The sequence below is a fragment of the Niallia sp. FSL K6-0212 genome, from assembly GCF_038007605.1.
Lineage (GTDB): Bacteria > Bacillota > Bacilli > Bacillales > Cytobacillaceae > Niallia > Niallia circulans.
In genome coordinates, this window is record NZ_JBBOXL010000001.1 from 3,847,717 (window position 1) to 3,905,387 (window position 57,671).

General features: G+C 34.8%; 51 protein-coding genes, 2 pseudogenes and 2 other annotated features (2 of these 55 only partly in view). Of the genes and pseudogenes, 8 read left to right on the forward strand and 45 right to left on the reverse strand.

All coding sequences use genetic code 11. The features are described from left to right. Nucleotides 1-502, reverse strand: the beginning of a protein-coding gene (locus tag MHH96_RS18275; protein WP_053215576.1) for a metallophosphoesterase. It extends 656 nt beyond the left edge of the window; 502 of the gene's 1,158 nt are visible here — the first part of the coding sequence; it begins with the start codon at nt 500-502; its stop codon lies beyond the left edge, outside the window. A gap of 253 nt (nt 503-755) precedes the next feature. Here MHH96_RS18275 and MHH96_RS18280 point away from each other — a divergent pair, with 253 nt between their 5' ends. Beyond that, nucleotides 756-1,691 (forward strand): MerR family transcriptional regulator, encoded by a 936-nt coding sequence (locus MHH96_RS18280; protein WP_341117831.1) that lies wholly within the window; start codon nt 756-758, stop codon nt 1,689-1,691. Between the two features lie 149 nt (nt 1,692-1,840). Next, nucleotides 1,841-2,635, forward strand: a complete 795-nt coding sequence (locus MHH96_RS18285; RefSeq protein ID WP_341117833.1) for an HAD family hydrolase — start codon at nt 1,841-1,843, stop codon at nt 2,633-2,635. A gap of 59 nt (nt 2,636-2,694) precedes the next feature. Here MHH96_RS18285 and MHH96_RS18290 read toward each other — a convergent pair whose 3' ends face one another. Then, nucleotides 2,695-3,129, reverse strand: coding sequence for a hypothetical protein (locus tag MHH96_RS18290; protein ID WP_047940613.1), 435 nt, complete (start codon nt 3,127-3,129; stop codon nt 2,695-2,697). A gap of 308 nt (nt 3,130-3,437) precedes the next feature. Between MHH96_RS18290 and MHH96_RS18295 the strand changes: the two genes are divergently transcribed. Then, nucleotides 3,438-3,755 carry a thioredoxin family protein gene (locus MHH96_RS18295; RefSeq protein WP_047940612.1) on the forward strand — a complete coding sequence of 106 codons (318 nt, stop codon included), beginning with the start codon at nt 3,438-3,440 and terminating at the stop codon, nt 3,753-3,755. Nucleotides 3,756-4,552: 797 nt separating this feature from the next. Here MHH96_RS18295 and ppc read toward each other — a convergent pair. From ppc to MHH96_RS18315, 4 genes are all read right to left on the reverse strand, one after another. Beyond that, nucleotides 4,553-7,315 (reverse strand): phosphoenolpyruvate carboxylase, encoded by a 2,763-nt coding sequence (gene ppc / locus MHH96_RS18300; protein WP_341117834.1) that lies wholly within the window; start codon nt 7,313-7,315, stop codon nt 4,553-4,555. 455 nt (nt 7,316-7,770) lie between these two features. After that, complete coding sequence (locus tag MHH96_RS18305) at nt 7,771-8,070, reverse strand: heme biosynthesis protein HemY (RefSeq protein WP_061796239.1); 300 nt, start codon at nt 8,068-8,070, stop codon at nt 7,771-7,773. 241 nt (nt 8,071-8,311) lie between these two features. Next, nucleotides 8,312-8,692, reverse strand: coding sequence for a hypothetical protein (locus tag MHH96_RS18310; RefSeq protein ID WP_047940609.1), 381 nt, complete (start codon nt 8,690-8,692; stop codon nt 8,312-8,314). Nucleotides 8,693-8,913: 221 nt separating this feature from the next. Further along, nucleotides 8,914-9,540 carry a YitT family protein gene (locus tag MHH96_RS18315; protein WP_047940608.1) on the reverse strand — a complete coding sequence of 209 codons (627 nt, stop codon included), beginning with the start codon at nt 9,538-9,540 and terminating at the stop codon, nt 8,914-8,916. A gap of 226 nt (nt 9,541-9,766) precedes the next feature. Here MHH96_RS18315 and MHH96_RS18320 point away from each other — a divergent pair, with 226 nt between their 5' ends. Then, nucleotides 9,767-10,213 (forward strand): Lrp/AsnC family transcriptional regulator, encoded by a 447-nt coding sequence (locus MHH96_RS18320; protein WP_047940607.1) that lies wholly within the window; start codon nt 9,767-9,769, stop codon nt 10,211-10,213. A gap of 75 nt (nt 10,214-10,288) precedes the next feature. On the opposite strand, the gene MHH96_RS18325 is transcribed toward MHH96_RS18320, so the two are convergent. From MHH96_RS18325 to MHH96_RS18395, 15 genes and pseudogenes are all read right to left on the reverse strand, one after another. Beyond that, entirely contained in the window at nt 10,289-11,068 is a 780-nt protein-coding gene (locus MHH96_RS18325) for an HAD family hydrolase (RefSeq protein WP_047940606.1), read from the reverse strand. A gap of 174 nt (nt 11,069-11,242) precedes the next feature. After that, the gene (locus MHH96_RS18330) at nt 11,243-12,433 is read right to left on the reverse strand and encodes a class I SAM-dependent rRNA methyltransferase (protein WP_047940605.1); all 1,191 of its coding nucleotides are present in this window, start codon (nt 12,431-12,433) and stop codon (nt 11,243-11,245) included. A 96-nt stretch (nt 12,434-12,529) separates the two neighbouring features. After that, a pseudogene (arr, locus tag MHH96_RS18335) lies at nt 12,530-12,945 on the reverse strand (NAD(+)--rifampin ADP-ribosyltransferase). Between the two features lie 393 nt (nt 12,946-13,338). Then, entirely contained in the window at nt 13,339-13,920 is a 582-nt protein-coding gene (gene clpP / locus MHH96_RS18340) for an ATP-dependent Clp endopeptidase proteolytic subunit ClpP (protein ID WP_144546378.1), read from the reverse strand. Nucleotides 13,921-13,947: 27 nt separating this feature from the next. Next, nucleotides 13,948-14,562 carry a sigma factor gene (locus MHH96_RS18345; protein WP_144546376.1) on the reverse strand — a complete coding sequence of 205 codons (615 nt, stop codon included), beginning with the start codon at nt 14,560-14,562 and terminating at the stop codon, nt 13,948-13,950. Between the two features lie 72 nt (nt 14,563-14,634). After that, a complete protein-coding gene (locus MHH96_RS18350) occupies nt 14,635-16,116 on the reverse strand; it encodes a DUF4153 domain-containing protein (protein WP_341117836.1) in 1,482 nt (493 codons plus the stop codon). Nucleotides 16,117-16,214: 98 nt separating this feature from the next. After that, on the reverse strand, nt 16,215-16,859 hold the full coding sequence (locus tag MHH96_RS18355) for a hypothetical protein (RefSeq protein WP_341117837.1): 645 nt from the start codon (nt 16,857-16,859) through the stop codon (nt 16,215-16,217). After that, nucleotides 16,856-17,188 (reverse strand): PadR family transcriptional regulator, encoded by a 333-nt coding sequence (locus tag MHH96_RS18360; protein ID WP_047940599.1) that lies wholly within the window; start codon nt 17,186-17,188, stop codon nt 16,856-16,858. The genes MHH96_RS18355 and MHH96_RS18360 overlap by 4 nt, the downstream gene beginning before the upstream one ends. Before the next feature lie 300 nt (nt 17,189-17,488). Then, a protein-coding gene (locus MHH96_RS18365; protein WP_152680057.1) for an IS3 family transposase occupies nt 17,489-19,047 on the reverse strand; the annotation gives its coding sequence in 2 pieces (ribosomal slippage) (nt 17,489-18,408 and nt 18,408-19,047; 1,560 coding nt in all). 174 nt (nt 19,048-19,221) lie between these two features. Next, complete coding sequence (locus MHH96_RS18370; RefSeq protein WP_341117839.1) at nt 19,222-20,121, reverse strand: AEC family transporter; 900 nt, start codon at nt 20,119-20,121, stop codon at nt 19,222-19,224. A gap of 54 nt (nt 20,122-20,175) precedes the next feature. Next, complete coding sequence (locus MHH96_RS18375) at nt 20,176-21,423, reverse strand: glutamate-5-semialdehyde dehydrogenase (RefSeq protein ID WP_144546370.1); 1,248 nt, start codon at nt 21,421-21,423, stop codon at nt 20,176-20,178. 16 nt (nt 21,424-21,439) lie between these two features. After that, nucleotides 21,440-22,537: a glutamate 5-kinase gene (gene proB, locus MHH96_RS18380; protein ID WP_047940597.1), complete on the reverse strand. Its 1,098-nt coding sequence runs from the start codon at nt 22,535-22,537 to the stop codon at nt 21,440-21,442. A 379-nt stretch (nt 22,538-22,916) separates the two neighbouring features. Continuing rightward, entirely contained in the window at nt 22,917-23,693 is a 777-nt protein-coding gene (locus MHH96_RS18385) for a Cof-type HAD-IIB family hydrolase (RefSeq protein ID WP_047940596.1), read from the reverse strand. A gap of 378 nt (nt 23,694-24,071) precedes the next feature. Further along, entirely contained in the window at nt 24,072-25,046 is a 975-nt protein-coding gene (locus tag MHH96_RS18390; RefSeq protein WP_341117841.1) for a DMT family transporter, read from the reverse strand. 188 nt (nt 25,047-25,234) lie between these two features. Then, complete coding sequence (locus tag MHH96_RS18395) at nt 25,235-26,947, reverse strand: ABC transporter ATP-binding protein (protein ID WP_047940594.1); 1,713 nt, start codon at nt 26,945-26,947, stop codon at nt 25,235-25,237. 461 nt (nt 26,948-27,408) lie between these two features. Between MHH96_RS18395 and MHH96_RS18400 the strand changes: the two genes are divergently transcribed. Continuing rightward, nucleotides 27,409-28,332 carry a LysR family transcriptional regulator gene (locus MHH96_RS18400; protein WP_047940593.1) on the forward strand — a complete coding sequence of 308 codons (924 nt, stop codon included), beginning with the start codon at nt 27,409-27,411 and terminating at the stop codon, nt 28,330-28,332. A gap of 477 nt (nt 28,333-28,809) precedes the next feature. Here MHH96_RS18400 and trpA read toward each other — a convergent pair whose 3' ends face one another. The 8 genes from trpA to MHH96_RS18440 form a co-directional block, all read right to left on the reverse strand. Then, nucleotides 28,810-29,601, reverse strand: coding sequence for a tryptophan synthase subunit alpha (gene trpA, locus MHH96_RS18405; RefSeq protein ID WP_095322217.1), 792 nt, complete (start codon nt 29,599-29,601; stop codon nt 28,810-28,812). Between the two features lie 4 nt (nt 29,602-29,605). Then, complete coding sequence (trpB, locus tag MHH96_RS18410) at nt 29,606-30,802, reverse strand: tryptophan synthase subunit beta (protein WP_341117843.1); 1,197 nt, start codon at nt 30,800-30,802, stop codon at nt 29,606-29,608. An 18-nt stretch (nt 30,803-30,820) separates the two neighbouring features. Further along, the gene (locus tag MHH96_RS18415) at nt 30,821-31,432 is read right to left on the reverse strand and encodes a phosphoribosylanthranilate isomerase (RefSeq protein WP_341117844.1); all 612 of its coding nucleotides are present in this window, start codon (nt 31,430-31,432) and stop codon (nt 30,821-30,823) included. Further along, entirely contained in the window at nt 31,429-32,223 is a 795-nt protein-coding gene (gene trpC / locus MHH96_RS18420) for an indole-3-glycerol phosphate synthase TrpC (protein ID WP_144546364.1), read from the reverse strand. Before trpC ends, MHH96_RS18415 begins: the two co-directional genes overlap by 4 nt. Next, the gene (trpD, locus tag MHH96_RS18425) at nt 32,224-33,249 is read right to left on the reverse strand and encodes an anthranilate phosphoribosyltransferase (protein ID WP_095257221.1); all 1,026 of its coding nucleotides are present in this window, start codon (nt 33,247-33,249) and stop codon (nt 32,224-32,226) included. Beyond that, a complete protein-coding gene (locus MHH96_RS18430; protein WP_095257220.1) occupies nt 33,246-33,833 on the reverse strand; it encodes an anthranilate synthase component II in 588 nt (195 codons plus the stop codon). The genes trpD and MHH96_RS18430 overlap by 4 nt, the downstream gene beginning before the upstream one ends. Then, complete coding sequence (trpE, locus tag MHH96_RS18435) at nt 33,814-35,211, reverse strand: anthranilate synthase component I (RefSeq protein WP_095320909.1); 1,398 nt, start codon at nt 35,209-35,211, stop codon at nt 33,814-33,816. Before trpE ends, MHH96_RS18430 begins: the two co-directional genes overlap by 20 nt. 89 nt (nt 35,212-35,300) lie before the next feature. After that, nucleotides 35,301-35,535: a binding site (T-box leader), on the reverse strand. A gap of 38 nt (nt 35,536-35,573) precedes the next feature. Next, nucleotides 35,574-35,822 (reverse strand) — a binding site (T-box leader). A 59-nt stretch (nt 35,823-35,881) separates the two neighbouring features. After that, nucleotides 35,882-36,523 (reverse strand): MOSC domain-containing protein, encoded by a 642-nt coding sequence (locus MHH96_RS18440; RefSeq protein WP_047940585.1) that lies wholly within the window; start codon nt 36,521-36,523, stop codon nt 35,882-35,884. 168 nt (nt 36,524-36,691) lie between these two features. Between MHH96_RS18440 and MHH96_RS18445 the strand changes: the two genes are divergently transcribed. After that, nucleotides 36,692-37,981 carry an MFS transporter gene (locus MHH96_RS18445; RefSeq protein WP_047940584.1) on the forward strand — a complete coding sequence of 430 codons (1,290 nt, stop codon included), beginning with the start codon at nt 36,692-36,694 and terminating at the stop codon, nt 37,979-37,981. 83 nt (nt 37,982-38,064) lie between these two features. Here the strand turns inward: MHH96_RS18445 and MHH96_RS18450 are convergent, their stop codons facing one another. From MHH96_RS18450 to MHH96_RS18460, 3 genes are all read right to left on the reverse strand, one after another. After that, nucleotides 38,065-39,942 (reverse strand): PTS fructose transporter subunit IIABC, encoded by a 1,878-nt coding sequence (locus MHH96_RS18450; RefSeq protein WP_341117845.1) that lies wholly within the window; start codon nt 39,940-39,942, stop codon nt 38,065-38,067. Nucleotides 39,943-40,014: 72 nt separating this feature from the next. Beyond that, nucleotides 40,015-40,923, reverse strand: coding sequence for a 1-phosphofructokinase (gene pfkB, locus MHH96_RS18455; protein WP_047940582.1), 909 nt, complete (start codon nt 40,921-40,923; stop codon nt 40,015-40,017). Then, nucleotides 40,920-41,672, reverse strand: coding sequence for a DeoR/GlpR family DNA-binding transcription regulator (locus tag MHH96_RS18460; protein WP_047940581.1), 753 nt, complete (start codon nt 41,670-41,672; stop codon nt 40,920-40,922). The genes pfkB and MHH96_RS18460 overlap by 4 nt, the downstream gene beginning before the upstream one ends. A gap of 421 nt (nt 41,673-42,093) precedes the next feature. Here MHH96_RS18460 and MHH96_RS18465 point away from each other — a divergent pair, with 421 nt between their 5' ends. Next, nucleotides 42,094-42,447 (forward strand): hypothetical protein, encoded by a 354-nt coding sequence (locus MHH96_RS18465; protein ID WP_047940580.1) that lies wholly within the window; start codon nt 42,094-42,096, stop codon nt 42,445-42,447. A 310-nt stretch (nt 42,448-42,757) separates the two neighbouring features. Here MHH96_RS18465 and MHH96_RS18470 read toward each other — a convergent pair whose 3' ends face one another. From MHH96_RS18470 to MHH96_RS18525, 12 genes are all read right to left on the reverse strand, one after another. Next, a complete protein-coding gene (locus MHH96_RS18470; RefSeq protein ID WP_047940578.1) occupies nt 42,758-43,351 on the reverse strand; it encodes a GNAT family N-acetyltransferase in 594 nt (197 codons plus the stop codon). A 43-nt stretch (nt 43,352-43,394) separates the two neighbouring features. After that, nucleotides 43,395-44,123: an exonuclease domain-containing protein gene (locus tag MHH96_RS18475; RefSeq protein ID WP_047940577.1), complete on the reverse strand. Its 729-nt coding sequence runs from the start codon at nt 44,121-44,123 to the stop codon at nt 43,395-43,397. 1 nt (nt 44,124) lies between these two features. Next, nucleotides 44,125-45,108, reverse strand: coding sequence for a DUF294 nucleotidyltransferase-like domain-containing protein (locus tag MHH96_RS18480; protein ID WP_047940576.1), 984 nt, complete (start codon nt 45,106-45,108; stop codon nt 44,125-44,127). A gap of 175 nt (nt 45,109-45,283) precedes the next feature. Beyond that, nucleotides 45,284-46,567 carry an ammonium transporter gene (locus MHH96_RS18485; protein ID WP_047940575.1) on the reverse strand — a complete coding sequence of 428 codons (1,284 nt, stop codon included), beginning with the start codon at nt 46,565-46,567 and terminating at the stop codon, nt 45,284-45,286. A 316-nt stretch (nt 46,568-46,883) separates the two neighbouring features. After that, complete coding sequence (locus MHH96_RS18490; RefSeq protein WP_082138229.1) at nt 46,884-47,018, reverse strand: YjcZ family sporulation protein; 135 nt, start codon at nt 47,016-47,018, stop codon at nt 46,884-46,886. Between the two features lie 199 nt (nt 47,019-47,217). Beyond that, nucleotides 47,218-47,877 (reverse strand): thiamine phosphate synthase, encoded by a 660-nt coding sequence (gene thiE / locus MHH96_RS18495; RefSeq protein ID WP_047940574.1) that lies wholly within the window; start codon nt 47,875-47,877, stop codon nt 47,218-47,220. Nucleotides 47,878-47,889: 12 nt separating this feature from the next. After that, nucleotides 47,890-48,690 carry a bifunctional hydroxymethylpyrimidine kinase/phosphomethylpyrimidine kinase gene (thiD, locus tag MHH96_RS18500; protein WP_047940573.1) on the reverse strand — a complete coding sequence of 267 codons (801 nt, stop codon included), beginning with the start codon at nt 48,688-48,690 and terminating at the stop codon, nt 47,890-47,892. 4 nt (nt 48,691-48,694) lie between these two features. After that, nucleotides 48,695-49,513, reverse strand: a complete 819-nt coding sequence (gene thiM, locus MHH96_RS18505) for a hydroxyethylthiazole kinase (RefSeq protein ID WP_047940572.1) — start codon at nt 49,511-49,513, stop codon at nt 48,695-48,697. 472 nt (nt 49,514-49,985) lie between these two features. Continuing rightward, nucleotides 49,986-50,765 carry a TIGR03943 family putative permease subunit gene (locus tag MHH96_RS18510; protein ID WP_047940571.1) on the reverse strand — a complete coding sequence of 260 codons (780 nt, stop codon included), beginning with the start codon at nt 50,763-50,765 and terminating at the stop codon, nt 49,986-49,988. 18 nt (nt 50,766-50,783) lie between these two features. Continuing rightward, nucleotides 50,784-51,707: a permease gene (locus MHH96_RS18515; protein ID WP_161798382.1), complete on the reverse strand. Its 924-nt coding sequence runs from the start codon at nt 51,705-51,707 to the stop codon at nt 50,784-50,786. A gap of 207 nt (nt 51,708-51,914) precedes the next feature. Continuing rightward, nucleotides 51,915-52,832, reverse strand: a complete 918-nt coding sequence (locus MHH96_RS18520; protein ID WP_047940570.1) for a CobW family GTP-binding protein — start codon at nt 52,830-52,832, stop codon at nt 51,915-51,917. A gap of 64 nt (nt 52,833-52,896) precedes the next feature. Next, nucleotides 52,897-54,879: a methyl-accepting chemotaxis protein gene (locus MHH96_RS18525; protein ID WP_047940714.1), complete on the reverse strand. Its 1,983-nt coding sequence runs from the start codon at nt 54,877-54,879 to the stop codon at nt 52,897-52,899. A gap of 215 nt (nt 54,880-55,094) precedes the next feature. On the opposite strand from MHH96_RS18525, the pseudogene MHH96_RS18530 reads away from it, so the two are divergent. Then, a pseudogene (locus tag MHH96_RS18530) lies at nt 55,095-55,648 on the forward strand (class I SAM-dependent methyltransferase). Nucleotides 55,649-55,739: 91 nt separating this feature from the next. On the opposite strand, the gene MHH96_RS18535 reads toward MHH96_RS18530, so the two are convergent. After that, on the reverse strand, nt 55,740-57,671 hold the 3' portion of the coding sequence (locus MHH96_RS18535; RefSeq protein WP_047940569.1) for a polynucleotide kinase-phosphatase. Its footprint extends 669 nt past the window's final position; only the last 1,932 of its 2,601 coding nucleotides appear in the window; the start codon falls outside the window, past its right edge; it ends in the stop codon at nt 55,740-55,742.

A 57,671-nucleotide genomic window follows, 5' to 3' on the forward strand; every position in this document is an offset into this window, starting at 1 on the left:
CTTGTTCATATCCATTATGATCATCAACATAAATATTAGCATTCGTATAGGGGAAATCAGCCCCTATTAGCGTATTTAACAAAAAATCCAATCCGAAATTGAACTCATGATTCCCAACCGTTGCTGCGTCATATCCCATTAAATTCATACTCTTATAGGCTGGATGAATATCACTAGAATAAAACATCGGCGAATTTGCTACATATTCAGCTAGCGGACTCCCTTTTATCACATCGCCCACATCAAACAGCATTGTATTTCTTTGTTCTTTTTTTGCCTGCAATATTAAACTTGCAACACGATTGTATCCATATTCAATCGTTTTCTTTTTCTCTTCGTAATTATAATCTAAAAGATAAGAATGAATATCCGTTGTCTCTAAAATTCGAAGTGGAAAGATAGATTCCTTGTGATTTTCTTCAGTAGCTTTTGTAAGTATAGGGTTGGCATGTATAAAAAGGATAAAAGTAATACAAATAATAACAAAGAATTTCTTTTTCATCTCTAAGTCTCCCCTTTTCTCCGAGCACACCTTTTCGCTTGCCTTAGTTTATACAATAATGAACATACCTACACAGAAATTAACAAAAGGAATTAACAATATCGTTTCCTAAAATAGAAAATGTGGGAAATTTGTCAACTAATCAGAAGTTTTGATAGCTTTTGTCTTGTTGCAGGAAATTAATTCCCCCTTCTCTAAATACATATAGTAAAGATGGTCAAATTACCTTGATTATTCAAAAGGAGAGAGAGAAATGAAAGCATATACCATAGGTGAAGCATCAAAAAAACTGACGACAACCCCAACTATGTTAAAACAATGGGAAAAGGAATTTCAAGGAATTATCGTGATACCTAGAACAAAAACAGGGGCGCGTATTTATACCGAAAAAGAAATAACCCTCCTTCATGAGGTGAAAAATTTATATAAAGAGAAACGAAAAACAGCTGAAGTAAAAGAAACATTAACAATGCTCATTAACAGACCTAAGAAAGCAGAGATTGCGGAAATAAAAGAAAAAAGCAAAAACACAGCCGTCGAATTGCTTCCTAAAAAGGATGCTTTAGAACCTGCTGAGACGACGAAATCACAAATTACAGAACAAAACTTTCGCCTATTACTTTCTTCCTTGGAAAATTATAAACAAGATTTTCTTGAAGAAGTCAAAGATGAAATTAGAAATGGGATTAAAACGGAAGTATTAGAAACAATTTCAAAGGAAATAAAAGCTGGCCGTGAAGAAACAATTTCCCATATTACTAATTCAGTTAAGGAAACGCAGACACAAACATCCGAACATTTAGATGAATTTTCCGAACTTTTACATAAAAACGCAGAAGCGACCACAACTAAATATGAAGAAATTCAAACGAAGATCAAAAAACTTTCCCAAATTTCAAAAGCTGAAAGAAAAACCTACTCGAAACAATGGACATCTAATGTTTCATCCACAAAAGAAATTAAATCAATGATCGAGCATCTCTCGAAATCAAATGAAGAACTAAACAAAACGGTGGAACAATTAAATGAAAATGATCAATATTTTATGGAAACGTTACAGCTAGAAAGAGAACAACTGAATAAAGAAATTAAACAAAGAGAAAGAAGTTTCCAAGAGCTTGTCCAAACATTTCGTCATGCCGCTGCTGCTCAAGAAAAAAGGAAATCCTGGTGGAAAATTTGGCAATAACAAACTTAGGAAAATATTAAATAATGGATAACATGTAAAATTTACTGAAAGAGTAGCCAAATAATTTCCCTTTTTGGTTACTCTTTTTCATTTGTCCTTTTCATATGGTAGTATGGTATTGAAGAAATGTAAATTTAATGGAGGTAAAAATGTCAATCACTTATAAAGTTTTGTTCCTAGATATTGATGGAACTATCTTAACACCAGAAGATACGATCCAAGATTCCACAAAAAAAGCAGTGCAATTAATGAAAGAAAAAGGATTAGAGGTCTTTTTAGCAACTGGAAGACCACTACATGAAATATCACATATTGGAGAGACACTCGCCATAGAATCGTTTATCGGTTATAATGGCGAGTATGCAATACATAATGGAAAAGATGTTTTTAGACAACCGATGAGTCCTGACTTGGTCACGAAATACTTAGATATTGCCAATGAAAAGGGAAATGAACTAATTTTATATACAAATACTCATAATTTACTTTCCCACCCTGAAGAGAAAATGACAAAACAATTTAGTGAAAAATTCCATTTAAAGCAAAATAGAGCTTTTACTCTAGATGAAAAAGCGAATATTCTAGGAATTACTATTATCAATTTAAGAGAGGAAGATATTTCACTATACGAAGATTTTCCTGATATCCACTTATCACAAGTTAATATCGATGGATTTAGACATTCCTATGATGTTATTAGTGATAAAGTAAATAAAGGGTTTGCTGTCTCCCTTATTTTAAAAAGATTAGGAATCGAGAAAGAAGCTTCTATTGCTTTTGGAGATGGTCTAAATGACAAAGAAATGCTCGAAGTAGTTGGAGAAGGATTCGCTATGGGGAATGCACATGAGTTGTTGTTTTCCTATGCTAAGCATACAACCACATCTGTTACCGATTCAGGTATTTACAATGGCTTAAAATGGCTTGGATTAATCGAAGAATAAGTAATCATTCCTTTAACAAAAAGGATCAGTCTCCTAAAACGGAAACTGATCCTTTTTTGTTACACTTCTGTACTTTCCTCAGTAGCTTCTTTGTTCAGATGTTGTAATATTTTCTTATCAAAATATTCTTCATTCATCTTGTAGGAGATTTCAAATGCTGGAGTGCTGGCAAATTCTTTTTTTATCCAGAAAAAATTCTCTTCTTTTATTGGCTCTGTTAAATCAAGCATAATAGTGATTTCAAGAGAGATAAGATTTTTGTTTTTTGTAATATTTACAGTTGGATTCGTACTTCTTGCTACTTTGTTTATAAGCTTTTTGTTAAAAAGCATGGAAAAGTGAAGTTCGTTACCGCTTTTATTTTTCTTATTGACTTTTAGTAAATAAGAATCACCTAAATCTACTAATTTCTCTTTATCCATATTCTCTATTGCTAAAATTAAGCGTATGTACGTATTTTCCACTGGTGAAATGTTTATTTTTGTCGAACTCATTTGTTACCTCCTCTTACTTGAAACCGCAAAATGAACCCTCTTTATCATATGACAACATTTCATTTATTATAACGAAAAAAGGGGGCAAAAAATAACTGCATAAATATAAATTATAATGGCAATATCCTATTGTTTGCATCCTTCATCTCCTACCTTGTATATTCTTATCTTTCTAACGTTATAATGCAAATAAAATGCTTAAAGAAAAGAATGCATTTTGGAGGAAAGAAATACCTTTCATGTGTATAATAAAAATTGTAGTAACTTTTCATAGTTATTAGGAATTTTTAAATGAGGAGCTTAAAGATATGAATGAAATTAAAACAGTAGAAACATTTGAAGAAATTATTAACAATGGAGATACAAATATTGTGAAGTTTTTTACCACTTGGTGCCCTGATTGTACAAGAATGGATATGTTCATTGGGGAAATCATGGAAGCAAACAATGACAAAAAATGGTATAGTTTAAATAAAGATGAACTTCCTGAAATAGCAGAAAAATATGATGTCATGGGGATTCCCAGCCTGTTAGTTTTTAAAGACGGCGAAAAAATTGGTCACTTACACAGCGCCAATGCCAAAACACCTGAGCAGGTAGAAGACTTTTTAGCATCATATAAATAATTTTTGGAAATAAAACGAGGAGAAATATTGATTTCTCCTCTCAGCTTGTTGACAAAAGGAATTTAGAAAATGCAAATGGAATTATTATGCATTGATTGGAGTGGAAGAGGTGAGACTCCTTTGGGAGATGCGAGACAGTCTGAGACCCTGCAAGTGGCTCAGCGCGACCCCCACGGAAAGCGAACCCCAGTAGCGGAAATCAACTCTTATTTAAAAGAATGTATATTTATAAACTAAGACAAAAGAGGATCAGAATGTTTTCATTCTGATCCCCTTTTATCTTATATGGTCTTTTTTCGTTATTTTATTGTATTTTAATCTATTCTTTATACTCTTCTTAAGTTGTTACCGGACTCACCCAAGTCCAGTTGGCCGTCAAGCGTAGTCTCCATCTTGTGAACTAAGTGATTTGGTGGAACAAGTTAATCTAAGCAATCATTTCTAATTGATCTCTTTGAATAGAAGAATGTTTGGAAAGCATGATTTCACCTCTAAAAAATATCTACCTATATTTTAAAACCAGAGCAGTTAAAATTCTAGACTAACTTGATGAAACCAGGTTGATTGGAGCGGAAGAGGTGTGACTCCTTTGGGAGATGCGAGAAAGTCCGAGACACTGCAGGAGCGTATGATACGAAGCGGCTCGGCGCTCGCCCCAAGGAAAGCGAACCCCAGTAGCGGAAATCAACACCCTATTAGAAGAGATCACAAAAAAAGACCATAGGCAAAACCTCAAAATTCAAGGAGTTTGTCTATAGTCTGAAAATTAGACTCATCTTTTTTTAGGCTATCCTAACTCAACCTGTATTACGTAAACCAGCAGCGATGCCATTAATGGTTAAAAGAACTTGGTTCAGTAATTCCTTATCAGGAACTTCTTGGTCACGAAGCTGTTTAATTAAATCAACTTGGAAGAAATTCAATGGATCTACATATGGATTTCTTCTATAAACAGACTCTTGAATAGAAGGTGTGTGATCAAGTAATTCTTCTATACCAGTGATTTCTAATAAAATAGCTCTTGTCTTATCATACTCTTCTTTAATATTTTGATAAATACGATTACCAATGGCTTCATTTTCCACAAGGGAAGAATATTCTCTTGCTGTTGTTAAATCTGCCTTCATTAATGCCATTTGTAAATTATCAATCGTCGAGTGGAAGAATGGCCATTTTGCGTACATTTGTTTTAAAATTTCAATATTACCTGATTTTTGCTGAGCAAACTCAGTTAATCCAGTACCAGCAGCATACCAAGCAGGAAGCAGCTGTCTACTTTGAGTCCATGCAAAAACCCATGGGATGGCACGAAGATTTTCAAAAGTTGTCATATTTTTTCTGCTCATTGGCCGTGAACCAATTTTTAAATTTCCGATTTCATTTAAAGGCGTTGCTTCTTTAAAATAAGTCATAAAATCAGGATCATTAAAAACCAATGATTGATATTTTGCAAGCGCAATAGCAGATATTTCTTCCATGCAATCTTCCCAAAGATTTCTCTCCTCTTTATGTTCGCTAATATCCTTAGAAATATGAGCAATTGCCATAAGCAACGTAGAAGTTGCTTGCTCTAAGCTTCTAAAAGCAATATCTTCTAATAAATAGCGCGAGGATAATACTTCCCCTTGTTCCGTGATTTTCACGCCATCCCCTAATGTTTCACCTGGTTGAGATAGGATACTCTTATTCAACGGACCACCGCCGCGACCAAGTGAACCGCCACGACCATGGAAAAATTTCAAGCCGATTTGATAGTTACTAGCCATTTCGTGAATTTCACGCTGAGCTTTAAATAATTTCCAGTTTGCTGTTAATGTGCCACCGTCTTTACTACCATCAGAATATCCTAGCATGATTTCCTGCTGGTCATTATGTTGTCTTAAATGTTCACGATAAACCGGCATACGGAATAATGTTTCAATGATTTCAGGACCGGCGATTAAATCATCAATTGTCTCTAATAATGGTGCTACATTTAAGTGACTTTCTACTGTTCCATCCGCATGCAGTCGATAAATTCCAGCTTCTTTTGCTAATACAAGTACTTCAAGAATATCACTTGGCGACTGTGTCATACTGATTAAATAAACATTAATTGCTCGTTCTCCAAACTTCTTATGTGCTTCTCTAATCATGTTAAAGGTGCTAATCATTTCCTGTGTTTCATTTGAATAATCTTCGTTTAATAACAGAATAGGACGAGGATCATTCAAAACAGATTCAAGAATTCCTAATTTTTCATTTTCTGGTAAATTTTTATAATCATCTGTTATGCCGACTTTACGCAGAATCTCGTCTATAGCTGCCTCATGCTCACCACTATGATTACGAATATCCAATGTGGCTAAATGAAAACCAAACAATTGCACTTGTCGAATTAGTTTTTGTAAATCTTTTTGCTGATGAGCTTTCGGTTGGTGCAAGGCAAAGCTTTCTTGAATTAAATATAAATCATCAAGTAACTCTCCTGCCTTCACATAACCTTTTTCAGATTTGCCATATTCTTTTAATCTTTCTAAAATAATTGAAAATTTCCGGCGATAAACTTCTTTTTCAACTGGCCATTTCTTTTCTGGTGTAAGATATAGCTGTTCTTCCTCCATAATCGTCTGAATAAGCTTTGAACTAACCTTAACACGATTAGTAGAATGACTGAATCTCTTCATCAATTCATCTACTGCATGAATGTATTTTTGGATGACTAATTCATTTTGCTTATGCAGTGTTTGCCATGTAACGTCAGGTGTTACATTTGGGTTACCATCTCTGTCTCCACCAATCCAAGAACCAAACCATAAGAAATTAGGTACTTTCCATTCGAAATTAGGATAGTTTTCATCCAGAGCATCCTGAACCTCTTGATGGATTTCTGGCAATACATCAAATAATGTTTGCTCAAAATAATAAAGACCATTTCTAACTTCATCCATTACGGTAGGACGTTCCTGCCGTAATTCATCTGTCTGCCACATGATCGTTATCTCTTCAAATAGATCATCATTTAAATGCTGTCTCTCTTTCTTCGTCAACATTGGGTTATCAAGTTGTTTTAAGATATTAGCAATTCTCTTTTGCGATTCTAAAATCGTACGTTTTGTTGATTCTGTTGGATGCGCTGTAATAATAAGTTCTAACGAAAGAGTATTTAACACTTCTTGAATGGTCTCTTCAGATAAATTCTTTTGTTTAAATGCCATGATTGCACGATCAATGGAATATGGCTGTACACCTTTTTCTTGACTTAGTTGGTATTCTCTTCTACGACGAATACGATGATTTAACTCAGCAACATTCACCAAATGAAAATATTTCGAAAACGCTCGAATAACTTGTCTGCGAACTGGCTTATCTAGTCTTTCCATTTCGAACTTTAATTGGTTATATGTATGTTCATTATTTGTTTCCCGCAGTTCTTTTGCTAATTTACGAATTATTTCTACCTTGTCTAATAATTCTTGGCCACCATGGTGGATAAGTACCTCACCAAGAATATTTCCAAGGTGTTTGACATCTTTTCGTAAAGGTAAACTGCTCTCATTTCCTTTTATCGTTGTTGTCATTAGATTACCATCCCTTAATCTAAATTTTTTAACATAAATACTTTATTACCATTAATCCTATCATTATTCTTTTAAAAATTCATTAACAAAAATCGATAATTAATAGATAAATAAGATAGATCTTTAAGGAATCATCTATTTTTTATATTAATCATCCAACAATAAGCATCTATTGGATTTTTTTGTAAATTATTCTTTGGACTTATGGGAATACATGAGACCTAAATATTATTTTTTCGTGATTCTCATCATTTATGTCATTAATGTATATAACCTAAAAAACTAAATATGTAAACTTAAATGCTCTGTTACGCTTAAAAGTGACGGATTAAATACAGAACAGGTTTCATTTAGGAGTTAATTATAACATATAACAGTCAGTATGGAAATGTCTCATTTAGAATGAGGACAAAAGCAAATATTAAAAAACAGGAAGTGTTTCCACTTCCTGTTTTTTAATGATGATGTTGTTCTTTTGATGGATTATAAATAGTGAATCCTGGCTGTGGAACATGGAAATATTGAATCCATACACCATCCAAGAAATCTGCATCTCTCGTATCTAATAAAATGGGAATATCTTTGTCAGACTGCACCACTTCATCATGTTCCGTCTTCTTGTCCAATTTTAAATCGTAATGTGCATGGTTTCCATGATTCTCTGTTATGTATACCCGAATCATTTCTCCTTCTTCAGCTTTTTCTAACATTTGATTAAGCACTTTAACAGCGTGTCTGTTTATTTTGACTTTCATCTAATAATCCTCCTAAGCAAACATTTGCCTTCTTCATAATACTATCCCATTGTAATCTTCCGGAAGGACGTTTGCAAATAATCAAGACTGTATGAGCAAATTAATTCATTTTCTTCTGTTTCTATTATGCAGAGCTCCTTTGCTCTTTTATAAAGATTCTCTAGATTGTCTCCCTTCTGTTTATAAAAACAAAAAAGCAATCCAATATATCTAAATGGATTACTCTTAAAATTCAATATAATCAAGTCAGAGCAAGCTCATTTTGAAGGGATTTTAAAGTATTAAGCTCCTTGGCAAAAAGCTCAAACTGCTCTTTATTTAAGCCATCTAACGATTCATTTACTTTATATTCTAAATAATTCATTCTTAATTCCATATCCATTAAGGAAGTGATCTTTTTATTCGCAATAAATTCTTCTATTTCATCTATGAACATGAAGAAACTATAGTCATTTACCATAACAAGTAAAAGCCAGCCAAGCGAATCAACGTATTTTTTTTCTTCAGTAACGGTAATTATATCTCCTTTATGTAAATCAAGAATGAAAGTATGTTCAGGTCTAGGACAGGTACATTCGATCATATATTGAAATGGAGCTAAAACAATGAAATCATTTTTCATTATATCTTACACCTTCCTAATCTTTTCGTTATTTGTTTTCATTTTAAATGAAAATGATTATCACTGTCAATTATTTTTCCTTATAATAATATTGAGGGTAAAGAATATCCTTTTTATTAAAAAGTAAGTTATATTCCTCTAACTCCACCTTTAGGATTTAAAACAAAACCCCTATACTCCACCCCTCAATATTATGGAGTGGAGTATAGGGGTTCCTATGGTTAAACAGATTGTGTTTCAACCACAGATGTAACTTTTTCGATATTAGTTTTACTCGTATTTCTATTAGCTATTTTTTCCTTGAAGGTACTCATCATAAAGGAAATTATAAATACTGATACAATACTGTATAAGCCTCTAATTAGTCCTACACTGTACAAGCCAATTAAAATAACAATTGTATCAAAAATAAAATTTGTTTTTCCCATATTCCAATTAAATTGTTTTTGAAGTGTAATAGACAGAATTTGGGCTCCCCCTAAAGACGAACCATTCATAAACAAAATAATAGTTCCTATTCCAATAATAAAGCCCCCAATGATAGATCCTAGTAGAGGATATAGAGCGAATGGCGGTAGAATGATGGATAACAAATAGGAAAATAATGTAACTAACGATACAGCTAAAATGGTTGAAATCGTAAATTTCTTCCCCATTTTAAAGTAAGACAAAATATAAAACGGGATATTTATTAAAGTAAATAAGATTGAAAATGAAATAGGTAATAAATAAGAGATACTTAATGCGAGTCCAGCTGTTCCTCCAGTAACAATTGCTGACCCTTTTAATAAATACAGACCAAATGATGTAATTAAACAACCAAACATCATTACTATTATTTTTCTCAATGCAACACACTCCTATAGTAATCATGATAAGTAGAAGATAAAAGAGGATTTATCGGTGAAATCCTAAAAATTTGTGATTTTAGGGTGGAATTCTTACATATATAATGATAGAATATATCGAAGTGTTTTTACATACCAATATGAATGTAATTACCTTGTACTTCCTCTATTTCGCATAAATATATGCATCATTACATTCATTTTGCAAAAAGGAGTATTCATTAAAATGGATAAGGTTGACATACAACTACTAAAAATTTTACAAGAAGATGCCAGAATTACGGTTAGTGATTTATCCAAAAAGTTAGCTTTGAGTCGCCCGAGTGTTTCGGAAAGATTATTAAGATTGCAAGAAAAGGGTATAATTTTAGAATTCAGCGCCCGAATTTCACCTGCAAAGTTGGGGAGAGAAACGCTTTTATACATTCAAATCAGTGAACTAAAAGAAGAACCACATGCATTTGAGGAATTTATTAAAACAGAAGCAGACATTATTGAATGCCACCGTGTAACCGGTACTGTCAGTTATATTATTAAAGCAGCTGTTTCTGGAATAGACGGAATGAGAAATTTGGTCGATCGCTTAATTCCCTATGGCACTATTAATACTTCAGTCATCTTGGCTTCACCTGTTCCCTTTAGACATATATTACCTAACGAACAATCACAATAAAGAACAAAAAATGAAAAAGTCTAGTCGTCATAAGTGGCAAAATGTCTCCTATGATGACCAGACTTTTCTTCTTGCTTAATCTAATATAGCGAATAATTCTTCAAGCTGATGTATTTCATATGTGGGCAGTACATCTTGCTTTTCAGCCTTTTCGCGATTAATCCAAACGGACTTAATTCCCGCCCGATTAGCTCCTAAAATATCTGTCATTAAATTATCTCCCACCATTATGCATTCTGATTTGTCTACACCTATTAAAGAAACAGCATGCTCAAATATAGAAGGATCAGGCTTTCCTCTGCCAAAATCGCCAGAAATTACAATATGATCAAAATAAGGAGAAATTTCAGGTGTAATAGATAGCTTTGTATTTTGCAAATGAGGTGATCCATTCGTTAATAATAACAATGAGTATTTCCCCTTTAATTGATTAAGGACAGAAAATGTTTCTTCATATACGAAAGGAGATTTCTTTCTATTTTCTGGAAAAGCTTCCGCTAATTCTTCGCCAAATTCAGGATCATCAATTCCAAGTGCTAGTAATCCTTTGGTCCATGCATCTTTCCGGTAAAACCGGATGAGCTCTCTCATTTTTGGAAAAGAAGCATGTTCTTCAAGAAACTCTCCCCAAAGTCCTTCAAAGGGATTAATCCCAATCATTTTCGTAAATTCATATGTATCATAACCTTCATATAAAGCTCTGGCTTCCTTCCGCACAGCTTCTTCTAAGCGTACAGCCGAAATAGTATATTTCTCTTCTGCCAATTTACATGTTTTAAAAAAAGCTTCTTGTACACTTTTTTTATCCCATAGTAGTGTATCATCCAAATCAAAAATAATTGCTTTAATTGTCATTTTCCGTTTCTCCTTTTAAACAAAAATATTTTATTCAAAGCATAGCCAAGAAAAAGGAATCTTTCTTTATAAGATTACAAGTGTTTTTAAACCACGTAAACCCTTCTTTTTCATAAAAAAAGAACTTTGCTATTAGAAGCAAAATCCTTCTTTGAAAAATAATATTTTAAGATATTATTTTAGTTTTTTTATAAAAACAACTTTTAAATAATTACTTTCTGTTACCTCATTAATATTCGCAAAATCGGCAGGTAAACCAAATTGTTCGACTATTTGATATGTTTCTTTCTGATGATGAAAGGCAGCATCAATAAATCCCTTAAACTTCTTCATATCAAAGGTTGCACAATTGGTGGAAGCGACAATAATTCCGCCATTTTTGGTTATGGCAATTGCTTCTTTAAGTAAATTAGTATAGTCTTTTGCTGCGCGAAAAGTATGCTTTTTTGAACGTGCGAAGCTAGGAGGATCTAGAATGACCATATCAAAGCTAAGTTGTTTCTTTACTGCGTATTTAAAATAGTGAAAAACATCTTCTACGATAATTTTTTGATTTGATAAGTCAATATCATTTAACAGAAAATTATCTGTTGTTTTCTGCTTGCTTCGATTTGCCAAATCAACACTAGTAGTCGATAAACTACCACCGACAGCTGCCGCGACCGAAAAAGCCCCTGTATAAGAAAAAGTATTTAGAACATTTCTCCCTTTTGCATATTGATCTCGAATTGTTTTGCGAACATCTTTTTGATCTAAAAAGATTCCTGTCATAGCCCCTTCATTCAAGTTTACTGCGTATTTAATCCCATTTTCTAAAATAGTAATGGGGAAATCAGCTTTTTTCCCAACCACAAAATCATCGTCTTCCATATATGTTCCATTATCGTCGAATCTTTTTTTCTCATAGATTCCGTCTATTTCTAATAATCGCTGCAACGATTCAATAATCCAGCTTTTATATTTATAAATGCCAATACTGTACCATTGGATTAACAGATAATTTTGGTAGAGATCAACAGAAAATCCTCCAATACCATCGCCTTCCCCATTAAAAATTCGAAAAGCAGTCGTTTCATGATCCTTAAAATAGGCTGCTCTTTTATCAATCGCTTTTTTTAGCCGCTTTTCAAAAAAAGCACCATCAATGGGAATGTTCCTTTCTCTTGTTAAAATCCAGCCAATTCCTTTATTTTGAATAGCATAATATCCTCTGCCAATAAATTTGTTTTTCTTTGTTATAACGTCAATTATTTGCCCTTCCTCAAGAGAAGTATTAGCATTTATAGCTTCTTTATAAATTAAGGGATTTCCATTTAGTAAATTTTTCTCAAATGGTGTTTCAATTTGTACTGTTACGATTTCCATTTTGCCACCTTTAACTTTCCGACCTAATATTTTCATATGCCCTTTCTATTATACATGAAATGAAGCTAGACGCTAATTTTCCTATCGTAATTTGGATTAATCGTATATTACATTTTTTCCTTCTTCACTTAACTTTTTTAAAGATTCAAGCATATGATTTATTTCTTCATCAGAATGTCTTTCCCATGCGCCTAACTCAGCTATAATTTTCACGGGGGATTTAGAACATACGAGCGGGTTGGGTTTCCTGGAAATCTCTTGTCCGTTACGTTCGGGTCATTTTCAAAATCACCTAATGGTTCTACAATGTATATTCGTTCTTTTGAAGTAGACCTCGCTAACTCAGCACCCCATTTAGCAGCATTTAATGTTGCAGTAAAATATATATGGTTCGATTTTTTATCTTGGTAATTTGATAAGTGATTAGGTTCTAATAAATCGCCAATTTTCAGTTCTGCTTTCGTACCATGAAAAAACGGTCCATTGTCTAAAGCATTTATTTTAGTATCCATCCAATGCACTCCTTAATTATTTTGATTTTTGTACAACAATATTAGTATAGTGGGAATTTATTAAAAAACTAGTCTATAAATAGTAGTGTTAGTAATGGTATAATATTAGTAGAAAAAGAAATAATTATTTAACTAAATGGGATTAGATTAGACTGGACTAGGTACTATCTTAAGTGAACTGCGAGAATATCCTAGATCCTGCCCGGAGAGCACAATAAAATAGCAGGCTTCGTCATAATTATTCCGTAAAAAGCGAAACAAAAGTCTGCACGCGTCTCCTGCAAGACTTCTTTAATAAGTCAAAAACCGAACGAATATACGGCGATGCTAATAGGATAGTCGTATATTCGTTCGGTTTTATATTTGGTTAGAATACTTTTGCTCAGCCTCTTTTTATTTCACGCAAATTATCTCATCGACAATGCCATATTCTTTTGCTTCTTCAGCACTCATAAAATAATCCCTTTCTGTATCATTTGCTATTTTCTCAAAAGTTTGACCCGTTTTCTCAGCCATAATACGATTAATATGTTCTTTTAGTTTTAATATTCGTTTCGCAGATATTTCAATTTCAGTTGCCTGCCCTCTCGTTCCACCTAATGGTTGATGAATCATAATTTCGCTATTCGGTAAGGCATATCTTTTGCCTTTCGTACCGGCAAGAAGTAATAACGCACCAAAGGATCCAGCCATTCCTGTACAAATAGTCCGAACATCCGGCTTAATATAGTGCATCGTATCATAAATAGCAAAACCAGCAGAGGTGGAACCGCCAGGGCTATTGATATATATAGAAATATCTTTATCTGGATCTTCTGCTGCAAGAAATAGCAGCTGAGCCACGATATTGTTAGCAACTTGGTCATTGATTTCATCTCCAAGCATAATAATTCTATCCTTCAAAAGTCTTGAATATATGTCATAGGACCTTTCTCCATTTGCTGATTGTTCAATAACATAAGGAATAGTACTCATTTGTTATAAACCTCCTGTATTCGATTATTATGCGGCCATAAGCATTGGCTGTTGAGACAAATATTTTTTTTCTTCTTTAGCTAAAAGGATGTTTTTATAGATTGAATTAATTAAAATAGCGGGATCTTCTCTCTTTAGTACCTCATAGTACAGCCTTTGTATGTTTCCCTTATCTTCATCATGCTGATTTTTAACGATTATCGTTTCTTTTTTCACTTGATTCCTGGCTCGGAACAATACTGATTTCACAGCAGTTTCTGTTATATTTAATAATTCTCCAACTTCTTTTAAGCGAAATTGAAACCCCTCTACGAGCAGATAAATTATCCCTTGTTTAAAGGTCAATTTTTCAGCTAGGAATTCAGCCAGCATCAGAGAGGTTAAATTTTTTTCTTCTGCTTTTGGTTCCTTTACTGGGATACCAATAATATCTTGTTTTTTTCTTAATTTATCAATCAATTGATTATCAGCAATTTTTTTGAGTAAAGCAGGCGTAATATCTTTATCTTTATAATTTTCCATCGCTTTTAAAAGGGCTTCTTGAATTAAATCTTCTCGTTCCCATTTATCTAAAGAAAGATACCGACAATAGGAATCGAGTTTTTGATACAGAATTTTTATATTTTGCATTTCCATCCTCATTGATAAATCCCTCCTTTGACTGTTTATATATAGAACGTTTCAGATAGCGAAAAAGATACGGGGTCAAAAAAATTATTCTTCTAATCGATATTTTTTCTCCTTTTGATTTTCAGGCACTTTCTTAGCCAACTCCATTGTATTAAGCAACTTTCTTGCACGGTCTTCCACGATATTATAGCTCTGCCATTTTTGATCTGTATGCTGAAGGCGTTCCTTTTTTGCAAGCAATAATTCTTTTACCCTCTTCATATCAGGATTTTTTTCGTAATAATCTACTAGAACCGGAATAGCTGAATAAGATAGAGAATCTATATAGGTAAAATCAATTAAATTTGTTTCCTCAAACCGCTGCAAATTTTTGCTAACGATTATACGATCGATGTCCATAACATTCAGGCCACAGTAATATAACAAGGAGAGCAATAAGTAAAAACGCATAAGTTGAATTTTCTCCATCCAAATTTTTATCAATGTGAATGAGAAAAATACCGCCAATAGTAAAATAAAAGAATGAGAAAATAATCGTAAATACGTATAACCATACGCCTGTTCATATAAAGACAATCGTAAATGAGCAGACAAAAGAATGATAAAGCTAAAAGCAATTAAAAAGGATAAAATTATTTTTAAGAAAAGAGTGCGTTGTTTAGCAAAGCTATTTACTAACAAAATAATTGATATGTTAATCACTGTCACGATAATAAGTTCAAAGAATCCTCTTCTCGCATAGGTAGCATATGTAAAACCTTTCATTAATACATCATTGAAAAAATATTGAAATTGTACGATGGTATAAAATATATATAGCCCATTAATGAAAAGTAAAATAGTTAATAAAGTTGCTTGCTCCCATCTTCCTTGTTTTCCTTTTCTTTCGCTTGGAATAATAATCGACCTTTTACTAATTGTCTTCATGAATAGTAATAGAAAAATAAATATTAAACCTATTCGTAGCAATGTACTTATTCCATCTATATGGAATGAAAAAAGCCGGGTGATTATGGTTACCATCATATTATTAAAATGCTGATCTGAGGAACTAAGCAGGAAAATTAATAACATTAAAATCGGTGTTACAATAACCATTCCTAATACTATTCTTTTTATAGCGACATAATTCCTTTCATCAGCACGTCTCTTTACCGATTTCCGCACAAGAAAGGTTAAATATTTTCCTAATTTAAAAAAGGAAGATACTTTCTTTTTTAAATAAAAGAAAACATCTTTATTGCTCCAACTAAGAAAAGAAGGACTCGTTAGTAACGTTGTATGAAAGCCGATTAAACTAAAAACAACAATAAAATTTAAGGCATAAAAATACGGATTAGCAATGAAAACAAAAGACAATGTTAATAGCCATATGCACACAAATAAATATATACCAATTAAACGATGTGTATGCGTTTGTTTCCTCGTTAAATAAAAATAATAAACATAAAAAACGACAACAAAAATACTAAGCGAAATTCCAATTGTCTCTGTAAATAACGTTATTTCTGCAATAATTGCTAGTAAAAAACAGCCTATAAAATAAATAATATTTTTCTTGTTCATGCTATTTCCTCCTTTACATAGATAATCTATATAGTTAAACAAAAAAATAAATAGAACTTCGTTACACAGTAATACTAGGTAGTGTACAATAGAACAACTTATACCGATCTTGTTGTTCCATAGCGAAAGGCGAGATAACATATTGGATATAACATTATCGTAAAAGAAATACAGATAAGTACAAATTCCGGTGTTAATAATGGATCAAAGAGTGTTAACGGAATAATCTTAAAGACAATGGAACTCATAAGTAATAGATTAGGAACTAAAGAAATACAAAATGTCTTCAGTAAAAGTTTTTTTCCGCCAAGACCAAATTCCTTTCCCACTTCATATCCAAGTAAAAGCCAAAAGAATAAGTAAAGAACAATAAGAAAAAAAGGAATACTGGTTAAGAGTGACCATAATTTACTGATTGTTGGATTGGATAAGCGATGATAAATGACCGTCAAACTAATTCCGCCGACAAAGAAAAACAAATTAGCAAAAAAGAAATTCCATTGCGTTTTTTTCGCAGTCATGTTTAACTCTTCTTGATACATGGCGGCAATCTCTAGTGGTGTTCCTAATCTTTGGATTGCCAAAATTAACGCTTCTTCTTCTGAACATTGTTTTTCGAAAGCAATATCTTCCAACATGTCTACTAGATGTAGCTCATACTCCATGCATATTTCTTCTGTTTGCTCATGATCTTGGAGTAAATCCCGCAGCTGTTTCATGTAGGATTCTTTTGAAGAAATCATATTCCTTTTCTCCCAATCACTTTATCAATCGTTTGCACAAAGTTTTTCCATTCTGTTGTTTTTTGCTCCAATATTTGCTGACCAGAATCGGTAATTCGGTAATATTTCCTTGCTGGTCCTTTTTCTGATTCTTTCCAGAAAGATTCTACATATTCCTGTTTTTCTAATTTATGCAGAGCAGGATATAAAGTCCCTTCTTTTACTTGCAAAGAATAATCACTTCTTTTTTCCATTTCTTTGACAAGTTCATATCCATACATTTCTTTTTCTGCTAACAGCTGTAGAAGTATTAAAGATGTACTTCCTTTTACTAGCTCTCTATTGAACATATTTTCACCTACCTAGAATTAAAATGTACTTTGTTAGTATTGTATCGTTCCTATCGCTATAATGCAATATAAAATAGGACTCTCCAATCTAATTTTTTCCTCCGTCTATGCCTTTAAAGACTAGGAATCTTAATTTAGCCACTGATTATTGTTTAGCGAAAGAATTGGTTCGCTTCCTTCGATTTCTTTTTTCAAAACGCTATTCCCTAAATACTGAATAAAAAAACCCGAATAATTATGCGAGTATCCATTATTTGAACTGCCCCCTGTCAAGTAGACAGTGGAAATAATAAAAAAGATCTAAGCGGCTTTAACTCTATATTCCATAGGGCTAAGGCCGTTTAATCGTTTTTGATATCTATTGTTATTATAAAATTGGATATAGTCATCTATCGCAAGAGAAAGTTCCTCAAAGGTCTTATATTTGTGTAAATAATACTTTTCGCATTTCAGTGTCCCCCAAAAAGACTCCATTGGACCATTATCAATACACTTTCCAACTCGTGACATACTGTGTGTTATCTCTGCCTCGTCTACTTTAAGCTTAAAACCTTTTGAAGTATACTGATACCCTCGATCACTATGGATAATTGGATGTTCTTCCTCCAATAAAAGTACGGTTGCTTGATCAAGCGTTTGGAATACAAGTTCATTATTATTCGAATGTCCTAAAACATAGCTAACAATGGATCCATCATAAAGATCCCGAATGGCACTTAAATATGCCTTCTTTGATGAACCATACTTAAATTCTGTCACATCCGTCACCCACTTTTCATTTGGTTTTGTTGCGGTAAATTCCCGATTTAAGATATTCTCTGCCACTTGTTGGGGAACGGAGCGTTTATAACGTTTTTTCTTGATACGAATGATCGAGCGTAAGCCAACCACTTTCATTAGTCGATAAATTCTTTTATGATTCAATCTTTCTTTAAACTGTCTATTCATGTGAAGGGTCATTTGGCGATAACCGAAGATGCCCTCCACTTTTTCATGGAGAATTTTCATCTCTTTCATGATTTTCTCATTCAATAGCTCTTGAGAAGAAGGAACGCGATGAAGCCACTTATAATAGGCGGATCGTGCAATTCCCGCTATTTCACTCAGTAATTGAATGCTTATATTCTCTTCCTGATGGATCTCTTGAATAGCGATATACTTATCCTCCGATTGGATTTGACTTATTTTTGCCTCCTTTCGATCTCCTCTAACTTTTTTAAAAATAAGTTTTCTGCACGTAATCGCTCATTTTCTCTTTCTAACTTCTTCATTTGAAGAGTTATTTTCTCCTCTTGAGTTAGCTCGGATTCCTCTTTCGTAGAACCACGCCTATCTTTCAATGCATCTACTCCGCCATCTTCATACTTCTTAACCCATTGATAGATTTGTTGATAAGAAACCTGATGAGTATTAGCTGCTTCTTGATAGTCTTTTTTGTTCCCTAAACAATCTAGCACAATTTGTATTCGTTCTTCCCAAGTCGTTTTTCTTCCCTTAGTCATAGAGCTCGTCCTTCCTTGTGACGTATCTTTTATTTCACTATGACTATTATACTTCTTAATCCACCTTCTAAGGACAGATGGATCTGATATTTCATACATTCTCGTAATTTCACGAATCGAGTAATTTCCAGAGGCATAATCTTGAATAGCGGATAACTTTAGTTCTTTAGAATACTTTTTCCAGGAAGAAGTCTCTTTTAGTCCTTCTAAACCGAATGTATCAAATTTATATTTCCATTCCAAAACGGTAGAAAAGTGCACCTTATAAATCGATGAAACTTGGAGTGACGAATTTACTTCCCCTAAAGCTTTCACTATTTGATATTTCTCTTCTACAGAATAAGATTTTCTAGGCATAAAAATACTCCCCTACAAGTAACCAGATTTTTATTTTTTAATCTGTCTACCTATAGGGGAGCATATCAATTTATGATACTCGCATAATTTTCGGGTCTAATTTAGAATGGAGTACTTATAACCCACCTCTGATCTTTAACAGGAAAATATCCCCTGCAAATTTTACAAGAATGATTATATTAGAGATAAAATAACAGGCAATGTTATTAAACTAGCTAATGTGCTAAAAAAGGTTGCACTTGATACAAAATCAGGTTCTGTTCCATATTGGACAGCATAAAGGGTTGTGTTTGCTGCTGCTGGCATTCCAGCAAGCAGAATCATTATTTGCTTTAATATTTCATCTACTGGCAAAATAAGCGTCAGCAGCCATGCAATAACTGGCGAAACTATAAGTTTAAGTAACAATGAAATAGATAGAGGGCGATAAGAAATATTTTTTATACGGACATTAGCAAGTTGTATTCCTAAAACAAGCATGACGGTTGGAATGGCCGCATTGCCAACTAGCTTAATTGCCTCAAGCATCGTTGCTCCAATCGGTAGATTAAGAGAATGCAAGACTGCTCCTAGAATTGCCCCATACATAACTGGTACTTTTAATACTTTTTTTAAAGTATCTTTCCCATTTCCATCATCAACAGAGCCTTTTGCTGCATAATAAACACCAATCGTAACCATAATTAATTGCTGAATAACCATTAAGATAACTGCATAGTGCAAGCCTGGCTCTCCGAAAACAAATAAAACGAGCGGAGTGCCATAATTACCGTTGTTCATAAATGCCGAGGATAGTATCATTCCGCATGTCTTTCTTACCGAATAACCTCTAATAAATCCAATAATGTAAACAATCGCGACAATACTTAATACTAACGTTAATGCGTACAGTGTCATATACAAATAGTCCATTGTAAAAGTTGTTTCATAAAAAACACTAAAAGACAACAATGGCGTCATCAAATAGACAGATACAGCCGAAACAGATTTTATATCAATATGAAGCATCTTTTGTCCAATGAAACCAACGGAAAAAATAAAAAAAATAGGTAATAAAATACTTAAATATTCCAATAACATCATCCAATCTTCGTGAACTATGACATACCCTGGTGTAACTGCCAGCAATTAATTTCTAACTTGACCTTCTCCATAAATAAAATATTTAAAGGATGTTAAGGCATTTAATCCCATTGGACCTCTAGCATGCAGTTTTTGCGTACTGATTCCAATCTCCGCCCCATACCCAAATTCAAATCCATCTGTAAATCTTGTACTCGCATTATGATAGACTGCTGCAGCATCTACTCCAGATAAAAAAGTTTCTGCATTTTCAATATTTTCAGTAATAATCGCTTCTGAATGCTTAGTACCATAAGTATTAATATGGTTAATTGCTTCTGTAACTCCATCTACTATTTTTATACTTACTTTCAAAGCAGAGTATTCCGTATACCAATCTTCTTCTGTCGCTTTTTTTGCAAAAGAAAAAGTAGTGCAGACAGTGTCATCTCCATAAATCTCCACACCATTTTGATGTAGTGCTTCTAAAAGAGCTAATCCATATTGAGCAAACCATTTGGTTTCGATTAAAATAGTCTCTAAGGCATTGCATACAGATGGACGCTGTGTTTTACCGTTCAAACTAATCGTAAGTGCCATTTTCAACTCTGCGGTTTCATCAATAAATAAATGGCAATTGCCTGCACCTGTTTCAATAACTGGAACGGTTGCTTCTTTTACTACCGTATCAATTAACCCTTTGCCGCCACGAGGGATTAGTACATCTAAAAATTCTTTTAAATGAAATAGTTCTTTCGCTGTTTCTCTGCTTGTATCTTCAATTAGCTGGACGGCTTCTTTTGGAATTGCGGATTTCTCCAGTGCACGATGGATTGTATCAACAAGAGCCAGATTTGATTGCTTAGCAGATGAACTTCCTCTTAAGACAATACTATTCCCTGTTTTCAGAGCAAGACTTGCTGCATCAATCGTTACATTTGGTCTCGCCTCATAAATCATTCCCATTACGCCAATTGGCACAGTTTTCTTAATAATTTTTAAGCCATTTTCTTTTTCAATTTTTTCTACCACAACACCGACTGGATCATTTAGTTTAATTAACTCTTTTAGTGCTAAGGCCATATTATTAATCCGTTTTTCATCCAGCATAATTCGATCTAAAACAGAAAGAGATAGATCATTTTCTTTCCCGTTTTCAAGATCTATTTTATTAGCTTTTATAATTAAATCTTGGTCCTCTATTAATTGCTGGCTAATAAGGGATAAAGCTGCATTTTTCTGTTCCGTTGTCTTATTTAATAATTGATAACTTGCATTCTTTGCTAATTTACCTTTTTGATATACTTCGCCCATTTTCCATCTCTCCTTTTTATAATTTCACCCATTTATCACGATGAATAACTTCGATTTTTGGATGTTTTATCATTGTTTTTTCTTCTGCTCTTTGTGTAATAATAGCTTTTAGCTCTTCTGAAGAATAGAGTACTTCCCCTTTTCCGATAACTCCTTTTTCACCATAGACTTCGACAACATTTCCTTTTTCAAAGAGCCCTTCGACTTTATAAATACCAGCTGGCAGCAAGCTCCCACCTTTATTTAGCAAGGCCATTTCTGCCCCTTCATCCACATAGAGACTGCCTTCAACGGTAGAATGGAGGGATATCCATTGTCGATTATTGTTAATAGATGATAAAGCATCTGAACCAATATAGGTTCCGTCTCCCTTCCCCTCTATAATATCGATGAGCTTCTTCTCTCCCTCGCCTTTTCCAATAAAAACCTTTACTCCTAAGGAATTAGCTGTTTCTGCAGCAATCAACTTTGATTTCATGCCACCAGTTCCAATCTTTGAACCAGATCCTTTAGCAGCATTCTTCCATTCCACCGTTATTTCAGGCAAATAATCAATCCGTTTTGCTGAAGGATCTTCTTTTGGATTTTTGTCATATAAGCCATTAATATCTGTGAGAATCATTAACTGATCGGCATGGACAAGTCCACTAACAAGGGCAGACAACATATCATTGTCTCCAAACGTTAATTCTTCTACAGATACGGTGTCATTCTCATTTATAATTGGTAAGATATTTCTTTCTAATAATTCCGTTAATGTAGAATAAGCATTTCGGTAGCGATCACGTTTGGAAAAATCATTTCTTGTTAGTAATACTTGAGCGGGAACAATCCCAAACTTACTTAATTGTTCATTATAGCTTTGAATTAGCAAGCTTTGACCAACTGCTGCTGCTGCCTGTTTCCCTTTCAATGTAACCGGTCTTGAAGGATAGCCGAGTTTTCCAAAGCCCGCAGCCACTGCTCCTGAAGATACTAAAAGTACTTCATGACCATATTCTCTTAATTTTGCAATGCTTGCGATATGGTCACTTAGCTTTGATTGATCGATTGCACCTTTTGTATCTGTAAGAGAGCTGCTCCCGATTTTTACAACAATTCTTTTCTTCTCCATTTGATTTCCTCCGTACTAAGTTAATCCGAATTCACCCAATTAAAAAAGCTCATTTTCATCCTCATAAAAGGACGAAAATGAGCTTTCCGTGGTACCACCTTAATTGAACCAATATACAAATTGATTCCACTTTGTCTGATAACGCAAGAAATGCGCCTACTGCAGCAGGACTTGAAAGGCAGGTTCTGTGTTCTTTCATTATGAAGTCTTTCAGCTTATAAACTTCACTCTCTTTTATGAAAGGTTCTCACATACTAATCCTTTCGCTTCGTTCGATTTTCTTTTTTCTAATTATAAGCAGTTTTCACTATTGTTTCAATCGTTTTTTGAAATTTATAAGAATAGCCAAAAATTTTTTGTTCTATTTATCAGTAAGAGATTATTTTTTTATCCCAGCCATTTCTTTTTTTAAGGCCCATTTTCTGATAGCATAAGCGACACCATTATCATTATTCGTAAAGGTAACAACATCTGCTGTCTGTTTCACTATATCTTGTGCATTTCCCATGGCAACGCCTATTCCTGCTTCTTTAATCATGCTAATATCATTTAAACTGTCTCCAGCCGCTAATACTTGATCCATTGTAATATCTAGAAGCTCACACACTTTTTTAAGTCCTTTTGCTTTATTTATACCAAGCGCATTGACCTCAATATTTACTGGAGAAGAATTGCTGATTTCAAAGCATTTTTTCTCGTTTAAGCTAGTTAATACTTGTTCACGAACTTTATCATCTTCTATATGATAGCCAAATTTGAGCCATTCTGATTTATTGATGTCTTCCGGCATTTCATCTACCCAGACTTTCTCACAACTAGCAGCCCACATTTTCGCTTTATGCTGTTGTGCTAGTTCCCACATCCATTGGATATTGCTTGCATCAACAAGATTTCTTTCGATTAAATTACCATTCATATCCCATATTTCACTACCATTTACTGTTATTAGATAAGAGTTTAATAACAAACTTTTTGCATGATCTCTACATGTTGCAATAGTTCGACCAGTACTTAATACAACATGCAGTCCTTGTTCATGAGCCTCTTTAATCGCTTTTTTATTTTCTTCTGGAATTTCTCCTTTTTCGTCTAATAAAGTACCGTCCATATCTAGTGCGATTAATTTAATCTCTTTGTCTTCTAACCTCTTTGTCATTTTGCTGTTCCTCCTAATGATTATTTTTAGAAGTGATAGCCAAAAAACACGACTGTCAGAATTTCCGCATTCTTAAGCTGTATATTTATCTTTTTTTACCATAACTTAGATTTTTGAAACAGAACTTGTTCATTCTATGCGAAATAAACTGTTTGCAATAATCCTTAAAATTTTTTGCGAATCAACGTAATAACAAAATTCAAATCATTTCTTCTGACTAACATAATCAACTTCTAAATTTACCTTCCCTACTCATTAACATAGTATAACGAATGGGGATAAAAAAGTAAAAAATTCCGATAAGTCTAACAAAACTTCATAAAATCATTAGGATTTTAACAAAATTTTTACCTTTCCTTCAACATACGATCATAACATTTATGAAGATGCTTCCATGCTTCTATTTATGTGTATTTTTTTACTTGAATATACACTATGTAAAACCATTCCGAACATAACTAAACAGATACCAAAAAAACTTAAATGACTAGGTAAGGGGGCAGAAAGAAATAGAACTTCTCCTATTAAGGCAAATAAAACTTCTAATGATTGTGTTGCCTCTACCGCTCCTAATTTAATCAAATTGTCTTTTACTAAATCTGTTGCGGCAAAAAATAAGATAGTAGCAATTATCCCGGAAAATATGGCGACTATGGCCGACTGAAACACTTGCTGCTTACTCGGTAATCCTACTGTGTACGCGCCAACACCTGATAATAGAACCCAAAAAGGAATACTAGCTGCAGTCATACCTAATACCCTTTGAAATACATCTAATCTCCCATCACACACCTCCATCATCTTCCGGTTACCTAGTGGGTAGGCAAAGGATGCAATAAGAATTGGAATAAGGCAAAATAATGCATTCTTCAAGGAAATGGATACGGCAAATTCAAGCTGCATAATGATAATACCTAAGACAATTAACATAGAAAAGGTTAAGCTCTTAAAAGGAATTTTCCTTCTCATATTTTGAATACTGCCGTTTTTATCCCTTTTTTGCTCATAAAAAAAGGGAGCAAGCAATGTTCCAGATATAATAGTCAGCTGCCATGTTCCTGCTACCAGCCAACCAGGTCCATATGCCCCTGCCAAACAAATACCTCCATAAAACAAGCCAAATCCTACTGTACTCCAAAGGATCCAAGGAACTGGATTCCTTCTTAATTCTATCCATACTGCTGTTAAATTCCTTCTCCATCCAACTATTAGGAGCAATAACGGGACCATAAAAAAATAACGCAGAGAAGCACTCCAAATCCAGCTTCCTCCTCCTATTTCCATAGACTGATTTATTACAAAAGTAAACGCAAAAAATAAAGCTGCAAATATCCCTAAAATGATTGGCCTCAATTGTTACCCTCCCTTATTTTTGTTAATCAAAAAACTTATATCCAATATATCGCATATTGGATATTAATAACAATAATTTTTTCATTTCCTTCTAAACTATGTTTTTTGTGTTATTTAATTGTGGATGCTTCTTGTTGTGACCAAATCATAAAAAAAGGTCTGTACCTTTAAATGTACAGACCATACGATTATCGTTGATATTGAACACGATGAAGGTTAGCAAAAATACCATTACGCTCTAATAATTCATCATGCTTTCCTTCTTCTTCTATCCCATTTTCAGTAACTACTACAATGCGATCAGCATTACGAATAGTTGCAAGCCGATGAGCAATAATTAATGTAGTTCGATTTTTAGCTAGTTCATTTAAAGAATTTTGAATAATTAATTCTGTTTCTGTATCAAGGGCAGAAGTTGCTTCATCCAATATTAAAATTGGCGGGTTCTTTAAGAACATCCGAGCGATGGCAATCCTTTGTTTTTGACCACCAGAAAGCTTTAATCCTCTTTCCCCAATTTGGGTTTCATAGCCATCTGGTAATTTAAGCACTAACTCTTCCAAATGCGCTCTTCTTACTGCCTCGTAAATTTCTTCATCTGTAGCATGTAAATTTCCATACGCTATATTTTCTTTCAGCGTACCTGTAAATAAAAAGACATCTTGCTGTACGATTCCAATTTGTGATCTTAATGAACTCATTGTCATATCACGAATATCGATACCATCAATTTTAATACTACCACTATTTACATCATAAAAACGTGGTATTAATGAACAAATAGTTGTCTTTCCGGCTCCGGATGGACCTACAAAAGCAATTGTTTCACCAGCAGCAATGGAAAGATTGATATTTTTCAAGACAGGATTTTTATCATAACTAAAGGATACATCATTTAAATGGATATTTCCTTTTAATGATTCTACTTCAATTGCATCTTCCCGATCTTGGATTTTTGGTTCAGTATCTAACAACTCCAAGAACCGTTTAAATCCTGCCATTCCTTTCGGATAGAGTTCCAAAATCGCACTAATCTTATCAATCGGTTTTTGCAGTATATTTACAAAAAGGATAAAAGATACTAATTCGCCAATTTTCATCTGATTATTAAAAGTTAACCATGCACCAAATACTAGCACGACTAATGTGAAAAATCGCATTAACATATAAACCGAAGAAGAAGTAATCGACATTACTTTATATGCACCGATTTTGGCTTTACGGAATCTTCGGTTATTCACTGTAAATCGTGAAATCTCAAATTCTTCATTTGTAAATGATTGTACAACACGCACACCAGATACACTATCTTCCACTCTTGCATTGACATCTGCAATATCTCCATACATTTGTCCCCAAGCTTTGTTCATGCTTCGGTTACAGTATGTAATTAACCAAACAAGAATTGGAACAATAAAAATAACGATAAGTGCTAGTTTAATATTAATCGTAAGCATGATCCAAAATGCTCCGACAAATGTCATAATGGCAATAAATAAATCCTCTGGTCCATGATGGGCCAGTTCTCCAATATCAAATAAATCATTGGTAATCCGACTCATAATATGTCCCGTTTTCGTATTATCAAAAAAAGAAAAGGATTGTCTTTGCACATGAGTAAATAATTGACCTCTCATATCTGTTTCAATATTAATCCCTAATTTATGTCCCCAAAAGTTAACAATGTATTGAAGAAAAGTACTTATACCATATAATAGCAGCAAACCCACACCTACAGATAAAATACTACTCCAATTTCCTTCTGGAAGAAGTTCATCAATATACCAAGAAACGGCAAGTGGAAATGCCAGCTCTAATAAAGCAACCACTATTGCACTGGAGAAGTCGAGCGTAAATAATTTTTTATGTGGCTTATAATATGTAAAAAAGCGTTTTATCATAATCTTTCTCCTTCACTCCTATCGTTTTAATTACCGTTTTACCAAATAACTAGTTTTTCTCCCTTTTTTTTATTGTTGCAAGATACTATTCTTCCTTTACTTCGATTTTCCCATAGTAAAAAATGTAATCTTTTACCAGATTCGAACGTAATGAGAATCATTATTGATTATATTAGCAATTTACTTTTTCTACAAGAAAAATATTTATCATTTCGAAATAATTAAAGAGGAATAGGAAAATAGGAGTAACGACTGATTGCATATTTTTATTTTTAAAAAAGGAAAAAATTAATTTAGTTAATATTCTTTATTTTTAGATTATTCCATTAATTACTCTTTTTTCTTTAGTAGTTTTTAGTATAATAGATAGAAAGAAGAACTGCCTTTAAATATTAGCTAATCTTGAAAAATGGTATCTTAATGTATCATGTATTCTATGTTCTATAAAGGAGCGTGTTTTTTTGGATTATCATCTCTTAACCTTTGTAACCGTTGCTGAAAAACTGAATTTTACGAGAGCCGCAGAAAGCTTACATATTACGCAATCAGCAGTAACACTTTCTATTAAAGCCTTGGAAAAAAAATATAATGTTACCTTCCTAGACAGAACGAATAAGTATGTAAAACTCACTAAAGCAGGCGAACTCTTTTATTTTCATGCTAAGAAAATTTTATCGGAGTACAAAGAAGTAAATGATTTAATAGAACACCTTTCCGAAAAAAAGAGCCGTCCTCTCACCATCGGTTCAAGCTTTACATTTGGAGAGTATTTACTGCCAAAAATAATGGCTAAAAATGTAAGAATCAACAAAAATCAAGAGAAACCAATGATAAGTATTAGAAATTCCAACCGTATTGTTGATCAACTATTACGTGGAGAAATTGATTTAGGCATCATTGATAGTCCTTTAAAAACACACCCTCACCTCTCCATTACACCTTTTAAAGAAGATGAATTAGTAATCATCGTCAGTAAAAATCATCGATTTGCAAATGAAACATTTGTGGAATTAAGCGATTTATATGAGGAAACTTGGATTTTAAGAGAAGAGGATTCCGGAACGAGGCAGATTATTAATCAGTTTTTTCATGATCAGGCATTCTCCCCGCCGGTGATTCGGTCATTTGGGAGCATACAGATTATTAAAGAATCAATCGAAGCTGATTTAGGCATTTCTATTCTCTCTAAATATGCTATTCAAAAAGAAATTTTCATGGGGAGTCTAAAAATATTACGGATAAAAAATAGACCAATCACCAGATATTTTTCCTATATTATTCCGGAATTTTCTTTTAAACAACATGCAGTTTCCCCGCTGATCAAGGCGCTGACCAAAGAAAATAAACGATTATATCAAAATATAAATTTGGGGAATAATATGTAGTTGAATTCCAGATTTTATATTCGCAAACAAGATTGTCGAAATTGATAGATGCAAAAAGTAAAGAGCACTTTTAAAAATACGGAAATGAACAATTATATATTTTTAGCAACTATTCAAAAAGAATTGTAACAAGGCGAAATAGCCATTCTATTAAAATATATAATCCCTTTGTTAAGCTAAAAGCTAATTATGAGTTTTATATAGAATACTTTCTTCTAATTTTTCTCAAAAGAGTATTAAAAATCCCCAAAAATATTTATTTAATGGAAAAAAATAGAGCAGCCTGAATACACCAAGACTCCCTGTGGGATAGGGTAACAGCTAGCCCAACGGAAAACGAAGTGTATTCAAGCTGCTGGTAAATAAACAGCAGCCCTCACTAAAACCTTCTTTTATATCCTAAACAAATAAAGAATTTTGCAATTTTTTTTCATATTGTTCACTATTATCACTAAATAAAACACATATGTCCCAACCTTAAATAGCAGGTAATGTATTCCCTTTTTTACTAGCAGCTATTAACGCTTTTATTTCTTCTAATTTATTTTCTGAAAATAGTTGTACAATTTTACTTCCTACAATGACACCATCACAATATTCTATCATGCTCATAACATGTTCAGGAGAAGAAATTCCAAATCCAGCCAGAACCGGGATAGGACTGACTTCCTTAACCTTTAATAAATGGGCTCCTAAATGATCATGGAAGCTTGAGCGAGATCCCGTTATTCCGGTAACAGTTACAGCATATAAAAAGCCATTTCCTTTTTTGGCAATTTTTTCGATACGATCTAAGGGACTTGTTAAGGTTACTAATCGAATTATTTCCACACGATATTTTGCTGCTGCTTCTTCTAATAATACTTCTTCTTCAACAGGCAGATCAGGAACGATTAATCCATTAATCGCTGCTTCTTCACAATCCTGAAAAAATTTCTCTACTCCATAGGCTAAAATAGGGTTTAAATAAGTCATGATAACAAGCGGAATATTCGTTAACCCTCTAAATGACTGTATAGTTTCTAAAACACCTTTAAGCGTAGTGCCCGCTTGAAGAGAACGAATCCCTGCTGCTTGAATAATAGGTCCATCCGCAACTGGATCAGAAAATGGAATACCAAGTTCAATAGCTGTTGCACCTGCTTCTTCTAGGAAAAGTACTTTCTCCTTTAATGTTTCCAGTCCTCCATCTCCAGCCATGATATATGGAACAAACGCTTTATCCCCTTTATCAAGTACCGCTTTAAAGGCTGCTTCAATTGTTATCATCCTCTTACTCCCCCATTCTTTCCATAACTGTATTTACATCCTTATCTCCTCTACCAGATAAACAAACAATAATTCCTTCCTCTTTATTCATCTTCGCTGCCAGTTTTACTGCATAGCTGATGGCATGTGCACTTTCTAAAGCAGGGATAATCCCTTCAACCTTACAAAGTAATTGAAGTGCTTCGAAGGCTTCGTCATCTGTAACAGATTCATAGATAGCACGACCGATATCATGTAGGAAGCTATGTTCAGGACCAATCCCAGGATAATCTAAGCCAGCTGAAATAGAGTGTGCTTCTTGGATTTGACCGTCTTCGTTTTGCAATAAGTACATATTAGAACCATGCAAAACACCTGGTTTTCCTTTCGACAATGACGCAGCATGTTTATCTGTATCAAGACCATGTCCTGAAGCCTCTACTCCATATAAAGCAACATTTTCCTCCTCAATAAATGGGTAAAAGATTCCCATTGCATTACTACCGCCGCCGATACATGCCACAATCGCCTCAGGTAGCCTGCCGATTTTTTCGATGTATTGTTTTTTCGCTTCTTTACCAATAACACTTTGAAAGTCACGTACCATCATCGGAAATGGATGTGGTCCCATAACAGATCCAAGAATATAATGAGTATCTATCACATTTGTTACCCAATAACGTAAAGCTTCATTACATGCGTCCTTTAAGGTAGCACTTCCAGATGTAACACCAACAACCTTTGCGCCTAACAACTCCATTCGAAAGACATTTAATTTCTGTCTTCGTATGTCCTCTTCTCCCATGAAAATCGTACATTCTAAGTTTAATAGAGCACATGCTGTCGCTGTTGCTACTCCATGCTGGCCAGCTCCTGTTTCTGCGACAACCTTCTTTTTGCCCATTCTTTTTGCAAGGAGCGCCTGCCCAAGAGAGTTGTTGATTTTATGAGCACCAGTATGATTTAGATCCTCTCTTTTCAAATAGATTTTTGCACCGCCAGCATATTTTGTAAGATTTTCTGCATAATATAGCGGTGTTTCTCTGCCTACATAGTCCTTTAAGAGATTATTTAATTCTTCATGAAAAGCGGGATCTTCTTGTGCCTTTTTATATTCCGCTTCAAGTTCTGTTACTGCCAGCATCAGTGTTTCCGGAACATATCTTCCTCCATACATTCCAAAATGGCCGCTTTGATCTGGATAAACATAAGTTTCTGTCATAATAAGCTCCCTCTTTTCTTAAATTTGAACAGTTTTTGCTAATTCTAAAAATACTCTTATTTTTTCTAAATCTTTCTCGCCATCTGTCTCCACGCCGCTGCTTACATCGACCATGAATGGATGGGTGGTTTCTATTGCTTCCGTAAGATTATTTTCGTTTAGCCCGCCGGCAAGAATAACTTTCTTATTGCCAAAGTCATAACCCTTTATCAAATTCCAATCAAACGCTATTCCATTTCCGCCGTGATACTTTCCTCTCGGGCTATCAAGTAGTGCATAGTCACAAGGATAAGCTGCCACTTGTTTTAAATCCTCTGGCGTGGAAATACTAAATGCTTTAATGATTGGCAAGGAAAAACTTGCTGCGAATTCTGCCGTTTCATCACCATGAAGTTGAATTATATTGATTCCTGTAACATTCACAATTTTCATTATATTCTCTTTGGACTCATTGACAAAAACGCCTACCTTCATTAAGTCTTTAGGAAGAGTAGCGATAATATCCTTAGCCTGTTTTTCACTTATTTTTCTTTTACTATTTGCAAATACAAAACCAATTGCACTTGCACCATAGCTAACAGCACATGCTGCTGCTTCTATTGTCGTAATTCCGCAAATTTTTACATTCATTCTATCTCCGCCCTTATAGACACTTTCATTTCTTTCATTTTCGTTTCAAGATCCGCTGCTTTCATAAAACTTTCCCCAACTAAAATAGCATTTGCTCCGCTACCACTAACTTTTTGGATATCTGCATATGTGGAGATGCCGCTTTCACTAATCATATACCTGCCACTTTCTTTGATTTTTCCTGCCAGCTTCTCGGTAGTATCTAATGTTACTTCAAATGTTTTTAAATTCCGATTGTTGACCCCAATTAATTCGGCCTTCGTCTTTAAAGCTCTTTCTAACTCTTCTTCATTATGAACCTCTAATAACACTTCAAGTCCAATATCTGTTGCATACGTATATAACTCATGAAGTTCTTTATCTTTTAAAGCTGCAGCAATTAATAGGATAATGTCCGCTCCATAATATTTCGCAAAATCAATTTGGATTTTATCGACGATAAAATCCTTGCAGAGAATCGGCAGATTTACTGTTTCTCTTACTTCCGCCAAATCCTCATATGTTCCTTTGAAAAATGGTGTATCCGTTAAGACAGAAATGGCATCTGCACCATATATTTCATACATTTTCGTCTGTTCCTTAGGATCTTTATCGATATTTATATCCCCTTTTGATGGGGACGCCCGTTTAAACTCAGCTATAATTGCTAAGTTTTCCGCATCCTTCAATTTCTCTATAAAGGATCTTTTTTTAAAAGAATGCTTCTTCGTATGCAGTACTTCCTTTCTCTCATAAAGATCAGCAATTGTTTCTCTTTTTTTGGTAATAATTTTATCTAATATGGTTGTCACTTAAATCCCTGCCCCTTCCAATTCTTTACTAACCTCTACTAATTGGTTTAATTTATAAAGTGCTGCTCCAGAATCAATGCTTTCCTTTGCTAAATGCACTCCCTCTCCAATACTTTCCGCTCTTCCTGCTGTATAAATGCCAATGCCTGCGTTTAACAGGATCGTATCTCGATAAGCACCTTTTTCTCCTTTTAACACTTTTAATAAAATTGCTGCATTTTCCTTTGCATCGCCTCCACGTATTTGATCATTTGTATAATAGGGAAGATTAACATCATCTGGAGTAAGAATGGTTTTCTCTATTCTTCCATCTTGTAAAATGACAAGTTGATTACTACCTTGTAGGGAAGCTTCATCCATTCCACCTGCTCCATTTAATACTACCGCTCGTTTTCTACCAAGTTTCCGTAAGCTTTCCGCAAAAGTAAGTAATAAATCGCTTCTGTATATTCCTAACACCTGGCTTTCTAAAGAAATTGGATTAGTTAATGGACCAATCAGATTAAATATAGTTGGAAGTTTTAATTCTCGTCGAACCTTCATTATTCTGCCCATTTTCGGCTGCACATGTTGTGCGAATAAGAAAGTGATTCCTACTTCTTCTAATTGCTGCATATTTTGTTCTGGAGTAACATTTAACTTAATGCCAAGCTCTTCTAATACATCCGCACTTCCTGTCTTACTAGATATACTGCGATTTCCGTGTTTAGCGACAGGAATTCCAGCTCCAGCTAACACAAATGCCGAAGTGCTGCTAATATTAAAGCTTTGTGATTTGTCTCCACCTGTACCACAATTATCGATACACCCACTGACTGGTTCAGCAAAAGACAAGGTTTGTTTACGAACGGCTTTTACAATACCCACGATTTCTTCCACTGTTTCTCCCTTCATTTTTAAACTGGTCATAAAAGCAGCAATTTCTGTATCGGTAATGTCATCAGAAAAAAGAAGATCCGCAGCTCCTTCCATTTCTGTTTCAGTTAATGACTTATTCGCCATGATTTTCTCCACATAGTGTTTCATCTCTGCACTTCCTTTCGAGTTTCATTGATAAAATTTTGCAATAATTGCTTCCCGCTCTCAGTCCCGACCGATTCTGGATGAAATTGATAGCCATACAGGGGATAATCTTTATGTTTGATCGCCATAATTTCATGGTCATCAGTTGAACTAGCCAAAACCTCAAAGTCATTCGTTAATGTATCCTTTTTTATAACAAGAGAGTGATAACGCATCACCTCAATCGGTTCCTCCAAAGCATGGAAAAAGGGGTGACCAGTAACTTGTAATGTCGATGTTTTTCCATGCATGACATTTACTGCCTTCACTATCTCTGAACCAAAGGCATAACCAATTGCCTGATGCCCTAAGCAAATCCCTAATATGGGAAATTCCCGATAAAGGGATTGGATAAGTTCAATTAATATGCCTGCATTTTCTGGCCTGCCTGGTCCAGGAGACAAAACAATGCCATGAGGATTTAATGTCCGAATTTCCTCTATAGTTATTTCATCATTTCGAACAACCTTTATCTCTTCTCCCAACTCCCCTAAATATTGAAATAAGTTATACGTAAAAGAATCATAATTATCGACTAATAAAATCATGTTGTCCCTCCAAAAATAATTTTAATTTATGGATTGTTTCTTCATATTCCTTTTCTGGGATGGAGTCGTGAACAATTCCAGCACCAGCTTGAATGTATGCCTTTTTGTCTTTAATAACCATCGTACGGATAGCTAAAGCAAAGTCCATATTCCCATTTTGGGAAAAATAGCCAACAGCACCGGAATAAATACCTCGCTTTGTTCCTTCTAATTCATTTATAATTTGCATTGCTCTAATTTTAGGTGCACCTGACACTGTCCCTGCAGGCAAGCAAGCAATTAGGGCATCTACACATGAGTAATCCTTCTTTAAATCTCCACTAACTTCTGATACAAGGTGCATAACATGCTTAAACTTTTCTACTTTTATATACTTATCAACAGAAACACTGCCAAAATTACTCACTTTGCCAACATCATTCCTTGCTAAATCAACAAGCATTTTATGTTCCGCTAATTCTTTTTCATCTAGCAGTAAATCTTGTTCTAACTGAGCATCCTCTTCCTTCGTCTTACCTCTAGGTCTTGTACCTGCAATAGGATTGGTAATGACGTTGCCATTTATAGTTTTAATCAAGCTCTCAGGCGAACTTCCAAGCACTGCATAATCTGCAAAATCAAAGAAATACATATATGGGGACTGATTTTTGATACGCAGTTTACGATAATAAGAAAAGGGCGATCCTTCTATCTTAGCTGTCATTCTCTGCGAAGGAACTACTTGAAAGATGTCTCCTTCTAAAATATAATGCTTTGCTTTCTTCACTTTCTCCATAAATTGTTCTTTCGATATACTCGCTTGAAAGGGAGTTAACTTTACCTCAGGTGATTCTTCTTTAAATGGTGCTGTAATCTCTAACTTTCTTATCTGCAGGCGGAACTTTAACTCTTTTTCCGTTGTAGTGTCTTTTAATGGGCTAGCAATTAAATAAACTTTAAGTTCTAAATGATCAAAAATTACTAAATCTTCAAAAAACATAAGATGTACATCTGGGATTCCGATTTCATCCTTTGCTTCTGGGCCAATGTTTTCATAAAGTCTGATATTGTCATACCCAACATATCCAAAAGCACCTGCATTAACTGGCAGTTGAAAGGGAAGTGGCGCTTTTTTTTCAGGCAAAAATTCGCTGATTAAGTCAAGTGCTCTTCCTTTTCTTATTTCTCGCTTTTCCCCTTCCAGAATAGTTGTTTCCAATCCTTTCCCAATAACTTCAAAGGTTGGATCGCAGCCAATGATAGAAAACCTTCCCGAATCTTCGTGTTTTAATGAGCTTTCGAGCAAGAATTTCTTTTTTCCAGATAACCTTTGATAAATACTAATGGGTGTCAGTGTATCTCCTTGGATTTCATCGATTAACAAAATGCTTTTTTCCATCATAAATCCTCCTAGTCAGATGCTTTTGAAAAATGCTCAGCTTTAAAATTCTATAAAAAAAAGTCCCCTATCTGCATGATCATTTGCAAATAGAGGACGATTCATAAACCGCGGTACCACCTCAGGTTAGAGTGAAGCTTCACTCTCTCTTATCGAGTACAATATTATACTCTATCCCGGTAACGGAGGATACCGTCAGGCCATACTTCTTGTTCAAGCCTACACTCAGAAGTCCATTCGGTATAATCAATGTATCGGTTCACACCAGCCACCGACTCTCTTTAACATCTTCTTATACTTACTACTCTTCATCATTGTTTTTTCTATATTTTTTTGAAAATAAAAAAGGGTCTCTCTCCTATAAAAAGGACGAGAAACCCGTGGTGCCACCTTCATTAGCTTAATTAAATCAAGCTCACTTTAAGAAATCAGTCTTATAAGACAAATTTCTGTCTCTTGTAACGATGAGACATTCGCTAAAGCCTACTACAAAAGTTGGTTCGGTTTAGAAGCTCAGAAGTCCATTCTCTTTATCGTCCACACTGGTTCACACCAACCACCAGCTCTCTGACGTTTTCAATAAAGATACTACTCTTCATCATTGCCGTTCGATATGTTAATTACATAATAGTGAACTCTCACATAAAAGTCAACCATTTTCTTCAAAAATTCATGTAGTTTTTTGAAGTGCCTTTTTATAGCGATTCTTCCAATCTTCTGCTAACTCGTCAATTTGCAGGATTGATTGGATTGCTTCTTTATTTTTACGATCAAGAAGCATTACTTTTGTTGCGTCCCAAACTGATATCTTGTTCTGCGGACGTTCTATAAGCTCCATCGTAGAATCTTCGCTGACTACTCCTTCTTCTAGCACCTTTAAAAAATAGCCAGTATAACAAGTTTCCACAATTCTACTTAAAAATGGATCAATCTGATTATATTTTGAAATGGTTGAACATGGTACTCTTCCTTGTGTTACCTGAACAACTGCAGATCCTAACGAAAAGATGTCCCCGATATATGTACTTTTTTCTGTAAATTCCGTTCCGCATATATTTTCCCCAAACGCAGGAGGATTTATTTTTGTTTTAAATTCTTCTTCCCATTTTTTATAATGTTCAAAAGGATAATAACAGACAGCCCTTTCCTTGCCACCATGAAATGCTGGATTAGCAACACCATCGCCTACAAAACCATCAAAGGTTAGAATGACTTCACTCACTTTTTCTTTGCCAATCGCGGAAGAAACGCTTTTATTTTTCCATATAAATGTTTTTTCCTTCCCAATACTAAGTGTGATAATTTTTCCCACGTATAAACACCACCACTATTTTTATTACATCATACCATATAACTATACGAAAAGTGCTAATAAACAAAATGATTAAATCCAGTTTTTGGATGATAGAAAATGCTTTATTTTTTGCCGTGGCTGTACATATTAACTATAGTTAACTATTTGAAAGCAGGGAGAATGAAAATGGATCATGTAAATGATGATAAAAACATAGTAAACCTTACAAACAAAGCACAAAAGACAGCGAAGAAGCAAAATGTCAAGGTTTCGAAAATGGCGATATTCTCACTTTCTTCCATCCCATTAGTAATGACCCTTGGAAACAGTATGCTGATTCCAGTATTGCCAGCTATTGAAAAAAAGCTAGATATATCTTCTTTTCAGGTAAGTATGATTATTACAGTCTATTCTGTTTTAGCGATCATACTAATTCCCGTGGCAGGCTATCTTTCCGATCGTATCGGCCGTAAAAGGGTGATTATTCCCAGCCTAATTATTGCTGGTATTGGCGGAGTAATTTCTGGTTTTGCCGCATGGCTGATGGATAACAGTTACTGGATTATCCTTATTGGACGCGCCCTCCAAGGCGTTGGAGCAGCTGGTGCCTTCCCAATAGTATTGCCTTTAGTAGGTGATTTGTTTAAAGATGAAGAACAAGTTAGTAGTACTTTAGGTGTTATTGAAACAGCAAACACTTTTGGGAAAGTACTTAGTCCCATCCTTGGAGCTTTTTTGGCAGGATTTATTTGGTTCATCCCATTTATGTCTATTCCTGTCTTCTGTTTGGTTTCCATCATTCTAATTTTAATCTTTGTGAAATCTCCAAAAAGTAATGAAAAACCTGTACCATTTAAGGAATTTATACAGCATACAAAAGAAACTATGCATAAAGATAAAAAATGGCTCTATGCCATTTTCTTTATTGGTGTAATCGTTATGTTTGTATTATTTGCCGAAATGTTTTACCTATCAGATATATTAGAAAAGAAATATCATATAAAAAATGTTAAAAAAGGGCTCTATCTTGCTATACCGCTAGGAGCTTTATGTCTTACTTCCTACATTACCGGGAAAAAAATTAAAAAGGACAAAAACTTAATGCGCTGGATTACTTTTATTGGATTGCTTGCAATCATTATTGGTACGATTGCACTTAACTTCTCTGACAATATGTGGTTTATCATTCTCTTTCTAACATTGGCTGGCATAGGCATTGGTGCTAGTTTACCACCTCTAGATGCCCTTATTACAGAGGGAATTGAAAAAAAAGAAAGAGGAACCATTACAAGTATATATAGTAGTATGCGGTTTATTGGAGTCGCAGCAGGACCGCCTATTATGGCGATTTTAATGAAGCATATCGACCATTTACAATTTTATTTACTAAGTGCATTTACATTAATCGCTGCGATTGCTGCCTTCTTTCGTTTAAAATATGTCGATGGTCAAGAAGAAAATAAAATAAACCAATAGAAAATTTCTCCATCGGTTCTTTGACCATACTAAAAAAAGCTGTAAATTAACGATTATAAGTCAATTTACAGCTTTTTCAATATTTATTTTTGTTGAACAGGCTTCTTTAATAGTCCTAATAATAAGGCTGATATGATCGCACCTATTACGATAGACAATAGGTATAGCCATGGATTTCCATCAACCAATCCAACTACGAACACACCGCCGTGTGGTGCTCTTAAACCGATATGGAAGAACATTGATAGTCCACCCGTAACTGCGGCACCAATTGCAACAGATGGAATAACACGTAATGGATCACTTGCTGCAAAAGGAATAGCACCTTCTGTAATAAAGGAAAGACCCATAATAAAGTTTGTTAAACCTGCATCCTTTTCTTGCTTTGTAAATTTCTTTTTAAATAAAACAGTTGCTAAAGCAATTGCTAATGGCGGAACCATTCCACCGGCCATAATAGCAGCCATTGGCTCAAATACACCATTGGCAATTAGCCCTGTTCCAAAAACATATGCTGATTTATTGATTGGTCCACCCATATCAAATGCCATCATTGCCCCTAAGATAATTCCTAAGAAGACCGCATTACCAGTACCAATATTTGACAGCCAATTGGTCATTCCAGTGTTAATAGCTGTAACAGGTTCCATAATCACATAATTCATAATAATGCCAGTAAAGAAAATTCCTAATAATGGATAAAGCAGAATCGTTTTAATACCTTCTAATGATCTAGGAAGTACTTCTAACACTTTCTTTAGACCGACAACTAAATAACCAGCTAAGAAACCGCCGATTAATCCACCAAGAAAACCAGCACCACCTTGAGCAGCCATAAATCCTGCAACCATACCAGGAGCAAAACCAGGACGATCAGCAATACTCATTGCGATAAATCCAGCAAGAACAGGCACTAATAATGCAAAGGCATTATCGCCGCCAATATATTTAATAACCGCAGCAAAAGCATTATAACTCGGATCATTCGGATCAGCTGAGTTATAACCAAACATAAAGGAAATAGCAATTAATATTCCGCCACCAACAACAAATGGCAGCATGTTCGAAACACCGTTCATTAAGTGTCTGTAAATTTGACCACCGATTCCTTTTTTCCCTGCGTTTTCTTCGCTGGAATTAGAACCTGATCCACCATTATATACTGGTGCCTGCTGTTTAATAGCACGATTGATTAATTCTTCAGGCTTACGAATACCATCTGCAACAGGGGTTTCAAGCACATGTTTTCCATTGAAGCGTTCCATTTGCACTTTCGTATCAGCAGCAACAATTACAGCCGTTGCTTTTTCAATTTCCTCTGCTGTCAGAACATTTTTTGCTCCACCGGAACCATTTGTTTCAACCTTAATATCAACACCGATTTCAGCTGCTTTCGCCTTTAATGAATCTGCTGCCATATAGGTATGAGCAATCCCCGTTGGACAAGCAGTTACTGCCACAATAAAATTCTTTTTATCAGCAATATTTTCGTCAGCTGTTTCTTCCTCTACATCATAACTGTCAATTATTGATATTACATCTTGTTTAGAAGCCGCATTTAATAATTTCGAGCGCACTTCTTCTTTAAGCAATAATGTAGATAGTCTTGATAGTGCTTCAAGATGAGTATTGTTAGCCCCATCTGGTGCAGCGATCATAAAAAATAAATTTGCCGGCTGTCCATCTAATGATTCATAGTCAACACCACTGCTTGATCGCCCAAACGCAATGGCAGCAGTTTTTACAGCACTCGTTTTTGCATGGGGAATTGCTATTCCTTCACCAATTCCCGTTGTACTTTGCTCTTCTCTTTTTAAAATCGCTTGCTTGTACGTTTCTCTATCTGTTAATTTTCCTGCTGAATGAAGAATATCCACTAACTGATTAATGGCATCAAGCTTTCCATTTCCTTCTATATTCAAAAGGATAGTCTCTTGCGTTAATAATTCTGTAATTTTCATTTTATAACGCTCCCCTTTAATTTTATTTTTATCCACTTTCCAATATCTTTCTAATAAAATGGTGTGTGACCATTATGATTGGACTTGGACTTGCGGAAGAAGTTCTTCTACTTTTTCCTTTGTACATAATCCAATTGAAAAAGCTGTCGCACTTCCTGAGGCAATACTGTAGCGGAAGGATTCTTTTATATCCTGTGTTTCTTTATATTTAGATAAGAAGCCTGCTACCATGCTATCTCCAGCGCCAACTGAGCTTTTCACTTGCCCTTTTGGAACCGTACTAATGATTTCTTCGTGTTGAGTAATCAAGACTGCACCATCACCTGCTAATGAGACGATCACATTTTGCGCTCCCATTTCCAATAGTTTTTTTCCATACGGAATCGCTTCTTCTGGAGTCGAAATAGTTACCCCAAACAATTCACCAAGTTCATGATGATTAGGCTTGATTAAAAACGGTTGATAAGGCAAGACTGCTTTTAATAATTCACCTTCTGCATCTACGACGAAAGAAACATTGTTCGCATGACAGATCTTGACTAGCTCTTCATAAGTCGTTTTAGGAAGAGTAGATGGAACACTTCCAGCTAATACTAGTAGGTCTTCTGACGTTAAAGAAGCAATCTTCTCTTTTAACTCCTGAAACTTTTCTTCAGAAATAGTGGGTCCATTTGCGTTTAATTCTGTTTCTGTATCAGTCTTTAACTTCACATTGATACGTGTATCTTCTTCTACTTTCACAAAATCTGTTTCAATCATTTCTGACAATAGTTGTGTTTCAATAAAACTTCCAGTAAATCCGCCGACAAATCCTAACGCTTTACTTGGCACGCCCATTTTTTTTAACACTCTAGAAACATTTATTCCTTTTCCACCCGCAAATTTACTTGTTTTTTCTAACCGATTTAGTTCTCCTAAATGCACTTCTTTCACTTCGATAATATAATCGACAGAAGGATTTAACGTTAGGGTATAAATCATTCTTTCACAACCTTTATGCTAGTTTTCCTTGAATATAAATCGTTTACTTCTTCATCCAGATAATTAGTAATAATAGAAGCATTGTGCAAATCAGCTATCTTTGCAAAGTAAACTTCGGAGAATTTACTATCATCTGCGACAAAAAAAGCTTCTCTTGACAATGATATTGCTTTGCTTTTCACCATTGCTTCTTCTTGATCAGCAGTAGTATACCCATATTCAGGATGAATACCATTGACACCCATAAAGCACTTATCAAATCGATAGTTATCAAGACTTAATAATGCGCCACGACCGACTAACGCGTTTGTTTTTTCTTTTACATAACCACCTGTAATATAGGTTTGAATACGAGCTTCTAGTAAGCTTGTCATATGCGTAAGACCGTTCGTTACCACCACAATGTCTCGATTCTTTAAGAATGGAATCATTTCTTTAATGGTTGAACCAGCATCCAAATATATACTATCTCCATCTTCTACTAGCTTTGCTGCGTATGCCGCAATCATTTTTTTCTCTTGGAGGTTTTTGAACGCTTTTTCACTCATACTCTGCTCCGTTATTTTCCCTTGAAGCCTAGCTGCACCACCATGCACTCGTTTCAAGAACCCTTCTTGCTCTAATTGAGTTAAATCGCGTCTGATGGTGGATTCTGAAGTATTCAATACATCTATCAAATCTTGAATTTTCACAACACTATGTTGTTTTAGTAATTGTAAAATAAGTTCATGCCTTTCAGGTGTTAACAAGATTATCACGCTCCCTTTTAGGGTATATCTTGGGATTATGTCATTTTCTTTGAGGTGATTATCATTAACTAAACAGATTACGATAAATAAGATTTTTACCCTCATAAAAAAACAACTTAATTTAAGAACATCATACTGTAAACGATTTCACATTTCAAGCATTTTCTTTCAAAAACAATCAAATATTATCATATTTTTGACGTTTTGTGAACGTTTTTAGTATTATATGAATATTTTTATTGTTCTTCCTTTTAAAACTATCATTATTTTTCCCTAAATTATCTCTTTTAATTTACCGATTTTACGAAAATTGCGGCACTAAATGTTCAACACCGACAGAATTTCCTTTATCATTTTCTCGTTGTTTATGGTATTCTGTGTTCTGGTGAGAAAATATTTACAAAAGAAAAGGAAGGAATATATGAAGAAAATTTCTTATTATTATTTAGACTTTGTTAAAATACTATTTTCTGCGGTACTTTTATTTGCCATTTTCGGAACAGTTAACGATACGATTATAAAACTTATTACTGGTTACTCCTTTCCTAATGTGGACTTTTTAAAGGAAACACAGGCTTTAACAGGATTGTTTATCTTACAATATATAGGATTTGCCCTAATTTATTTTGTGATATACAAAAACAGTCTATCTTTTATTGGATTTACTAAAGATCGAGAGCGAAAAAAGCTTTCTCCGATGTGGACTAAATACTTCATACTATTCGGCATAGGATTTATCCTCTTGTTTTATATTGTATTACTTATTGTTTCCTAGATTAATTTAATAGAAAATAATTGCGTAAAAATGAATTGTATGATACTATCAAATCAATATATAGTTATTTTTTTATAAAATTACACTATATATAGTTATCAATTCAATCTTTAATCCAATGTCTCTTTTCGCTTCTATGAAGCGACTTTTTTTTGGATCATTTTCCGCTCTCCGGCTTTAATATCCCCCTATTAATTAAACGTTTTGATAGAAATGCTTTATAATTACCAAAATTCACACACAAAAAAAGCTGCCCAAAGTTTGAGTCAGCCTATTCATTATTCACTTACTCCTATCGGGAAGCGGTCACTTAAGTGCTACTTACTTGATTTGTATGGGATACACTTGCTGAAGGTTCTTGTAACTTTTTAAAATACTCCTCTTTTGTCATACAATAATAAACGCTTGTAATTAATTGGTTATCAAAAAGTTTATAGCGGTTGGTTTTCTGGAATTTATAATGAAATCCACATTTTTCATTTACTCGTCTTGACTTCGTATTAAAATCAAAATGTCCACACCATATTAAATCCAAACACAAGTGTTCAAATCCATATTCTAACAGATAATTGACTGCTTCTGGCACGATCCCTCTTCCCCAATACCGGGGATTAAGAGCAAATCCTACTTCACGCTGTGCTAAATGAGAGAGTTTAGTATCAGGCGTTCGTTCATGAAAACCAATACTTCCAATCACCTTATTCTCTTCTTTCCACACAATCGCATATGAATTTTCATTCTGTAAAAAATAGCGGATTACTTCTTTACTTTCTTGTTCACTTTTATGGGGTGGCCAGCCAGCAAACGGACCTACCTCTTCCTTTTGCGCATATTCATATAAATCTTTATAATCCGCTTCCTTCCACCCTCTTAGCAACAGTCTTTTTGTCTCAAATACATCCATTTACTTTCACCACCAGTTAATTATTAAAACTTTGTCCTCTATTTTACCGCCATGCCAATCTTTCATATATATCCTGTAAAGTGCGACAGCCCAATTGTTCAGCCCTTTGTAAATACTGACACCATAGAACAGCGGTTAATTTAGCATCCCCTAAGGCATGATGACGATTTATGACAGGAATATCACTAAATTCACACCATTCCTCTAATGTCAATATTCTTTGTTGTGGTTCAACAATTTTAAACAAAAAAGAAGTATCAACGATTCGATGTTTAAATGGTGTTTTAAAACTTCTCCAGCATGCAGACTGCATAAAGCTTTTCTCATGGGAAGAGTGATGAGCAATCAGTGTATTATCCTTAACAAATCCAAAAAATTGCACCAGTACATCGGATAGGGGCGGGGCATCATGTAAATCTTCGGTTTTAATTCCAGTTAAACAGCTTATTTCTTCTGGTATATCTATTCCAGCGTTAACTAATGTATAAAATTGCTCATCTAAGATATCGCAGCCTTCTACCTTTATAGCACCAATTGAAATAATTTGATCGCCTTTATCAGGTAAAAATCCCGTTGTTTCAATATCAAAAACAACTGCTTTTAAATTATTTAATGGCAACCTGGAGGCAGCTTCAACCTTTAAATCTTTTTGAAGCTGTCTCATAAAAGCAATTTGCTGAGAATTACTCCCACTCGAGGTAGCGTGCAATACACTCGAATTGACTTTTCCATATAAATCTCTCATATATTGTAGAAACGATTCGACTCCCATTTTAACACCCTTTTTCAATTATCCTTTGTACTTGATGATATAATTTGATACCATGGCGCATTAATCCTTTTATTTCTTGTCTTTGTTCTTTTGTTAACTGTTTTATATTCAAATAATGAACATCTTCATATGTTTTTGCCTCTTTAAATAATTCGATGCGATAATCTAATATTCTCCTAAAAGAGCTTTCATATAGTCTTAACCAGTTGTCATATGTCTCCATCGTTCTTAATGTCTTAATACGTTCTAACGTCGATGTTTCCTGGATTTTTTCCTTAATAGCTAAAAGCCTAATCGAATTAACATACGGTAAATACATCGTATGCTTCAAATGAATGGAACCTTTATGCCTTCCCGTTCTTTCCACAAAAAATTGGCCGAATATTCCGACCCCTTTTTTTATACGCATTACATTATTCATAAATCTTTTTAGTAGCATTGGATGAAGAACGCAGTACTGATGAATATAACTTCTCAACTCTTGAACATAATTTCCCTCTCCAAACAGTTGTCTACTATCATAAAAGATTTGCAAAAATCTAATTGATTCCCAGTTTTCTTTTTCCATCCATTGCTGTAATTGGTGTTTCCATTCTTCTACGGATTTGCACCAGGTAGGATTACTACTCATGACTTTCCCTTCACAATATGGATAACCTATTTCATTTAACGCATCACTTAGGCATTCTCCAAATTGGATAAAATATTGATTGCTGTTTTCGTCATTGCTTTCATAGATAATGCCATGATCTTGATCGCTAAAGATGCCTTGTTCTTTTCTGCCAGCACTTCCTGTAACAAACCAGACAAATGAACATGGAGGTTCACCGTAATTTTTTTTATATTCACAAAGGACAAATTGAAATAACTCCATAAATAGTTCATCGTAAAAATTATTTAACTGAGTGTTTTGATAGGTGGGTGTTTGTAAAAAAAGTTCCTTTTCTCTTTTCCATTCATTTAACCTATGACTTTTAGAGCACATCCATGCACTTCCTTCTTCGATAAGCGATATTTATATGAATCTATATGTCTATCATAACATGTTCTTATTTGCAATTGATTAATGAAAACAGATAAAAGTCTCACTTTTCAGCGAGACTTCTATCCTCATTAAGTTTATAGTCTATTTTCTTAATCGCGACGATAAACGTCTGATTTTATAAGCTTTTTGTTTCGTCTTTTGACAAGAATGCTTCTGGGTAACCATATGAACCATGTTCACTAATATCTAAGCCCATGATTTCTTCTTCTTCTGTTACTCGTAGTCCGCTAACCTTCTTGATAACAAATAGAATGACATAGCTTATTGCAAAAGCGAATAACCCACAAGTTATAACACCAAGCGCCTGCACGCCTAATTGCCCGAAGCCGCCGCCATAAAATAGACCAGCTTTCCCTACTCCCGTATATTCCGCTAACTCTGCTGTTGCAAATAATCCATTAGATAGTGTTCCCCAAATTCCCGCAGTACCATGAACAGATAGTGCAAAAATTGGATCATCGATTTTTCTATTCTCGAAGAAGCGTACACTATAAAATACCAGTACTCCAGCAATTAAACCAATTACTACTGCTGCCCAAGGCTCAACGAATGCACAAGATGCTGTGATGGCAACGAGACCTGCTAAGGCACCATTTAGCATGGTTGTAATATCTGACTTCCCTAAAACAATCCAGGAAATTAGTAGTGCTGCTACAGCGCCAGCTGCTGCTGCTAAGTTTGTATTTAATGCAACATATCCAAAGAAACCGTCCGCTACAGAAACTGTACTACCTGCATTAAATCCGAACCAACCGACCCAAAGAATTAGTACGCTTAACGCTGTATAAACTTGGTTATGACCAAATATCGGGTTAGCCGAACCATCAGCATTGTATTTTCCAATACGCGGCTTTAAAAGCATTGTAGCTGCTAGCGCCGCTGCTGCACCAGTTAAGTGAACAACAGTTGAGCCCGCAAAGTCTTGCTTTCCATGTTCTGCTAACCAGCCGCTTCCCCAAATCCAATGGGCAATGACAGGATAAACCAAAATACCAAATAATACAGAGAAAATGAGGTACACAGATAATTTCGCACGCTCCGCAAACCCACCAAGTGCAATTGTTAAGGAGATGCCTGCAAACGCTAGTTGGAAGACGAAGAAAACAGTAGTTTGTAATCCATCTCCATCTATTTGGCCAACGCTACCGCCATTGTAGAAAAACTCACTCATTCCGACAAAGAAATTAGCATTGTCTCCAAAAATAAATCCATAACCAACAGCCCAGAAAACTAATGAAGCTATCCCAAATGTAAAAATTGTTTTACCAGCAATATGGCCAGCATTTTTCATTCTTGTGGAACCTGCTTCTAATAAGATAAATCCACCAAGCATAAAAATAACTAAAATTGCAGCAATCATTGTCCACAAGCTGTTCATTAAAAACTCTAAATTTTCCATTAAGTTACCTTCCCCCTTTATGTACGTTAATTTACCATCAAGTGTCATATAATCTAACACTCTAATAACTTTATTTTACCTATATTAAATTTTCTGTCAATAAGAATTTTAAATTTAATTTTCTTAAAACTTAAAATATTATATTTATTTTCTTATACCTGTTGTTTTATTTGTTTTATTACGATAATTGTATTTATTTTCGGTGTTTTTTTGAAATCGTTACCATATATAATCTAAAAAGTACCTATTACTGAACGAAACAAAAATCCTTATATATGTAAAAAAAGCTGACACAAGGTCAGCTTTTTATCTTCTATTAGCAAATAAATGTCGCACCGACGATAATTAATAAGATAAACAATACTACTATTAATGCAAATCCGCCACCGAAGCCAACGCCGCCAACAGCTCCAGGACCATATCCGCATCCATATCCACCATAACCGTACATATATACATCTCCCTTTCTCTTTTGTAGTATAATTAACCATTTCTTTTTTCGGTTAACAAATAAGGAGCCTTTATGTTTTCTTATTCTAGCTCCTCTACAAAATCATTGTATGCAGGCAGATATGTATGGGTTGGGTAAATGTCTATTTTCCGCAAAAAAACCTAAACTCTTTCCATTTTATTTTTTAAAAGTATATAGCTTATGCTTGGTCAAAAACTGCTTTTCTTAATTCTATCGTTTGTTTATAAGGATTCTCCGCCATACTTATTTCTGAAATAACAGCGACTCCATCTGCTCCTGCTTGTATAACAGGACGTGCATTTTCAACTGTGATCCCCCCTATCCCAACAATTGGTATAGAAAAGTTCTTTTCTCTTACTATTTCAACAAGAGAGGTGCCTTGTACTGCTTTAGCATCCTTTTTCGTACTTGTAGGATAAATTGGACCTATGCCAATATAATCTGCTCCTGCATCTAGTGCTGCTTGAATCTCCTCGATGGAATGAGCAGATACCCCCAATAGTTTATTACCTAGCATTTTTCTTACTTTTATGGCATTTTCATCGTCTTGTCCAATATGTACTCCATCCGCATTAACAGACAAGGCTAATTCAATATCATCATTCACAATGAATGGAACATGATACTGCTTGCAAAGTTCTTGCATTCTCATTGCCAGTTGAATTTTGTCTTCACCCATTAATGCTCCGTCGCCTTTTTCGCGAAATTGAAAAACGGAAATCCCGCCTTTTAATGCTTCTTCCAAAATAAATTCTGGATCAGATGTACTGTTGTTGCTTCCCATGATAAAATAAATTTTTAGCAATTGTTTTATTTGCTCTTTTGTATAAGTTGTCATATATCCCCCGTATTATCTTTTGCTTTCTTGGTAAGCCCAATGGTTGGTTGGACCATGCCCGCTGCCTATATGAAGATCATTTTTTATAGCTTGATGAATAAATTCCTTACCTAATTGAAAAGCATCATTAATAGAAAAGCCATTGGCAAGGGCTGCTGTAATCGCTGCCGAAAAAGTACAGCCTGTTCCATGCGTATTTTTTGTTGGAATCCTTTCTGCCACCAAGCTTGAAAAATCACTGCCATCAAATAATAAATCAATCGCTTCCTTCTCATCCCCATGGCCACCTTTTATAACGACATAAGTAACACCCATCGCATTTAATCTTTTGGCAGCTTCTTTTCTTTCCTCTATATTTCGAATATCTCTCCCAGTTAATACCTCTGCCTCTGGTATATTCGGTGTTAAAACAGTTGCAAGCGGGAGGAGCTTTTTTTTCATAGCTTCTGTTGCATCCTGCTGCAGTAAATTAGCACCACCCTTAGCAATCATCACAGGATCAATCACTAAATTTTTCCAACGGTACTCTTTTATCTTATCCGCTACCAATTCAATTATTTCACTATTAAAAAGCATACCTGTTTTTAATGCATCTGGTCGTAAATCCACTGCGATAGATTCTAGTTGTTTTTCAATCGCCTCAAGGGTCATTGGGTATACCCCATCTACTCCGCGGGTATTTTGTGCGGTAATAGCGGTGATGGTACTCATTCCATATACTTTAAGTTCTTGGAAGGTTTTTAGATCTGCTTGAATTCCAGCTCCTCCGCCACTATCTGATCCCGCTATTGTTAATGCTTTCGCTGTAGCCATATAATTACCCCCTCTTAATCTCCACTCTCATCGATTCCTTTATATTTTCTTCCTTTATTTTCGCTAACTGATTTAATAATTCGATTTGAAAACTTCCTGGACTTTCTTCGCTCGTCTTTTCAAAAGCAAGTTCTGATGCAACTCCATATGTTACTAAACCCGCTATAGAAGCTAGAAAGACATCCTCTTCTACTGCAATAAATGCACCTAAAATGGAGGAAAGTAAACAACCTGTACCTGTAACCTTAGTTAACAAGGAATGACCATTATGGATAATAGAAAGTTTCCCGTCAACAGCAACTATATCTTGTTCACCTGTTATAACAACTGGTACTTGTAATAGCTTTGCAGCTTCCATTGCGATTCCTTGGCTATTATGTTCACTGACAGAGTCTACACCTCTCATTTTTGCTTTAATTCCAGCTACATTCGCTACTTCTGCTGCATTTCCGCGAAGCAAGCTTATTTTTACTTCCTTCATAATGCGGTGTACAGATTCCGTACGATAACTAGTTGCTCCTGCACCAACAGGATCTAGAATTACGGGTGTATTAGCCTGATTTGCAGCCTTCCCAGCTATAATCATACTCTCTACTTTTTCAGCTGTTAGTGTTCCAATATTTAAGACAAGAGCATCCGCTGCTGCTGCCATTTCTGCAACTTCTTCCTTTGCATATGCCATTACTGGTGACGCTCCTAATGCTAGTAACCCATTTGCCGTAAAGTTAGTAACAACAACATTAGTAATATTGTGAACCAATGGCACATGTTTTCGAAGTTTTGTTAATATCGCCGGAATTACCATGTCAACATTTTCATTCATCTCTTAAAATCAATTCCTTTCTAAAGTTCCTTATTACTCTTAAGACTTTTATCCTTTGATAGGTAAAGTGAATCCTCCCTCACATGGAAATTCCCTTTCATCACCATTGTGGATAGTATTTTCTGATGTCCAGTCTTCTCAAATTCAGTTATCCTTACAATTAAGTGCTCTAGTTATAAAAGCGAAATACATTACATACATACAAAAAGCCATAACTAACTGAATTCCTAACACGGATACGAAGGAAGCGCCGTGCGATTTTTCAGCAATTATGGCAAAAATAAAAACACTACGCCTAAGCAAAGTGTTTTGATTCCATTACACCTCCCTACGCTGGCATTATCCAACAGGTTCATTCGGTCAATGGCAGACTAGCCATACTCTCAGCCTGTTTCCACAAGCCCCCGCTTTATATTTAATTGAATTCTCTTAAATTTTAACGAAAAAATAGGAATAATGCAAGAATGGCAGCCTAATAGTCTAATGCATATAAGTAATCTTCCGCTGGTGCTATCGTTTCTTCGGCCTTTTCCAGCTTAATAATAGGCATTATTTGACCTTCATATTCTTTCTTTTCCAAGGTTCCTGTTATCACATACCATTGATTACTTTGTAATTCACCAACATCTCCCTCCATCATATAACCAAACAATCCTAAATCTGCAATACAATGGGTCATAACATATCTTGCAATAACTGCTTGATTATCGGGAAAGGCTTTTTCTCGATGAATAAAACCAGTAATCATCACTTTTTTTCCTGCCATATCGTTTAAATTTGTATGAATCATGTCCATTGTCTGCAAATAATTGTCATCTTCAATTGTAATCATATCTTCTTCCCCTAAGGTCTTGAGCTGACCTTGACTAGCAGAAAAAGTTTGTCCTTGCTCAAATTGAATATTTGGAAGTATACTTTTATCAATCGACATGTCTTGTAAGGTAAAAAACAACATCAAGGGGCTAATAAATAGAAGATAGGAAAAAGTAAGCTTCAGGAAAGAGGCATTCTCATCACATACATCACAATCACAATCGGCCCCCTTTAAATTACTATTTAACAACCGGAAAAATCCAAGAAAAAACATCAATATCATCGTTATACCTAGTAATGGCACCATTTTGGGGGCAACAAGCTGTCCTACATCTCCTGTCACCAATAACTTAAAAATAAGGAGACTGAAGCCAATCAGTACAATTCCTTGCAGTTCGTTTGCTAACTGCCAGGTTGGACTCCATTTGATTTTCACCATTTTTCCTCCTTATATGTGTCATGAAAACAAAATGAATCGTGAAGCTAGCGAAAGTAAGAAGACAACTATTGTAACTATCATAATAAATACGAATACAAATTTCATGCGAAAAGAAGCCATCATGACAAATGTATTTTTAAAATCAAGGATTGGTCCAAAAACTAAAAAACCAATAATCGCTTCAGGGGTAAACATCTTGGCAAAGGAAGCTGCTACGAAAGCATCTGCCTCTGAGCAAAGTGACAGCACATACGCTAGCCCCATCATTACTGCTGTACCTTCAATTGGTGATTCCCCCGCCTGCATGATATAACTATCCTTTAAATATACCTGAGCAACACTTGCAAATACTGCTCCAATAATGAAATATTTCCCGATCGTAAAGAATTCATGACAAGTATGATGCAAAATTCCTTTCCATTTAGAATCTCCTTTGTTTTCATTAATAGGAACGGCTGCCATTAAATCTTCCCTTTGTGTTTTTAATACCTTTTGTTTCGAAAAAAAGAAATAAATAATGAGACTCACTATAATGGCTGCCAATATGCAAATGATAAAACGTCCGTATGCAATCGATAAATTATCTTGGAAGGCATAGTATGTACTGCCAAAGACGATAAAATTAAGAATTGGCGCTCCCATTAACAAGACAACACCAATATGGACAGGAATTCCTTTTTGAATTAATCTGCGAACAACTGGAATAATGGCACATTCACAGACTGGTGTAATCACTGCAGCAATTAAAGCAGCACCAATGGCCGCTATTGGGTTTTTCGGCATAATTCTAGCAATATACTCTTCTGAAATATAAATATTAATTATAGAGGAGGCGATGGCACCTAATAATAAAAACGGAAGTGCCTCAAGCAAAATCCCAAGAAATAACACAAAAATAGTTTTTATTTGATCTGGCAATGCGAAGCTCCATTGCTTTGCCACATAAAGATCCCCGAAAAAAAATAGATACATTAAAGCGATAAATAAGCAAAAGATAAAAATATCCTTCATACGAGTTGGGATAGACATAGCATACTCCTTTTCTTCCATCATTTATCCTTATATAGTTTATATCTATGCTTGTCCTATCCTATCTATGCAAAAATAGTGTATCTTATGATAGATTCGATAAGATACACAAAGAAAGTATTATAGAATTACTTTTTCAGGTAATTTTTCACCTATTAAAATGATCTCTCCTTTTCGATTAGGAAGATATTCCTTTACTTTTTGCCATTCTAGCAAACCAGAAGCATATTGAAAATGATACCAAGAATGATCATCACTATTTTTGATTGTTCCTTTAGCTCGCAGTAACTTATCTTGATTATTTTTTAAGAAATCTCGTAATTCGCTTTTCGTCATAGGGGTTGTTTGAACTATTTTCATTGCTTTAATATGATGATGGTGATGATGACGCGAAATAGATTGGTCTTTGATTTTAGTACCTTCCTGTTTTTCCAAATATGCTGTTACTCCATGGCCATAGTTACTATGTAATAATGGAGCATCAGGATTTATCTTTCTAATTCGCTTTTCCACCTTTTCAACAGCAAGCTTGCTTGAAAGCTGATCGATTTTATTTAGGACTAATACTGTTCCATTCTCAATTTGCTCTTTCTGCAGCTGCCTCACTTCTTTGCTGCTTGAAAAAATACTTGTGTATTCAGTAAAATGCAAGCTGTCAATTAAACAAATACTTTCCACGATCTCAAAAGTATCTTTATATTGCTGTTCCTTGAATGCCTCCATTATTTCGGAAGGATTTGCTACTCCAGTCCCTTCTAGCAACACAATTTCAATGTTCTCTTTATGCAATGTTACAGTTAATTCATCAAGTGTTGATCTCAAATCTTCTTTGATTGAACAACAGACACATCCATTTAACAATTCATAGAGTGACTCCTCTTTAAAAAGATGTTTTTCGATATTTGTTTCCCCAAGTTCATTCAATATAATGGCATACTTTTTATTTTTCCCTTTAAAATACTCCATACAGTTTAATAGAGTTGTCGTTTTTCCGCTCCCAAGGAACCCATTTATTAAATAAACTTTGATTTTTTTCATGAAAATACCTCCCGCATATAAAGCCTAACGCTACTTTATGCAAGAGGTACTTTTCATATGACGATTAATAGGTAAATAGATGAAGATTTCGTTTGAGTTGTTCCGCCATATTCAATAAATTCTTTGCAGAACCTGAAATTTCTTCGATAGCAGCCAGCTGTTCTTCCGTTAAGGATACAACCTCTTCAGAAGAAGTCGAATTATCAGAGGCAATCTTTGCTAATTCTCCTGCTGTGATGCTTACCTCTTTTAGTGTGCTTGCCATATCATTTGAAGTTTCCGTAACTTTTTGAATATGTGGTGTCATTTCCTTCATACTATGTACAATTTCTTGAAATCTTGTATGAGATTCATCCGTTACTTCTAATCCTGCTTGAACAGCTCGTGACACCTCTGCCATTCTTTGAACTGTATTCTCAGTTGTTTTTTGTACATCTGTAATTAATTGCGAAATATTACTCGCAAATTGTCCAGACTGCTCCGCAAGTTTACGTACTTCATTCGCTACAACAGCAAACCCTTTGCCTTTCTCCCCCGCCCTTGCTGCTTCTATCGCTGCGTTTAGTGCCAGAAGATTCGTTTGTTCGGAGATAGTAGTAATGCTTTCTGTTATTTTTTCGATATGCTTAGATTGTTCTACGAGTTCTTTAATCATTTTATTTGATTCAGCAACTGTCCCATTGATTACATGCATTTGTTCCAGTGTTGCTTTTATGGAGTTCCCTCCTGCATATGCTTTTTCTATCGTGCCTGTCGAAAGATCTGAAACCTCTTTGCTAAAAACAACGATTTGATTTGTTCCTTTTAAAACAGACTTAAGACTATCGACATTATTATCCAAACCTTTAGTCTGAATTTCGGCACCACCAGCGACTTGCTGAATAGTATTGGTTACATGCTCTGATGCAATAGTCACCTCATTCGCACTTGCTGTTAACTGACCAGCACTTGCCGCTACATTCTCGGAACTTTGCTCGATATTGCTAATAAGCTCTCGTAAATTATTCTGCATCGTATGAAATGCTGCTGCCACATCGCCAATTTCATCTTTAGCGGCCATGTTAATGGCCGTTGTTAAATTACCTTTACTCACTGTAATGGCTTGTTCTTTCAATTTTTTAATTGGTTTGATAATAGAGGAAACAATCACCATCATCATGATCCCTCCAATAATAATAGAGACGGCTAATATCCCTGTTATCGCATACAAAAGACCTTTTGTATGATTGACAATTTCTGATTTTTCCATCGTTCCTGCTAACTTCCATCCAGTTAACTTATTTGTCTGAAAAACCATTTTCCGACTAATCTTGTCTGCTGAATAATCCAATGTGCCAGCTTGTCGGTCATAAAGTGTTTCATAATAGGAGGCTTTCACCACACCCCCTTGTTTTTCATCGGGATGAACAATAAACCGTTTCTTTTGATCAAGTAAGATGACATAGCCTTCTTTTCCAAATGTTATTTCACCTGCGAGTTCTGCTAAGTAATCTAAATTCATGGTTACTGCCATAACGCCTGCATTATCTGCAATCGTTTTTCCAATGGTAATAACCATCTTTTTAGAAACTGGGGAAAGATAAGGATCCATGATAACTGCTTCTCCTGGTTTATTAACAGCCGCTTTATACCAATCTCTCAACCTTGGATCCATATGATCATTATTTTCCTCCATAGACTTCTGAAAAAGCTTTCCATCATTTGTTCCAATATAGATACTAGAAACTTCAGGATGGACTTGGCTATACTGCTCAATGGTTTTCTGCAGACTTTCCGGATCTTTTTCCAATAGTTCTTTCGTCATTGTTTCTGTTAATGCTGACACATCATAAATTTTTTCAGACATTAAATTGGTTATACTCTTATCCAGCATGTTTAAATTAGTACTCGCATTGCTTATAAAATCTTTTTCCATCTGCTTGTTTGCATATAAAAAAGAAAATGCACCAAGTAAGATACTCGGAATTAATAGCATTGCTAAAAAGGAAATAATAAGCTTCTTTTTTAACGGAACTCCTTTTCTTTTATGAATAAGAATTTTTTTCAACGTAATCGCCCCTCTCTTTGTATACGCATACATTCTTAAAAGAAAAAAAAGGTAATTCTTTCTGCCCTCTTATTTTACAATAGATAGGCGATGATTCCTATGTCATTTGACCTGTTTTTTATTTGTTACTCGTTAACATTTTATCGTGTCATAAATGTAATCTTTATGTTTAATTGTACGTTAATGGAAACTCTTAAAATATTGGAGGAATTCATATGAAGGATGAAACGATAAAGATTGGTATTGGTGCTGGGGAATACAGGAATAATCCTGGCTGGATTCATACTCAGGAAGATGAGCTTAACTTATTATGGACGATTCAACTTGGCTACAGTTTGTAAAATGTTCCATAGACGCTATTTTAGCGGAACATGTATGGGAGCATCTCACCTTTAAGGAAGGCGTTCAAGCAGCCTCACTTTGCTATCAATATTTGAACCCAGGAAGTTATATTCGCTGTGCTGTACCAGATGGCTTCTTTCCGGATGAATCGTATCAACGAATAGTGCAATTCGGAGGGCCCGGGCCTAAACACCATCCTGCCTTCACTCATAAGATTGTTCATAATTATCAAACATTGTCAAAAATGTTTGAATTAGCAGGATTCGAAGTACATTTATTGGAGTATTGTGATGAAGAAGGTATTTTTCATGAAAATGAATGGCACGGAAAAGATGGCGTGATTTTCAGGTCCAAAAAATATGATCCAAGAAATAACGGGGAAAAGCTTTTATTTCCTTCTCTTATACTCGATGCATGGAAAAGATAATGAAAAATTAACCAGTGCATTCCCTTATAAATATCAAGCTGGGATAAAAAGCAAATTCATCGAGAAATATCCTCTGAATTTGCTTTTCATCTTATAATCTTGCATCAATCGGATCTTCTTCCAAAGCCAATGTTGCAAGGACACATTCATGAATTCTTTCCAATGACTCGAACTGAATAAAACGATTGATACCTTCTATTCCTAAAGCCAATTCCTTTAAGGCATTGCGCTGCTTCTTACCTGTTTTACGGTCTTTTAATCGTCTTAATTGATCCTTTTCTAAATAATCCATGCCATATATAATTTGAAGATATTTCTGTCCTCTTACTTTAATGGCTGGTTGAAGTAATTTTCCCTTTGGATTTCTCGCAAGAAAATGATAAGGTTTAAAGATAACCCCTTCATGGCCATCTGTCGTAATTTCTTCCCACCAGCTGACAGCTTTCTTTAATGATTCTTCATCATTTACAATCAGATAATCTGTTTTCATAAAAAGACTGCTAATTGTGCTGAAATATTCGTTCTGCTCCATATGCCACTGATGTGTTTGATGAAAATAACTTTCGTTGCTATGTGCAAGGATATGAAATGGAGCGATTTTTATATCCTCTAATTGTTGAATTTCCCAACAATATTGATTGTACACTTCACTAAAACTTTGCGCATTTTGTCGCTTTTGTGCAAATTCTTCTACCCAGCCATGAACAGCCATGCCATTTTGCTGCGCACAAAGAAGCTGCTCGTAAATCTTGTCTCTATCCATCACGCTCATTTCAGCCACATGTGCGTATTGCTGAATAATTAAATCCTTTGCCTTTAAATTCCATGGAAGAATTTCAGCATCAAGCAATACCCAGTCAGTCTGATTCTCTTCAAAATAATTTACAGCTGCTAGATCATAATGAAGCTTTGTCAGAATTTCCTCTTCAAGCTCTTTAGAAAAAAAAGCTCTCCCTGTTCTTGTATAAATTGTGCCTATGCTTCTTTTCCCAACATACTTTTCTGCTGCTTCTGGATTTTTAAATAACAAAAGTATCCCTCTGCTGCCCATATGCTTTTTCTCGACAACCATTTGATCTATCCCGTTATCTTTGTAGTAATGATAGGCATCGATCGGATGTTCCAGATATCCTTCGATTGTGGAAGTTTGCGGCGGAGGACTCATCGTTGGCGGTATATAGATTAACTCTTCCATGGGAATTGTAAAATGAGACACTTTGTCCATCGCTGCTTTCACATTATTTTGCGGACAGCTAATTTCTCCAAACGTATCTGTCCAAACACTATAACCATTAATAAATCGCTGAATATTCGGCAGGGCAAGCCTTGTTTCCTGCCATTTTTTCAATGGATTATCTTCTATTTGAGCATAATCCTTTTGAGCCTTAACCGATATAAATTCCCTTTCTGGATAACGAAAGGCCGTTAACTTTCCGCCAAAAACAACCCCTTGATCAATATTAATTGTATTATTCACAAAGAGCGGCTCTGGTTTCGGATCATGTCCCCAAATAATTAATTCTTTCGATAGATGATTTCGGTACCAGTCTCCACGGATCGGCTTCCCGTCTGTGTCCATACCTAATGTTTCTCCATATCTCGTAAAATCAGAAATCGTATTTGATTGTTTGCCAATATAATGATCTTTTATCCCTGCATGGGCAACAACTGCTGTTTTCACACCATTTCTTGTCAGGACATAATGGGAAGGTGAATGAAGAAGCATAGTTTTCCAATCTTCTCTTATTTTTTCTATCTGCTCCTCTGTATATGTAATGGAAAAGGAAGTAAACGCTTCTTTAATCCATTCATCCCCATGACTTAGTGTCACTTTTTTCCCATCAAGCCATCTTGCTATTTTCCAACCATGGTTACTATCAATCATATACGCAAGATTATGGTTAATGTGGGCAGAGAAAAAGAAAAGTGCTTCTGCTGATTTTGGGCCGCGGCTCATAATATCCCCTACCGAAACAAATTTCCGACCTTCTGGATGGCGATATAATCCATCATCATGTTTTAT

Bases quoted from the DNA above. Each gene is read 5' to 3' on its own strand.
- MHH96_RS18305 (WP_061796239.1), bottom strand. From the start codon at position 8,070: ATGAAAGTCAAAATAAACAGACACGCTGTTAAAGTGCTTAATCAAATG.
- trpE (WP_095320909.1), bottom strand. From the start codon at position 35,211: ATGGAAAAAAGCATTTTGTTAATCGATGAAATCCAAGGAGATACACTG.
- MHH96_RS18480 (WP_047940576.1), bottom strand. From the start codon at position 45,108: ATGTGCTCTAAAAGTCATAGGTTAAATGAATGGAAAAGAGAAAAGGAA.
- MHH96_RS18430 (WP_095257220.1), bottom strand. From the start codon at position 33,833: ATGATTTTATTAGTCGATAATTATGATTCTTTTACGTATAACTTATTT.
- thiM (WP_047940572.1), bottom strand. From the start codon at position 49,513: ATGAATGAAAATGTTGACATGGTAATTCCGGCGATATTAACAAAACTT.
- MHH96_RS18475 (WP_047940577.1), bottom strand. From the start codon at position 44,123: ATGGGAGTCGAATCGTTTCTACAATATATGAGAGATTTATATGGAAAA.
- MHH96_RS18310 (WP_047940609.1), bottom strand. From the start codon at position 8,692: ATGAAAAATGATTTCATTGTTTTAGCTCCATTTCAATATATGATCGAA.
- clpP (WP_144546378.1), bottom strand. From the start codon at position 13,920: ATGAGTACTATTCCTTATGTTATTGAACAATCAGCAAATGGAGAAAGG.
- MHH96_RS18360 (WP_047940599.1), bottom strand. From the start codon at position 17,188: ATGTTCAATAGAGAGCTAGTAAAAGGAAGTACATCTTTAATACTTCTA.
- MHH96_RS18395 (WP_047940594.1), bottom strand. From the start codon at position 26,947: ATGATAAAACGCTTTTTTACATATTATAAGCCACATAAAAAATTATTT.
- pfkB (WP_047940582.1), bottom strand. From the start codon at position 40,923: ATGATTTATACCCTAACGTTAAATCCTTCTGTCGATTATATTATCGAA.
- ppc (WP_341117834.1), bottom strand. From the start codon at position 7,315: ATGACAACAACGATAAAAGGAAATGAGAGCAGTTTACCTTTACGAAAA.
- MHH96_RS18490 (WP_082138229.1), bottom strand. From the start codon at position 47,018: ATGTACGGTTATGGTGGATATGGATGCGGATATGGTCCTGGAGCTGTT.
- thiE (WP_047940574.1), bottom strand. From the start codon at position 47,877: ATGACAACTTATACAAAAGAGCAAATAAAACAATTGCTAAAAATTTAT.
- MHH96_RS18295 (WP_047940612.1), top strand. From the start codon at position 3,438: ATGAATGAAATTAAAACAGTAGAAACATTTGAAGAAATTATTAACAAT.
- MHH96_RS18385 (WP_047940596.1), bottom strand. From the start codon at position 23,693: ATGACAAAGAGGTTAGAAGACAAAGAGATTAAATTAATCGCACTAGAT.
- MHH96_RS18485 (WP_047940575.1), bottom strand. From the start codon at position 46,567: ATGGAAAATTTAGAGTTTTTAATGAACAGCTTGTGGACAATGATTGCT.
- MHH96_RS18375 (WP_144546370.1), bottom strand. From the start codon at position 21,423: ATGGGCGAAGTATATCAAAAAGGTAAATTAGCAAAGAATGCAAGTTAT.
- MHH96_RS18285 (WP_341117833.1), top strand. From the start codon at position 1,841: ATGTCAATCACTTATAAAGTTTTGTTCCTAGATATTGATGGAACTATC.
- MHH96_RS18280 (WP_341117831.1), top strand. From the start codon at position 756: ATGAAAGCATATACCATAGGTGAAGCATCAAAAAAACTGACGACAACC.
- MHH96_RS18290 (WP_047940613.1), bottom strand. From the start codon at position 3,129: ATGAGTTCGACAAAAATAAACATTTCACCAGTGGAAAATACGTACATA.
- MHH96_RS18445 (WP_047940584.1), top strand. From the start codon at position 36,692: ATGGATCATGTAAATGATGATAAAAACATAGTAAACCTTACAAACAAA.
- MHH96_RS18465 (WP_047940580.1), top strand. From the start codon at position 42,094: ATGAAGAAAATTTCTTATTATTATTTAGACTTTGTTAAAATACTATTT.
- MHH96_RS18330 (WP_047940605.1), bottom strand. From the start codon at position 12,433: ATGGAAATCGTAACAGTACAAATTGAAACACCATTTGAGAAAAATTTA.
- MHH96_RS18355 (WP_341117837.1), bottom strand. From the start codon at position 16,859: ATGATTTCTTCAAAAGAATCCTACATGAAACAGCTGCGGGATTTACTC.
- MHH96_RS18470 (WP_047940578.1), bottom strand. From the start codon at position 43,351: ATGGATGTATTTGAGACAAAAAGACTGTTGCTAAGAGGGTGGAAGGAA.
- MHH96_RS18450 (WP_341117845.1), bottom strand. From the start codon at position 39,942: ATGAAAATTACAGAATTATTAACGCAAGAGACTATCCTTTTGAATATA.
- MHH96_RS18415 (WP_341117844.1), bottom strand. From the start codon at position 31,432: ATGAATGTAAAAATTTGCGGAATTACGACAATAGAAGCAGCAGCATGT.
- MHH96_RS18520 (WP_047940570.1), bottom strand. From the start codon at position 52,832: ATGAAAAAAATCAAAGTTTATTTAATAAATGGGTTCCTTGGGAGCGGA.
- proB (WP_047940597.1), bottom strand. From the start codon at position 22,537: ATGGAGAAGAAAAGAATTGTTGTAAAAATCGGGAGCAGCTCTCTTACA.
- thiD (WP_047940573.1), bottom strand. From the start codon at position 48,690: ATGGCTACAGCGAAAGCATTAACAATAGCGGGATCAGATAGTGGCGGA.
- MHH96_RS18325 (WP_047940606.1), bottom strand. From the start codon at position 11,068: ATGACAATTAAAGCAATTATTTTTGATTTGGATGATACACTACTATGG.
- trpB (WP_341117843.1), bottom strand. From the start codon at position 30,802: ATGACAGAAACTTATGTTTATCCAGATCAAAGCGGCCATTTTGGAATG.
- trpD (WP_095257221.1), bottom strand. From the start codon at position 33,249: ATGAAACACTATGTGGAGAAAATCATGGCGAATAAGTCATTAACTGAA.
- MHH96_RS18320 (WP_047940607.1), top strand. From the start codon at position 9,767: ATGGATAAGGTTGACATACAACTACTAAAAATTTTACAAGAAGATGCC.
- MHH96_RS18510 (WP_047940571.1), bottom strand. From the start codon at position 50,765: ATGGTGAAAATCAAATGGAGTCCAACCTGGCAGTTAGCAAACGAACTG.
- MHH96_RS18350 (WP_341117836.1), bottom strand. From the start codon at position 16,116: ATGAACAAGAAAAATATTATTTATTTTATAGGCTGTTTTTTACTAGCA.
- MHH96_RS18345 (WP_144546376.1), bottom strand. From the start codon at position 14,562: ATGAGGATGGAAATGCAAAATATAAAAATTCTGTATCAAAAACTCGAT.
- trpA (WP_095322217.1), bottom strand. From the start codon at position 29,601: ATGATAACAATTGAAGCAGCCTTTAAAGCGGTACTTGATAAAGGGGAT.